The following is a 50,761-nucleotide window of genomic DNA, read 5'->3' as shown; positions in this document are numbered from 1 at the left end:
TGAAATCCCATCATCGCCTGATCCCCTGCCAAATCACTCAGAGGATTGAATCATGCGTCCCAAGCGCCTGCAACAATGAGTTTTTCAACAGTATCGGCGCAAGGCGGACATCGCGCCAGGTGAGCAGTTTAGATCGCCTCACGGCTAGGTTCGTGGTAGATTTAGGTATCAATAGTACAAACGGGGACTAGCGAGCTTTTCGAAGGAGAGGCACCATGTTTGCGACAGACAGACGCGCTTTCTTGAAAGCGACGGTTGCTGGAACAGTTGTTTCCGTCGTAGGAATCCCAGAAGTTACGTCAGCGGCAGACCAAAACTTCACCGGGGTATTATTCATTCGCCCTTGGTGACTTCCAAATTACATTACTATGCGACGGCGTGTTCGTCTTGCCCACCGACAGCCTTGCGACAAATGTCAAACCGGTAGAAAAGAAACCATATTTTGACGCGCATTACCTTGCCCCTGACATGGTTCAGCTTCAGGCCAGCCCGCTACTGATTGACACCGGGCAGAAGCGGATTCTGGTCGACACAGGCCTTACCTCGGGCACAGATTGGGCCGCCCGTGCCGGGCGATTGACGAAAACGCTTGGAGCAGCGGGCATCGCCGCGGACTCTATTAGCATGGTCGTTCTCACCCACTGCCACCCCGATCATATAGGCGGGCTTGTTGCTGACCCGGCCAAACAGTTCCCCAGCGCGGACCTGATCCTTTCGGAAGCAGAACTGGCCATCTGGAATTCACCAGATGCAGCCTCCAAACTGCCAAAATGGGCGGCCGAGTTTGTGCCCATGGTGCAAAGGTGACCGTCGAGGCCATGGACGTCGCATACGACAAAAGAGAAAGCCAAGCTGCTCGGACGCATTCGTCGCCTCAAAGGACAGATGGAGGCAGTGGAGCGTGCCCTGGAGGCCGAAGCGCCTTGCGGCGATATCCTGAACCTTGTTGCCTCGGTGCGCGGGGCTGTGAACGGCCTGATGGGCGAACTCATCGAGGATCACATCCGCGTGCATGTCGTCGATCCGGACAAGGATGCAGATGCCGAGCGCGCCCAGGGAGCGGCGGAACTCATTGACGTTGTGAGGAAGTATCTCAAATGAACCATAATCATGCAGTGCATCTGGAAGCAGGGTCTCACGACCACGTCTTTCTCGGCGACAACCACGAGCGCAACGAACGTCGTACCTGGTTCGTCATCGCCCTGACGGCGACGATGATGGTGGCGGAAATCACGGCAGGAACGCTGTTCGGCTCGATGGCTCTCGTCGCCGATGGCTGGCACATGTCGACGCATGCTGCGGCCATGCTCATTGCGGCCCTAGCCTACCTGTACGCGCGGAAGAATGCCCGCAATCCCCGGTTCACGTTCGGGACCGGAAAATTCGGCGATCTTGCCGCCTTTGCAAGCGCGGTTGTGCTTGCATTGATCGCTGTGCTCATCGGCTGGGAGAGTTTCGTGCGTCTCGCCAATCCGGTTCCGATTAGTTTCCCGCAGGCGATTGCCGTCGCCGTTATTGGTCTCGCGGTCAATCTGGTCTGCGCGTGGCTGTTGCGAGACGACCATTCGCACCATGGACATCACCATGATGATCATCATGGACACGGCCATGACAACAATCTGCGTGCCGCCTACCTGCACGTGCTTGCCGATGCCTTGACGTCCGTCCTTGCCATTTTTGCTCTTCTTGCGGGGAGTATCTACGGCTGGCTTTGGCTTGATCCGGCAATGGGTATTGTCGGTGCCCTCGTGATCGCAAAATGGTCGTGGGGTCTCATTCGCGATGCGGGTGGCGTGCTTCTGGACTATGTTCCGTCAAGCGAAGATCTGCCGGAAGAAATCCGCGCGGCCATTGAAGAAGAGGGCGACGTGATCACTGATCTGCATGTCTGGCAGCTTGGACCTGGTCATCACGGGGCCATCGTTTCGCTGGTCAGCAATCATCCGAAAACACCTTCCTCCTATCGGCAAAAACTCGCCCATATCCATGATCTGTCTCATGTGACGGTCGAGGTTGAGCCAACGGCAGCCTGAATGTTGGTTCTGTCTCGGATATTTGAGGCAGCGGGGACTCGCACGCGGTGAGCCGCTATCGAAGCAATGATCTGAAAGTCGGGCGCGCCTTTATCGAAAAGTCTCTTGATGTGGTGCGCCAAGTGATCCGCATGCAAACCCTGCCGTTCGCGTAATACTATTCAGGCTCATGGGCGGTTGAACTGGCCAACCTTTGCTTGGGCTCCTCAACGCAATGTCGATCAGATAGGCAAGCATGGCGTGGCCATTCTTCCTTGCTAGCTCGGAGAGTACACTTAACGCCATACAAGTGGCCCCAATGTTCTGCTGCTTGTCAGTTTTCATCTTCGCTCCGTAGGTTTCCACCCTGATATCTAGTTTAAAAACTAATTATCTAGTATCTATAGCTGGTCTTCGTTGAGGAGTTGAATGGCCCCTTCATCGAGAGAAAGCGCAATCCGGTATCCTCTGACTGCCATCCTTGGCGTCGATTCAAACTTGCGGGTGTTGCGGGTGCTATCGCTGCATGGAGGAATGCTGGCCTCCAACGAGATTATCCGCAAAAGTCGGCTGGCTCAGGAAAGCCTGAGAAGGGCACTGATCGATCTCGTTTCGCTAGAGATTGTGTTGTCGTCCGGATTGGGGCGGTCGAGCGTTTACCGCCTGAATGCCAATCACTATTTCTTTTCGGTGTTGTCAGAGCTCTTCAAAGCCGAAAGCGATCGCTTCCACGTCCAGATATGTATCCTTTGTCTTGCGCTGCATGCCAATCTTCCCGCTGAGGTCCTGGACATTGAGTTCGTTGGCAATTCGTGCGGCGAGTTGATCGATCAACCGACTCATCGCGTCAGATTTCCTGATTTCGAAGATATCAGCAACATCCCGTTCGACAATCGTATCCACGTAGTCTCGGTAACGGCGTCTGCGTCGGCGGTCCTCTAAGCTGCGAATCTCAGGATATCCCCCTGCCAGCATCATATCGACGTATGTGCTCCTTGAGACTTTATCCGGCATCGGCAAATCGGCCAGCGTTGGTCCCTCGGCTCGATTGGCCCAATCCAGAATTCTCGCAGGCCCTTTCTGACTTATTTCGGCGACACTCATCGGGAGCATCGTCAAGGTCTGGACTCGGCCAGTGAGGGAGTCCGCGACATGCGCGGATGTAAATACGTTCGAAGACCCAGTCAGGATGAATTGCCCCATTCTGCGCCGTTCGTCGACGATCTTCTTGATGGCAAGCGCTAGGCGTTTTGGGGAGATGTATAATAGAAAGGTGGGGGAATGTGTATTAGGTGTCAGGTGAAATGAGTAATAACTGTGCACGGAAATGAGTAATAACCCATGGGCAACACTATCGGCGGAGTGCCAGACAGCGCCATAGCCATTCATCGCGGCGAGCGCACGGGCACGCAAACTCAGTCATTTCCCGCCCGCACGGTCTCCACAGTCAGCGAGCCCTCCGGCAGCGGCCGCAGCAATTCTGTTTCGGACTTCGTCACGTAAATCCAGGCTGCCCAGTTTTCAGGGCGAAGCACAACCACTTGGCGATTGTGAAACGGTTCCACGTCCGGTCCCGGCATCGTTGTCAGTATCGTAAAGGCAGCGGGATGGTTGCCTTGTCCCTCGCGCCAGACGCTCGCGATCGCCAGAAAGGGCGAATCCTGCAAAGCAAACCGATGCTTCGCTTTAGGATATTTCTTGCCCGTGAATTCGAAGAAGGCACTTGCCGGGATAAGGCAACGTCTGCTGTCGTCAAAGTGGCGGCCCTCCGACCGGAAATTGAACACGGGACCGCCGCGCCCGGTAGGCGGGAAGCTGAAATTCATCGGCGAAAGTTCGATATAGTCTCTGGCAGCGCGCATCACCGGAGCCATATCGTTGACCCTGATATCATCGGCCTGCGGAAGGTCGAACTCGCTCTGATGGGCAGGAATGCCTAGCTCGAGCTTCTGCATCATGTCGCAATATTCGGCCCAACGGATATGCTGCTCATAGTCGTTGCACATGACTCCAACGGTAGTTCAGCTTCGCCGTCATTTCGAGGGGGCGGGCATGATAAGATTGGACTCCAGGTCGACGAGAGATGTTCCCTGAAGGGCTGGTGTCGTTGGTCGAGGCTATTCGCTCTTAAGAGGTCCGCCCGAGACCGTAAATGTTCCAGATGGAGGGGCAGGGGCTGTAAGCCTTGGCATTAGAGCGAGCCACACGTCTTATTTTATTGCGCCTATTTGAATCACTGTCATCCTGCCCGTGCTTTCTGTTGAAAGCCCGACCCGCCAACCACACCATTTCTGCACTTGGCCACGCTGCTATATTACGTTTCACCACCATCGTAATTAACGATTCACCAGACTTCTAATTAACGTTTCACCACTGTTTTAGTTGACGTTTCACCATGCATAACATGTCAGGGACCGACTTCTCGCCGCCGCCGTGCTGGTCGCATCCACAGGAACTTTACGGGCGTGGGTCCAAAGCCAAAACGCCATTACCTATTTGAATAATTCCGGTATGGAAACAGGAAGAGTTTGAGGCTGGAGAGACGGCAGTAATGATTAGTGGAATCGATCACGTTCAACTTGCTATGCCGGCTGGTGGCGAAGCCAAAGCAAGAGACTTCTACGCGCGGTCGTTGGGCGTTCCCGAGGTACCAAAACCCGCGCAGCTCGGTGCTAGGGGAGGATGCTGGTTCGAAAACGGCAGTGTTAAAATACATCGTGGTGTTGAGTACGACTTTTCACCCGCCAGAAAAGCCCATCCCGCCTTTGTCGTGGACGACCTTGCCTTCTTAGTACGCACTCTCAGTAATGCGGGCTTCCTGGTCAAAGAAGATAAACCGTTAGAGGGTTACGAACGACGATACGTCGATGATCCCTTCGGAAATCGCATTGAACTCATGCAACCAAAATAATTGCATCCAAACTATGCCAACGTGATCGTTGACCCTGGCGGGATATGGCGCAGGTAACCGAGCTTCAGTTCGACGGAGCTGAGGGCCGCCATGAACCTTACCCGCCTCTACGTCGTTCAAGGGCGCGATCAAGACGGCCGAAGCGTCCTGTCACCCGTCTACGACTGGTTCACCGAAGGTTTTGAAACGCAAGATCTCATCCAAGCCAAACAATTGCTCGACTAGTTGACGTGAGCACACGGGGAAAATCGACAGCCACCAATGCCCGTGATTTCTATGATGAGTATGAGCGCATGAGGACCTCACATGAGCAATGCAATACAAAGGCTAAGACAGATGGATGCGCTTCCCCGTTTTTTTCTCGAAAAGGAATGCGTCCTCGGTGTTATAGCCGATCGAAACGTTATCTCCCAATCCGATGGCTGCTGACCGAGGTGCCACGATGAGGAGTGGGCCAGTCGCCGTCTTGGCGTGAATGTTGCGATTGCTGCCCGTGGTCTCGATAAGCATCACTTCACCACGGAATTCGATCGCCATCCTTTTGTCGCCCGCTGACAGAACGCCGTTTTCGGGCCGCAAACCAACTACAACATCTTCTCCTTCAAGCTCTGGAGGGCAAGTTATCGGAATGCGGGTTCCCTCCTTAGTGGTCTGGACTATACCTTCTTTGCAGTTAGCCTCGATAAAATTCATCGGCGGTGATCCGATGAACCCAGCCACGAACAGGCTTGCCGGATCGTCGTAAATTTTTTCTGGGGTGTCGAATTGCAGAAGCACACCCTTGTTCATGACAGCGATCCGGTCAGCCAATGTCAACGCCTCAACCTGATCGTGCGTGACGTAGATCATCGTTGCCTTCAATTGCCTGTGCAGATGCTTTATCTCGGCCCGCATACTGCTCCTCAACTCAGCGTCGAGATTGGATAAAGGCTCATCCATCAAGTACGTCTTGGCGTCACGGGCGATCGCCCGTCCCATGGCGACGCGCTGGCGTTGGCCGCCGGACAGGTCCTTGGGCTTTTTGTGAAGATAGTCCGAAAGCTGCAAGAGATGCGCGACCACTTCAACGCGCCTTAACCTTTCCGTTTTGGAGACGCCGCGCATTTCCAAACTGAATCCAATGTTCTCTGCGACTGTGAGGTGGGGGTAGAGAGCATAATTCTGAAAGACCATCGCGATGTCGCGGTGCTGCGGCGGGATATCGTTGGCTACCTTGCCGCCTATTCTGAGAGTTCCCGATGAGATCCGCTCCAAACCAGCAATCATGCGCATCATCGTTGATTTGCCGCAACCTGAGGGACCTACAATTACGACAAACTCGCCCGGCTCGATATCGAGATCCACGTTCTTAACAACGGGAGTATCGGCTTGGTACGACTTGCTGACATTTTCGAGCGCAATCGAAATCATGACGCTCGTGTGTCCCGATAGAATTCGTCACGAACACGTAAAGCGACTGACGGCCTGTCCGTCGTCATGACTTTGGCACCCAACGCAAAAGCTTTTGTCATCTGGGGTACGCTATGGGCAGCCCAGCAACCGATCTCTATCGCTGATTGACCGCACATTTCCACGACCCGTTCATCAAGCAGTTCGATATTGACGCCGATCTCAGGAATAGCGTTCGTTCGGGCAATGGAGATTATCTCCGGAATGCCAAGCTGCCTATGCAGCTGCGGGCTGATCAACCAAAGAACAGGGCGTTCCTGCGTCCGCTTAAGCTCCTGCAGAATTTCCAAATAGAAGGCAGAGAATACTGTTTTCTCCAGCATCCCCTCTCGCGCCAATGTTTCTGCCACGTTTGGAATGAATGACTGGTAGGGAATGCCATTCTGGTCGGCTTTGATCTCACAGCGGAAGCCGACCGTCCCGTCGCGATAGATGCTACAAAGCTCGTCGAGGGTAAGCGGGCTTTCACCTTTCGAGTAGTTGATGCGCGCGGCCTTGATTTCGTGCAGTGTCAGATCACCGAGCGCTCCGATCCGGTCCGTGGTGCGATCCATCGTGGCATCATGGTGCACCACGATGTGCCCGTCCGCTGTCGGATGCACATCGAACTCCACTTGTTCCAGCGGCATGCCGGCCGTCGCCCGAAAGCCAGAGGGCGTGGAGTCTCCATACTCGAGGGTGCCGCCCCGGTGGGACGCTATCATCGTTTGCATTGCATTTCCTTCAGTGGTCATTTGATTGCGCCCATGGAGATGCCGCGGACGAGGTGGCGCTCGACGAGGGCAAATCCGAGCAATACAGGAAGCATCGTCAGTGTGGCGGCCGCCATGACAAGGGGCCAATTCACCAGGCCTTCCTGGGCATCCATCTTGTAAAGCCGGGCGAGGCCAATTTGCAGTGTCAGCATGTCTGGACTGTCGGTGGCAATCAGCGGCCAGACGTAGCTGTTCCACTCTCCCAAAAAAATGAACAGCCCCATCGCGTAAATGGCAGGTTTCGACATGGGGATGATCACGCGGTACAGCACCTTCCAGGCGTTCGCGCCATCCATCCAGGCAGCCTCGTCGAGGGAGCGGGGTATGCCACGGAAATACTGGCGTAGGAAGAATGTCGCAAAACCGTTGGCCACAGCGGGCAAAATTAATCCTGCATAGGTGTCTAGCAGGCCCACTTTAGCAAAATTCAGGTAGTTGGGTATGAGCGTGATGTGACCGGGGATCATCAGGGTTGCAACTACAAGCCCGAAGATCAAATCCCTGCCGCGGAATTCGAAACGCGAAAATGCGTATGCCGCCATGATCGACGTGGCCAGGCTGAGGATGGTTACCCCGCCCGACACAATCAGGCTGTTGAAGAGGTAGCGGAGAAAATTCATCTTCTCCACCGCATCAACATAGTTCTGAAGTGTCATTTCGCCGTTGCCGGAAAAAAAGCCGTTGGCCGTCTGAAGAGAGATCCAGATGCCGTAGAGAAGGGGGGAGAGGAACAAGAGACCGACCGCGACCGCGGTGGTCCTCAGGAGAACGCCGCTAGTGTTCATAATGCACCCGTTTGCCCAATATCCGAGACTTCAACACCGTCAAGACAACCAGGAATACGAATAGCAGCACTGCAAGCGCTGAACCCTTACCAACATCGAACAGCGTGAATCCGGTCCGGTAGAGCATATTCACCATCATGTCGGTCGACATCGCGGGCCCGCCCTGCGTCATCACGTCGACAATTGTGAAAATCTGGAAGGACTCGATAACGGAGACGATGAGCAAAAAATATGTGGTCGGCATGACGAGCGGAAACGTCACCCTCCGGAACGTATGCCACCTCTTGCCGCCATCCATCTTGGCGGCTTCATATAGGTCTTCTGGAATTGCCTGGAGGCCTGCGACGTAGATGACGATATCGTAGCCCAATTGCTTCCAGGTGTTGACGATGATGATCACCCAAAGGGCAAGCGAGGGCGTCTGCAACCACGGCACTTTGGCGATGCCAAGATTGTTGAGAAGCGCATTCGCCACGCCCGCGTCGGTGGAAAAGATCCATGACCATATGACCGCAATGGCGACGCTTGACGTGACGGCGGGTAGAAAGAATGCCCCTCGTAGTGCCCGCACTGTTTTGCTCTCGGTCGTAAGATAGCGTGCGATGGCTATGGCAAGGGCCAGCCGCAAGGGTACTGAAATGGCGGTGAATATCAGGGTGATGGTGACCGAATTCCAAAACTCAACCGAGCGCACGAGTTCGCTGTAATTCAACAACCCTACGAACGGCTTTTCGGACGACATGAAATCCCAATGACGGAAACTCAGATCGAAGCTGACGAGGATTGGCCAATATGTGAATGCCAGAATAAATACGACAATGGGCAATACCATCGCGTAAGGCGTTAGTCGCGCAATCATGAGATATCCGAAGGACGGCGCAGCGCCGTCCCCTTCAGTTTATACATTGTGGTCAGTCAGTCTGCGCCTTGGTCTGTGCGGCGAGTTCCTTGAGTGCTTCCGGCACCTGCTTTTGGCCGAGGGCTACGCTCTCCCATACACCGTACTCCATTTTGCGCATCCAGGTGACGACCGGGGGCCTTGGCCGGCCACGGGCGTAGTCGATCTGCTTGATCGAAACGGTAATGCCCTCGTCCTTGTTCGCGGCGTCGGCAGCGACCTTGACGTCGAGCGTCTTCTTGTTGATCGGCAGGTAACCCGTGGCCGCAAACCAGATCGCATTGGCTTCGGGGCTTGCCATGTAACTGATGAAGTCGTAGGCGGCCTTCTTCTTCTCGACGTCGATCATGCTGATGATACCGATGCCGGCACCTCCGATCGGGACTCGGCAGACCGCTTCGCAAGGGAATGGCGCTACGCCGAGATCGTCTCCGAGGGCTTTTTTGAAACCTCCAAAAACTCCGGTGGAGTCGAGATTGATGGCAACATTTCCGGCAGTGAATTGTGCCTTCGCGGCGTTTTCGTCGGTGATGCCGTCAACCGATGCGACTTTGTACTTCCTGACTAGGTCTGCCATCCATTCATACGCAGCGATGGTTTTGGGCGAATCGACGATCACGTCGTTCGAAACCGGATCGATGAGATCAGAATCGTTACTCATGACTATGCCCCAGCGGGCAAACTGGCCCATCGGACTGATGCCGAACTTGCCTTGGGCCCCGAGTTTCTCCTGCACAGTTTTCGCGGCACCCAACAGATCGTTGAAGTTCTTGAGGGGCACCGTGTCAGGCAAGCCAGCCGCTCTGAGAAGGGCTTTGTTGTAGTATATGACGGGTGTCGAGGAATTAAACGGAATGACGTAGTTGGAGCCTTTGTACTTCCCGACATCGAGGGCGAAATCGTAAAGCTGTTCCTTCAGCGGATCCTTGTCGAGGTATGGCGTAAGGTTCTCAAGGATGCCCTTTTCGGCAAACAATCCGTACCGCGTGATTTCCAGCAAGACCACGTCCGGATACCGTTTGGCTGGTATCGCAGCTTGAAGCTTGGTGACGATGTCATTGTAGTCGCCGATTTCCTGTGCGGTCACCTTGATATCCGACATAGGCCAGGACAGGTTGGATAACTGGACAGGAATTCTCAAGCTTGGCCGTCTCGCACCAGTTGCGCTTGTTCCGCATCGTCCAATCGATCAAGCAGCCGCTGAAAACGTTTATCGATCGAGTGCAATCGGTATCCGGTGGCCATACGCACCCGAAAGTCCTTACTGCGGCTAGCAAGTCTAAAGGCCCTTGCCGCGCTCCCGGGATCTAACATTCCATGACGATTGACTCCGTTCTCTAGAACACAACATACGCTGGCGAATTACGTTCCGTTGCCCGTCGCCAGAAGGTCACTTTCATTAAAAGATGAGCGACGCCCTACGGTAGACGGTACAGCGGAGCGCCTTTCATAATCCCTTAGCGACATCAATGACCGCGCGGTCTATAGTTCGTAAGGATCACATGGGCGCTCGTATCGATGCCGTACCTGGTTCGGATCGGATCTCCCCGTTGCCATGATCGACTTGCCCAATCTCGAAGACGCCCAAAAGCTTGCGCAAGCTATCGTCAACACCATTCCCGAACCCTTTCTCGTGCTCGACGATGAAATTCGGGTCCTTGCTGCAAGTCGTTCCTTTTACGAAAAATTCCGGGTCGATCCCGAGCGGACGCGGGGCCATTTGCTCTATTCACTCGGAGACGGCCAGTGGAACATCCCCGCCCTGCGCATTCTTCTCGAAACAATCATCCCAGAAAAGACAGCTATGGACGGCTTTGAAGTCGAACATGATTTCCCTAATCTCGGCCGCAGGACCATGCTGCTCAACGCGCGAAAAGTGCTCTACGATGACAGCAGCCTTTCGACTATCCTCCTCGCATTTTTCGACGTAACGGATCGCCGCGCAATTGAACGAGAAAAGGAAAATCTCCTCCAGCAAACGGAAGAGCTTCTGCGCCAGAAAGATACGCTACTACGGGAAATGCAACATCGTGTTGCCAATAGTCTGCAGATCATTGCCAGCATATTGCTTTTGAAGGCGCGCGCCGTCACGTCGGAGGAAACACGGCTGCATCTCCAGGACGCCCATCAGCGGGTCATGTCGGTGGCGGAGGTGCAGCGGCACCTGCATACATCGATAAGCGTCGACCAGATTGAAGTCGGGTCTTACCTGTCCAAGCTTTGCGCCAGTCTGGCGGCCTCGATGACGGGTGAAGACAATCCGGTCGCCATCGATGTGGTTGCGGACAAGGAATGGATCGGCTCGGACAAGGCTGTCAGCCTCGGACTGATCGTCACAGAACTCGTAATCAACGCCATCAAATATGCTTTTCCAGTGGTTCGAGCAGATGACGCAATCGCCGTTACGTACGAAGTGGACAAGAGCGACTGGAAGTTGATCGTTTCCGACAATGGCATCGGCAAAAACACCGTTACCACCCGCGAAACCGCCGGCGGACTGGGTACTGCCATCGTTCAGGCATTGGTCAAACAACTTGATGCGAAGATGGATGTTGCCAGCAGCACAGAAGGGACAAGCGTGTCCATCACGCGAGCTACCTTCACGTCGCGTATACCACAGGCCGCATAGGAACGCGGATTCCACAGTGCAGTTCCCTGTCCGTCCCAACCACAAATTGACTTGTTTTGTCCGCTGGAGGACAATCATAAAAATCGTCAGGCATTTATGGCCGCTGACGCTTGAGAGACACCATGTGCTCCCGCCGTTGTACGGGACTTGCGCTATGTATAATATCCTCGCTGATCGCACATACACCTCCTCTGATTGCGCGACGATGTCACGTGCCTACGAAATGGCGGCTGCCATACTGCAGCGCGATCCGCGTAGCCATGATCCTGCAGACCGCCTGGGCTGGACAATCATGAAGCTATTCGACCAAGGAATGCGGGACGCCAAGCTTATCGCCACGACTGCGGCTGACAAAGAGTCAAAGGGTTGTGAGATTGGAACCAAGCGTGACAGCATAGGCTCCTAAGAGTCCAAAGAAAATCATGCGTGGCTGGTGGCGCAGGCTCCAGCGTTACGAGGCTTGGCATGGCTTCCGTTTACAGCGCTAAACCCAAGACCCGGCTTAGGCTTATTTCGATCTGGGCCTTGCCTGTCGCAACAGGTGCAACGGTGTCTCTCAGACTCTTTTAGAACGCGCTTATTGGCGTCCAGCCCCCAGTCGCGTCAAAAGAGATCGTGCCCAGAGACGTCTTCGAGCGCGCGTCCGGCCCGAAATTGCACGCGCTAACGGATCAGTTGACTTTGCAACCTAAGGGGTGTTCCTAGACTCGTCATGGACAGATCCCGGCATTCTCGGTTGATACTGGACTTCCGGGTCGAAATCGGGAGGTTGCAATGCCAACAGTCGTCGCCCACCACAAAATTTCAAAGGACGTAAAACACTGGCTGGACTCGCCCAAGCGCCAAGAGTTTTTTGGCCCGCTCGGCGTGACCAACATTAGAACATTCGTCGATCCACAGGATGCGACTAGCGTAGCCGTTGTGATGGATGTTTCGGATATGGATGCCGTGATGAAGGCAATGCAGAGTAAAGAAGCCGCCGAAGTTATGACCCACGACGGAGTGGTGCCGGAGTCCTTGGTCATTCTGGTCGAATCATAAGGTGACCGCAGCCCAAGATGGAGGTTAGCTCGCCCCCGAATTCAAGATGCCGGATTTCGAGTTGGTACTCTGAACGAACAGCTGTGGGCGCTAAGCAGTCATCGTCAATCATCTGGATTAGCCCATTGCAGCTACTCGAACTGTCACTTTGCGGGTTCGTCCCGAATGCGCATTTTTGGAGAGCATCGATCTGAGCCAATTTTAGCCACGTGCCGCCAGCACGGGCCGTGGGGGCGACTTCGGTCAGGTCGGATTGGCCGTCGTCACCTCCTCTGTAATTACCTCGAAGCGAGTTAGTAACGAGGCACCAAAACTGGTGGATATGGCCACGTCGGTTGCGTCACGCCCGGTGGCCATGAGTATGCGCCCTATGCGCGGCGTGTTGTGGCGGGCATCGACGGTGTGCCAATGCCCGCCAAGATAGACTTCGAACCATGCGCTGAAGTCCATGGGATCCGGATTGAATGGCACACCGATGTCGCCAAGATACCCCGTGCAATAACGCGCCGGAATGTTCATGCAGCGGCAAAGGGTGATGGCGAGATGGGAGAAATCTCTGCACACGCCTGTCCTGTCGATATATCCGCCAAAGGCTGTCCTGAGGGGATCGGCTTTCTGATAGTCGAAGGTTATGTGGTCATGGACGTAGTCCCGGATCGCCTCAACCCGAGGCCATCCCAAGGGTGTCGAGGAGAACTGCGACCAGGCAAAGTCGCCGAGTCTGTCCGTGTCGCAATATCGGCTACCGAGGAGGAAGACGAGCACATCGTCGGGCAAATCCTTGATTTCGTGCTGGATGGCATTTCGGGGAACGACGTCTGGCTCGCCGCCGTCATAGATTTTAAATTCAGAGGAGATTGTCGTAAGTCCGGGCGGGGCGACAATACGGGTGCAGGCATTGCCAAATCCATCCATATAACCCCACGCATCGATTGGCTGGTTGAACGTCAGGTTCTGTTCCGTCAGAAGATCGACGCGCCGCGAGGGATGAATATTGAGCACCAGCAACATCGCTGTCGGCTGCGGGCACTCGTATCCCAAGGTGAACCCGGCGCGTATCTTCATCGTCTCTCCTTGATTGTAGCCGACTGCCTTGTTGATAATCATGCGGCAACGTCAAGGAGCCACGATGGGTTCCCTACAAACCTTCAATCATGGAATCGCGTTTTCTGTTGTAACATTCACCTGCACCGACATTCCATCATAGTCGGAGGCGTCACCGTCGTAGCTTCCGGTCAATGGAATGGCTTGCCGCGGATCACGGGCAACAGCCACCCGGATCAGATCCCTGTTTCCCACGATCCCGTTCGTTGGATCGAACTCCACCCATCCGGCTCCCGGAAGATAGATTTGGCACCACGCATGAGTGGATCCGCCGCCGCGGGTTATCGAGCCATCGCGACTAGGCACATAAATATACCCAGTGACAAAGCGCGCCGCCAAACCCAATGAACGGGCTGCCTCCATCATCAGCACGGCAAAGTCCCGGCAGGTGCCCCGCCGTAACTGCAAAGTCTGAACAGGGGATTGCGTTCCCCGCGCTGCGCGACGCTCATACACGAAGCTCTCATGAATTGCGTAGCAGAGCGTCATGAGCAGATGGCCCGTTTCCGTCGGGTGGCCGACCCGAACGAACTGTCTGGCCCAGCGGCCGACTTCATCGTCACGATCGGGATAGTGACGTTCAATTGTGCGCTCCAGATCAGCAATCTCATCGTTCGCATAAGTGAAGGGATAGGTGAGGGCCTTTTCATCAATCTGCAGATCAAGAGCGACGTCTGGTGTGTGGTCGAGGCGAATATGGCTGTGAAAGCGCAACTCCGACGCAGTTGCAGTGACGTCGATGAGCGCGACACAATTGCCGAAGACGTCGTGAATCCATCGTATTTGTTTGGGCTCTGGCTCGACAACCAATGTCGCCTCTAGAAGGCGCTGGTCAAAACTGTCTCGCGGACGAAACATCAGGCGATGCTCACCGAATGCCACTGGTCGCACATAGCGATAGACCGTCGAATGTCTAACCGAAAAAATCGTCATGGTTTACTTTGCTGAAAGTCGTTCTTGCGGCAACAATTGATCATAACTGACGTATCTGATGTTTAAAACGTTGGTGCCATTGGAAACGCCCGTACTCATGAACCGGATTCAACGACAACTGGCGCGATGAAATCGAATGCAGGTGCCCTACAACTTATTTTAAAGCACCCATTGTCGGGGAACTGTCGGCGGTGGAGCGAGCATTACAAACGATTAATCCCACCGATCATCTCCCATTCATTTTTGCAGTACTACGTTCTCATCACGAAGCGGATAAATCGCTCGCGATAAGGAGAAATAAAATGAAACGCATACTTGCTCTAATTCTGTCTGGCACATTTCTCACTGTTGTTGCCGTGGGCGGCGTATTCGCACAAACGGAAACGCCAGCACAGACCCAGACACCAGCGCCCACCGACGCGCAAAACAATTCCGCTTCCGACAGCAATGCTGCGAACCCGACGCAACGGAAAATGGACAAGAACGATGATGGCGCTGTGGACCTATCCGAGTTCACCAACATGGATCGTCTGAAGCAAGCTGATACCAACGGCGACGGGACGCTATCGCAGGATGAAATTCAGGCGATGGTGATGAGACGCATCGTCGAGCGGCAGGTGCGGCGAATGACCAATCGCTTCGATGTCAACGGCGATGGTGTGGTGACGATCGCAGAGGTCGAAAAGCAGAAAGAAAAGCGGTTTGCGTTGATGGATCGCAATGACGATGGGAAATTGGAGCCAAGCGAACTCCGCCACGGCAAGAACAACCACAAGGGACATGAACGCCGCAGCTATCACCAACATCGCGAAAACGGCAATGGCGAGAATTAAAAGATAGGATGGCGAAAACTTTGGCGGCCGCAATTGCAACATGGCCGCCTGAGATGCCTCTAGTGAGCACGACATGACTTAGCGCGCGACGAGGACTTTCATGGGATTTTCCTGGAGCTGTCGCATCATCGAAGGATGGCCAAAGCGCCGAGACTCTCTGTTGCATTGGGGCGAACCAAACCTTCTGATTAATCCTTTGCATAGTAACCCAGAGCGTCGCCCTTGTCTGACCAGAGCCGGACGGACTGTATCGACCTGTGCAGCGCCGACACCCTCTGCCAGCCGACCATATAAGATCCCCAATCTCTCAATCGCCTAATAGAGTACGAGATACCCATCTGGGGACAACTCGAACGTTTCGGCGACCTAATCTAAAAGAACTACTCCCTATTTATTACCTACGCGCCGGGATACTCAATGCTATTATGGTCGGATTAATTCAACTAATCATTTACTTCAGGGCATTGGGGGGTGAAGATGAGTTGCAAGCGAAATATACGCCTCCGTATCGGGGCCAGTTTTGCTTTTCTCGGCATATTTTTTGTCGTACCTCAACTTGGCCATGCCACGCCGCCGCCTCCAGAGCCTGGAATGCCGGTGGCAGGCGAGGGTTTGCAAGATGTACGGACCCAATCAATTGAATCCTTTTCAGTGCGACGCGGTTTAAGGCCCCGGGTGCAAGCTGCCCAGATGTCGCGACAGAGGATTGTTAACCTCCCCCCCGGACTGGCGATGGTTGCTCCCATTGTTGGATCATCGGTGGAGGGATCCGTGGAGGTCCCGATAATTGCCGTTGAGTTCTCAAACACATCAGGCCCACCTTATCCCGCTGCCAATTTACAAGCGGAGCTTTTCGATGGTCCGTGGCCAAGTGGAACGATGGGCGACCATTATCGAGAGATGTCGCTCGGCAAGTTTACGGTGTCCGGCGAAGTTTTAGATTGGTTCAAACTTTCAAACACTGACTCATTCTATTCCGGTCCTTCGGGCTGCAACGGCCTTTGTTCGAATGCCCGGGTCGGTGATATGCTTGTCTCGGCCCTCAACCACACCGACCAAAGCGTAGATTTCACCCGTTTTGACAACGACGGACCGGATAACGTTCCGAATTCTGGAGATGATGACGGTTTTGTGGACTTCGTCGCATTTGTGCATCCGGAAAGTGGTGGCGAATGCAATGACGCTGGAAACGATAATATATGGTCACACAGATTCTCAATTCTATCGTTGACAGGGTCTAATTATGCAACAGCCGATCCTGGCAAGTTGGGATCCAACATCCTCATCGACGACTACGTGATAATGCCCGCGTTTGCCTGTGACCGAACCACCATGATTGAGATTGGTGTTTTTTCACATGAATTTGGTCACGCCTTTGGTTTGCCGGACCTATATGATACTCGCAAACCCGTTGAATCGGCCGGAATTGGCGGTTGGGGACTGATGGCATCGGGGTCTTGGGGCGGCGATGGCAGCACGACGCCGGAGACACCTTCCCATATGGAGGCTTGGTCAAAGGAATTCTTGGGATGGGTCTCGCCCAGAATTGTCGACAGGGATGAACTAGGTGTCCAGATTCGACCAGTGGCAAAGACCGGCGACGTGGTCCGCGTTGACTACACCGATTCAGCCGATCCCGAAGACAAAAAATACCTGTTGCTTGAATATCGAGCAAAGGAAGGGTTCGATAAATCCATCAAGGGAGCCGGTCTACTGATCACCGAAGTCAATAATGTTCAAGTGCAGTCCGGCTTGGTCAACAACACAGTCAATGACAGCGCTATGGATATGGGGATCAACGTCATCGAGGCGGATGGCGCACGGAATCTTGACCGGAACCAGAATCGATCGGACGAGGGCGACGTTTTTCCTGGAAGTGGGAACATAGCCAGTGCCGACATCTCGCATGTCGAGAAGATCGCAGCGGCATTGTGCAATATAGTTCAAACGCCAAATCATATCACGCTTGATATCTTTGTGACCCGGACAACGTGTCCCGGAGCGCTTCAACCCGCCTCAATCTCTCCTTCATCAATGACACGCGACAGCGTGGCGATCGGGCAGGAAGTAGTTGTAAAGGGTGTCCTATACAACAAAGGGTCAAACTACTTCACGGATCGGCAACTTGTTGTGGCGGGGGAGGGGTCGGCCGGAGCAGAGTTGCCGGTAGCGTCGCCTGCACCATTAGAAGTTCCACCTGGCGCATCCGAGCCATCACCTGATCAAAAACCACACCCCAATCTTTCCGATCTTGTTGGCAAGAAGGTGCTCTTGAGGGGCCGGCTGCAGAGGGAAACAGTCAAAGGTAAAGGGCTGACGGACGTCTTCGTCGTAGATGAATTCAAGGTCGCAGAATAGGAGCTTACTGCCGGGAAAATCCGGCTCAAATCGAGAGGGAAAAATCATGAAAACATTGACAAAGCTGCTCACAGCATTGCTGGCAACATGTTTTGCATCCACTGCACACTCCGATCGTTCGAACCTTTGCCGAGAAGAAAACGGCAAATTCATCCTTGACTTCAGTGTCAAGCCGAGCCTCGTCGTTCACTCCGACGCTATACTCGACAAGACCTTCAACGATGTCGGAATTGCCGGTGGGGCACCGGATGAAACCGTTTTCTCCCTAACCCACACGCTCGGACAAATTTTGCAGAGTTCGGGGGCTCCAAACACTGCAGCGTCCCGTGAGGCATTTCTCCAGACAATGCTCACTTCGTTTCCGTCTGTCGATGGTGCCGCCCTGAACAGTGATGCAGGGATATTGATGCCTTTCGAAGGACGCTTGGAACGTAATTTGGTAGCTGCGGACTTGCTGAATGAAAGTGCTGCCGCCGCTGGTATGAGGCCGTTGGCTCTGTTTAATCGTTTCGATCTGGCACCTGCGAATTGGAGCCATTGTGGGGAGCATCGCATCGTCTATGGCAAGAAGAATCCAGCTTTCCAAGATCGGTTTCTCTTGATTTTTGAAGCAATGGTCCCGAATCCGAAGCCCGAATTGGGTGAGGCTGGCTGCAGGCCAGTTGCCGAATTCTGGGCCAAATTGAGCAGTCCCACGGCAGGCGATGATACCCAAAAAGCCAAACGACTGGCTGCCTTCTATTATGAAGGAAAGACGGATCCGACCTTAGCGAAGGCAGATTTGCTAGGCCCGGTCGTGCACTACAAGAATTATGGTGGGGACGGATCACGGGGGCAAGTGCGAGGCAACCTGTTTATGCAACAACCTTGGCAGCTGCGAGAATGGTTGACGCAACCAACGTTCGATCCGAACGGTCCGGCGCTAGCTTTTGTCGTTGATACAGTAAAGAACAATCCGCTCTCCGAACTTTATAAAGACGATCTCAGCGGAGACCCGGTCATGAACAGCAATGTAGGTGCGGCGGTTACTGTTTTGCATGGCGATTTTGTTCAGGCGCTTGCCACGGGAATACGAGACAATCTTATGTCCGAGGAGTCCCAGACTCATCAAAGCCTTGCAAAGGGACTTGGAGATTTTAATCTAGGCGCCGGCGATACACTCGAAGTCTCGGAAGTGAAGGTGCTTCTCAACACGATAGGACTGGGCAACGACAACCGCTTCAACGAGCATCAAAGCACTTCCCAGGAGGGTTTTGGGGGCAAAATAGACGCACCGACGACACATGCGGGCCCTGGGTCAAAGCTCCGCACCATGCTTGATCAACTTAGCAAGCAGCCCACGCCCATTCTGAACCCGCAAACCGGCGAGATTATCTTGAACCGGGCACAAGCATCAACTTGTGCCGGGTGCCACATGACCTCTCCAGGAAAGACAGTGAGGCAAAATCTTGATACCAGTGCTGTCCAGTGGCCCGACGTTGTTACGGGGGGCTTCGTTCATGTGCATGAGGCGACCCGTGAACTCTCACCGGCACTCGAGACCAGTTTTCTGCCATTTCGCCGCTATTTGATGGGGCGTCACCTCTGCGACGTGACTCAGCCCGCTGCTCCGTCCGCGGTTGCAGCTGCGACCACAGCGGCACCAGTTGGAACTGAAGCCACAACCGCGAGTGTGCGGTTCACCGACGACATCGTACGCGATGCTTTGGTAGAATCCGTTACCGGATCGGCGGCCGCCGCACCAGCGCCGACCACAGGTGTCGACGACGCCAACCTGTTGGCTCAAGCCACTGCGAACCTGAACGACGCACAGCGGGAGGCATTGCGACAGACTCTGGCGCGGGAGATCGGCAGCATGCGGCGCATCGAAGAAAACTCGCCGGGAGCCTTTGTCGAGGTCCGTCGGTCGCATTGATTTCAATGCCTAACTGGGGGACGGCAATGAGTCGTCCTCCTTGTCTGATGCAGAAGATATTCACCCCCTAAAGACGCCGCGCATAGCCGCGGCGAAGTAATAACCACCGGGGACGACCTCGAGCCATTTGTGATCAGGACCGCGAACTGATCACTGACAGAACACTTCGTCTCCGATTGCCGCGCAGTTCGTAGCGGGCAGGGTCGAGGAGCTGAAGTCCCTCTTCGGTCTCGTCGTAAGCCGAATTAATGCCTATCATTTTGCCAGGCTTGCTCGTCAAGACCGTGACGAGTGCGAATGCTCGGTAATCTTCCATGCGAAAAGAGAAGCACAGAGGGGCATAGGATTCCACTCCATCGATTTCCTTATGGTTTACGTGGGTATTGACCGTCGTCGCATCCTGGGGCGGAGCCGAACTCTCGCCACACAATCTGGTCAGGATGCTTCGTCTACTGAGCCAACGCCGCCGGCGTGAGATCAGCCTGCAACAAGTGCACCCGCTGAAAAGCCGACACCGCAGACTTGTTCAGGCGGTGATACTCAGGGAAAGCCGCAGAGCGTCGCGCCACAATAACAATCTGCGAATAATCATCCGCATGTCGAACAGAACCGATCCAGGATGTAGGTCCCGATCCCGGAACCAAAGCGGTGTCCGATGGTTCCTTAGGAAAAGCGGAGGGCAATTGACATGATGATCATCGAACGGAACATCTATAGGCGTGAAGACGACAACGGACACACTGTCGTCTTCGTCTACGAAGATGGCACGCGAGCCTCGGTCGATCTCTCCGACGCAAATTCATATGGGCTTGGAGAAGACGAGCTTATTCAAAAGGCCGAGCGGCTCCTGGATAACATTGATGCAAGCGGTGTGCGAGGCCATATGCCTCCATATAATGCCGGTGAAAGCCACAGGTCTCTTGACCCATCGGACAACGGCGACGCGTCGGTGAATATATCCACTCCTCCTGACCGGCCGGAGGGTCCCGTTCCTCCCCAAAATCCCCTCGTCGAGGAGCAGGACGAGGATGCCAATATTGTCGGGCTGGCGGGCGAGGGGATTATCGAACCTCGCGATAAATAGGCCGCTTTCTACAAGTGCGGTGCTTTCCCTGTAGAGTTGATTGATCAAGCGCAAGATGGGCGTCTAATTCCCGCTGAAAATTCTTCCGATATTGTTTTAAAGCCAACGGAACAGACGGTTGGCGGCTGCGTTGAACCCTGCGGCACGTGGCGTGCCCCAGGGGAGCCAGCACTTTGAAAACCTTGATCGGGATGACATTCCTCGCAACATTGATGTCGACAGCAGCTTTCGGACAGGATGCAAGGACATCTCAGGATATTTTCGGCCAACCATCGGCAACAGCGCGGGATCATGATCGCTACCTCGTCGCTTCGAAGGGCCTTGTCCTCACTTCCGGACTGGTCGGACAAACCGTTTATAACGGCGCAGCAGACTATGCCGTTTCAATCGGCGAGGTAACCGATATCGTGCTCGGCCCGGATGGAAATGCTGTGGCCGCCATCCTCGGTGTGGGTGGGTTTCTCGGCGTCGGGCAGAAGGACGTTGCCGTCAGTCTCGACCAATTGGCATGGGTGAAGCGCCAGGACGACCAACGTTGGCTCGTGGTTTCCAGCAGCAAGCAGGAGCTAAGCGACGCTCCAGCATTCGATCGCAACAGTTTGATCACCGACGGGGGTTCTGATCCGGCCAAGGGACATGCCACCGAGGCAAGTGCCAATGCGAAAACGGAGAGTGCCGCGAACAAGGCAGCTTGGGATATCCGCAGTATGCTCAAGGCAGTGCCTGCAGAATCGATTAGTGCCGGGAACCTGATCGGTTCGACCGTTTATGGTCCTGAGGACGAAAAGCTGGGCAACGTGGCAGATGCATTGATGTCGTCCGACGGGCAGATGGAAGCTTTTGTCGTGGATGTTGGCGGGTTCCTTGGGCTGGGAAAGAAGCCGATCGCCGTCTCGATCGAGAACCTTGATCTCCTGGCGGACGACAACGGAAAGATTTCCGTGTTCACTTCCTTTGACAAGGAAGCTCTGGAAAAGCAGCCAGCTTACACGGCCGAAGCCTATAAGACGGACAGCGAGAAGATACTGCTGCGTGGTGCGGCCGAATAGCTGCACACTCTTTATTGGCCGTGGGGACGCTCCTGTGACAAATCGGATTCTCGCTAGTCTTTCTGCCATTGACCTTGCCATGTACCCAAGGGATCGTTTGCCCGGTCGGCGGATTCCTGGCCCATCAAAGTGCCTATCCTGAACTGTTCCTCGATTTTGTATTTTTGCGATCAAACAATCCCGGCCGACTAAATTATAGTGACGTTGGTCTTCTCGAAGCTCACCCAATGCAATCAACTTTTTGTATGACCACGATTGCAGTCTCGAAGCGACGCCAAAGGGACGCGCAGCTGCCAGGAACTCTACTTAGAGGTGAGCATAGGTTTTCGGACGTTTTTTTCTCTTCGACACCTCCGCCTCTATTTTCTGCCTGTTGCCATCGTACTTGGCTATCAGTTGCTCGGCGTCGTCGCGCCCCAGATTAAGGGATTTCATAAGATAATCGACTTCGTACTTCTCGCCAGCGGCGACTCTCGCCCGGTCGGCCGAACGGCGTTTTGCCTTATCGTCAGCCATGACTTCCTCCATCAACTGGTTGGGTGAGGCTCGCCGGCGGGGCAAGGATATCAAGGGTTTGCGCGACGAGCCTCTGTCGTGAGAGGTCTACGCCCTCCGACTCGCCTCAAACTTTGACACCCAGAGATTGTTCCGCATTTGTACGCTAGTGCACCTAAACAGGTCGCCGCCTCTTTCACTTACCCGCCTCCTGCACACGTCGCTTCGCAACTTTCTCCGTTCGCAACCGCCAGATTGCCGTCTCGCGGGCTGGCTGAGTTCCTCAGATTGACAAGAAAATTGCGGCGATAGTTCTCATTGTGTTTGGAGCATCCTGCCGCGGAGCGTGGATCGCGATTCTCAGCCGTTTGATTTGCTCGTTTGAGCTGCCCGATCAAATCGTGACCTGCGTACCTATTTCCACAACGCGGCCCGTCGGTATCTGGAAATATTCGGTGGCGTCATTGGCCGAATGGGCGAGGAAGATGAATAGCTTGTCTTGCCAAAATGGCATCTCCGAGCGAGGCGAGGTTTTCAGCGAACGTCGGGCTAGGAAGAACGAGGTCGTCATGATGTCGAATTTCCAACCTGCGGTTTTGAAGATCGCCAGGGTTCGTGGGACGTTCGGCCTCTCCATGTAGCCGAAGGTCAGTGTGACCTGCATGAAGCGATCATTGATCGGCTCGACGTGCATGCGGTCGCTTTTCCTGACGGTGGGCGAGGGCGCAGTGACCACATTCAGGATGACATTGCGCTCATGCAGCACGTTGTAATGTTTCAGGCTGTGCAGCAGCGCAGTGGGCGTGCCCTGCGGATTGCCTGTCAGGAAAACCGCAGTGCCGGGTACGATCGTCGGGGGATTCTGTGCCAATTTCCTCGAAATCAGCTCGAGCGGCACGTCGCCTTGCGCGACTTTCTTTTGCAGCTGGCGACTGCCCTTCACCCACGTGGACATGATCAGCACGATCAGGATGGCGACGAGAAGCGAGGCCCATCCGCCGTCGATGACCTTGATGAGGTTCGCACCGACGAACGTGATGTCGATGACGAGGAAACTGGCGGTGGTGAGGGCCGCCACCCAAAATTGCCACTGCCAGATGCGGGTCATGACGATGAACAGCAGCGTTGTCGTCACCAGCATGTTGCCCGTCACCGCAATGCCGTAGGCAGCCGCCAGATTGGTGGAGCGCTCGAACCCGAGAACCAACAGGACGACCACAAGTCCCAAGAGAAAATTGATGCGAGGCAAATAAACCTGACCGGATTGTTTCTCGGACGTATGGGCGATGCGGAGCCTCGGCAGAAGATTGAGCTGCACCGCCTGCCGCGACAGCGAGTAGGCTCCCGAAATGACCGCCTGACTGGCGATGACCGTCGCGGCGGTTGCCAGAAGCACCATGGGCAACAACGCCCATAACGGAAACATCTCAAAGAAGGGATTTTTCGCCGATTCGGCATGGGCGAGCACGAAGGCTCCCTGGCCGAAATAATTCAAGAGCAGGCAGGGGAAAACGATCCACATCCAGGCCGTCGCGATCGGCCGCCGCCCGAAATGACCAAGGTCGGCGTAAAGAGCCTCCGCTCCGGTTACGGCAAGAAACACCGTGCCGATCGTGGCGAAGGCCATGCCTTGATTGCGGACAATATAATCAAAGCCGTAGTGAGGATTTACCGCTGCAAGAACACTGAGGTCGTCGAACAGATGCCACAGTCCAAAAAAACCGAGCGCAAGAAACCACACCAAGGTGATTGGCCCGAAAAAGAACGCCATGCGGGCCGTGCCGTGGCGCTGCACCGAAAAGAGGGCCAACAATATGGTGACGGTTATCGGAACGACATACGGTGTAAAGGCCGGCGTGACGATTTCAAGACCTTCGATTGCCGACAACACCGAAATCGCCGGGGTGATGACGGCGTCGCCATAGAACAAGGAAGCGCCGACAATGCCCAAGCCAAGGATCAGGCGGGGTCGTGTTTTGTAGCTCTCCCGGGCAAGGGCCATGAGCGAAAGAATGCCACCTTCACCGTCATTGTCAGCCCGCAGGACAAACAGAATATACTTGACCGTGACGATCAGTGTCAAAGCCCAGAAAATCATGGACACGATGCCAAGGACGTCCGCCCGCAACAGGGAACCATCCGTGGACGCAGCGTGTAGAGCTTCGCGGAAGGCGTAAATTGGACTGGTGCCGATGTCGCCGTAGACAACCCCCAGAGCGCCCAGAAAAAGAACCGGGTATGTTTCTGCGTGAACCGCATCGGGATCGGACAAAGTCGGATCCGGTCTGCCGTCATCGTCTGCCCGAGTCTTGCTCATGTGCAGCTTCTCCGCTCCTTCTCAATACCGGGCGACTCCGCGCGTTTCCTGTCGTGGGCAACTTCCGTTTGAACACAAGAGCACCAACCCGTCCAGTATCATCCAAACTTTGAAGCGATCTTTCGCACGCACCCTAAGTCATTCCGAATTACCCGTCTTCCGTCATTGGATTAACGCTTGCTAGGTCTTAGATTGAACGAGTTGACAGACGAGGCGAACCCTCTGTGCCATTTGAAAGGTTTCGTCCGAGAGGCGTTTTGTGAGGTCTAATGTTTGAATTGTTGATCGTCGGTTTCCTCATTTTCCTCAATGCCGTGTTTGCGCTTTCTGAACTCGCGGTTGTATCTTCGGGGGGCCCGTCTTGAAATGCTGGCCGACCGCGGCGTTCCTGGCGCGCACGCGGCAATCGCCCTGTCGCAGAACCCGGGGAAATTCCTTTCGACGGTCCAGATCGGCATCACTCTGGTCGGCATCGTTGCGGGTGCCTATTCGGGGGCAACGCTTGGCTCCCGAATGGGCCAATACCTTTTCGCTGCCGGAGGGCGCGCCGACATTGCCGATGTGCTCGGCTATATCTTGGTGATTGGCGTCATCACGTTCCTGTCTGTCATCATCGGCGAACTCGTTCCAAAAACATCTGGCATTGAAGAATCCCGAGCGGATCGCCTGCGCGGTCGCAAAGCCGATGAACATTCTTTCAAGGATTGCCGCCCCTGCCGTTTGGCTGCTCGATGCATCAACCAGGGGAGTGTTCAAACTGTTCGGTATCTCTACAGCCTCCGAAAGCGCAATTACCGATGAAGAGACCTTACAATCATAGCCGAGGCCGGGAATACTGGAGTGATCGAAGAAGCCGAACGCTCGATGATCTCGGGTGTCATCCGGCTTGGCGACCGCAGTGTCCGCGCCGTGATGACACCACGCACCGAAGTCGAAATGGTCAAGGTCAACGAAGATATCGCTTCTCTCAAGCGGAAGCTGATCGCCACCAATCATTCGTGCTTGCCCGTCTTTGACGATGACCGGGACGACGTCATCGTGATCCTCAGGGGACATTGAAGCCTTCGCGGCGCACGAAGCCACGATCTCGTGGCACCTGCTACATTATTCCAGAGAATCTCACTCGTTTACGCTTCAACTCTACCCTTATATTGACATACCACTGCTCTTGGTCTGCTTCACCAATGCTACCTACGGCGCAGGCTCGATTTCAAAATATGGTGGTTTGCTACCTAATTCCGCATCGAAATAGCTCTCAATGAAATGAGAACACGATATTTAGCGACAACCTGGTGGCGGTAACGGCTTTGGGCGTTGCGATGGCTGTCAGGTCAGACAGTGTGCGATGCTACAAATCGGAAATAGAGTAAAGGCGAGAGGCCCGATCGGACTCGAGGCCGACTCAGAACAAAAATCGCTTCCCTACCGAAAGCGGCACCAGCTTCTCTTGACCAAAAGCGTTTGCCAATGCCGTTATGGCACGCCATCCGGTGCAGTGGCCGACAACGATAAAAGCCGGATTGAATTCGAGCATCGATTCGACGGTTTCTGGAATGATTTTCTCGTTTGACCCAGCCAGATGCAAGCCACCGACAACGGCGTGAATTGGTACGTCTGTGAATGTCGCTTTTGCATGCGTCAGCACGTTTATGACTCCAGCGTGTGAGCACGCCGTGAACACCACGAGACCCTTACCCGCGACATTCACAGCAACAAACCGCTCATCCATGACAAGCTCATCAGGCTCCCAACCTTCACCGTGTAGCTTTTTCCTGTACTGACCAGGCATTCCGCGCTCAAACGCGGTTAGCCGAGGTATCTCGCCGCTCACATAGGCCATGCCATTTACAATCAGCTGCGCCTCGGTGGTTTTGACGACCTTCCCCCCGTGAGCAGTTAGTGCGCCGATGCTGGGGACATCCTCCAAGGGCAGCATCCCGCCATCGGCCTGCTTCAAGGCGCGCGGCCGGAACATATCGGGATGAGAATAGTAGGCAACCTCACGACCGCCATTGCGGTCACGGATGAGTTGCAGGGCTCTCAGCATCGCACCGCCATGATCCCAATGACCATGCGAAAGAACGATGGCTTCGACCGATCCCAGATCTGCCCCCAGTCTTGAGACATTTTGCTCGAAAATACGGTCTTCTGGACCACTGTCAAACAGAAGAGTCCTGGTCTCCGCGCCCTGACGAACTGTGATCAGGCAGGAAAGGCCGTGTGCAGCACAGCATAGGCAAGTCCCGCTGTCGACCCAAGCACCGCGTCGTTTCCGTGTTAAGGCCGCCCACTCGGTCTCGACGAACGCGGGTACAGAGGAAAGGTTGTCCGTTACGTTGTCGACCAGAACGTGCACGTCGACGCCGTCAACAGGCCTGAGGTTCAACATAGTTGCCTCCAATCAGCCCGACACTGTCATTTGTGATGCGCTGAGCCGAACTACAAATTACACCGAGGCTCTCTTGGGCAACAGATAATTCCGTAGCGACCCCTCGAGCGACACGTCGTCTCCACGCAGGTGGCTGACAAATTGGCGTTAGAGTTTAATGCAGATATTCTTTTGTGATTGGACAGCAAAGTCTGGCAGAGGCACGATATAGTCTCCGGTAGCGCGCATCACCGGAGCCATATCGTTGACCCTGATATCATCAGCCTGCGGAAGGTCGAGCTCGCTCTGATGCGCAGGAATGCCTAGCTCGAGCCTGCGCATCATGTCGCAATATTTGGCACAACGGATATGCTGCTCATAGTCGTTGCACATGACACCAAAGGTAGTTCAGCCTCGCCGTCATTTCGAGAGGGCGGGCAAGATAAGATTGGACTCCAGGTCAACGAGAAGTGTTCTCTGAAAGGCTGGTGTCGTTGGCCGAGGCTATTCGCACTTAAAAGGGTCCCGAGATGGCAAATGTTCCAGATGGGGGTAGGGGCTGACAGCCTGGTATTGTTGTGCGCTCGGAGGACGCTATCGCGCCAAGAGTGGCGGCAGAAATCGCGTCGAGACAGCGTGATAGCAATCTAGAGCCAGTCTTCTCCCGCATGCCGCGTTCGGCACTGCCAATGCGGATGTGAGCAACCATTCGAGGCATTGCCGCAATGGCATCGGCAGGCCACCTGAGGTAAGATGCTCAATCGGAGTGCGCTGCATTCCGCGAGGGGCCGGATATGGAGCGCCACCTTGCAGCCGTCCTGATCGCCGACGTCGTTGGTTACAGCCGTTTAAGCGAAATCGACGAAGAGGGTACGCGTGCCCGTTTCCAGACCGATTTTCAACAAATCTTCGAGCCCAAGATCACGGAACACCACGGTCGGCTGGTCAAAACGATGGGTGACGGCATATTGGCCGAATTTCACAGCGTGGTCGATGCGCTGCGCTGTGCGGTGGATATTCAGCAGGATAAAGCGAAGCGAAACGCCACTGCATTGCCTGGAGAACACCTGTTTTTCCGAATTGGCATCAACCTTGGCGATATCATCGTCGAAGGAGACGACATCCACGGCGAGGGGGTTAACATCGCCGACCGGATGCAGAGCTTGGCGGAACCGGGTGGTATCGCACTCTCCGGCACGACCTATGATCATGTAAAATCGAAGATTGCATCCCTTGGCTACGCTTTCCTTGGCGAGCAAAAGGTCAAAGGGATTGCAGAGCCAGTTCGCGTGTACCGCGTCGTGCTCGATCCGGAAGCGAAGGGGGCGACCACCAGGACAAGGCGATACCAGAGCCGATGGAGCCTTACGGCGATGACCGCTGTCCTGCTGGTGGTTTTGGGTGGCGCTGGAGCTGGGTGGCTGACGAACCGCTTGTTGGATGAGCCACCCAGCTCACAAAACGTGTCTAACGACACTAGACCCTCGTTGGTTGTGCTGCCCTTCGATAATCTGAGCGACGTCGCCGAACAAGGTTATCTCGCCGATGGCATCACAGAGGATCTAACGACAGAACTTGCCCGAGTTTCCGGGCTTTTCGTCGTCTCACGCAATGCCGCCTTCACCTACAAGCAAAAGTCACTCCGGCCTGTTCAAATCGCGGCTGAACTCAAAGTTCGCTATCTGCTTGAAGGAAGCATTCGGCGCATCGGCGACGAGATGCGGATCAACGCGCAACTTATCGATGCGACCACCAATGGGCATATCTGGGCAGAACGATTTGACGGGGCGTGGAATGAGGTATTCGCGCTGCAGGACAAAATGGTCGGTGAAATCGCAACGGCGTTGAAGCTGCGCCTGGTTTCGGGCCAGCAGGCAGCCAAGATTGCAGGTGGCACAACCAACGCCGCGGCATACGAATCATACCTGCGTGGCCGCGAACTCGAATTCAGAGAAAGGCCGGAAGATTGGGTGGACGCGATAAAACACTACGAACAGGCTTTGGCGCTCGATCCGAAGTTCGGAAACGCGGCTGCGGGACTCGCCTGGATTTATAGGGAAGCACAGTGGTCCGAGGCGCGATCGAAACTTCTAGGGCTTTCGTCCAACGAAGCTCGAAACAAGGAAAATGCATATTTCAGGGCGGCCGCTGAAAATCCATCTCCGATGTACTACAGGATCCTCACCGCGAAGTTGAACATGCAGCAAAGGTCTGATGAGGCGATCGTGGCCGCAGAGCGGGCCATTGCGCTCGATGCGAGCGATGCTGAAAATTACGAGTCGCTGAGCATTGCCATGATTTACAATGGCAGGGCGATGGATGGCCTCGGCTACCTTGCAGCCGCTTCCCGTGTTGATCCATTTTGGTCGCGCTGGCGTTACCTCCTTGCGGGTCAAGCCTATTTTTCACTTGAACGATACGGGGAAGCTGTCGCCGCGTTGGAGAAGATCGAACCAGAGACGAAGGAAACTACCTATTGGGATTTTTGGCCCAATTACGATGGCCTGGTGTTGCTCATTTCGGCCTACGCGCAGCTTGGGCAAAGCGCGGATGCGGCGAAAGCCCGAGAGAGACTGAAACCCTATCTGGCAATCGCACAAGACCCGGAATTTACGGGACTGATGGCGGCGGGAGCTTTTCCATTCAAACATTACTCCGATCTCGAACGGGTGCTAGCGGGCCTGCGCAAGGCAGGCGTCCCAGAATTGTCATTCGGTTTCGACCCAAAGTCGCCGAAGCGCCTTGACGGAGCTGCGATCAGGACATTGCTCTTCGGTCACGAGGCCCACGGACGCAACCTTGAGTCGGGCGACGCATATCGGCGGGTTACCGCTGACGATGGCGCAACCCGCGTCTTTGTGGGTGATTGGTCCGACACTGGCCAGAGTTGGTTAGAAGGAGATTTTCTCTGTTTCCTTTACCCGTCACGGTGGCGAACTTGCGGTGTCGTTTTCCGCAATCCTGGCGGCACTTCGGCAGAAAAGACCGAGTACCTGTTCATCACTCAATGGGACAGATTCGAATTCTCTGTTGTGAAGTGAGAGCCGACTGCATGTGGTTAATTCGGAGGATGTCATGAAGCCCAGTGATCCCTATGCCGTCACCGACAAACTCGATGACACTCTTCTGCAGGTGATCGTCACGCGACTGGAGACGCGTGGCAAGCATCCGATCTTCGACGGAATGCTACGCGATTACCTTGATGCCATGGAGATAGACACCGCAAAATCCGTCCTTGACCTCGGGTGCGGCACGGGTGTCGCCGCTCGGGCGATCGCTCGCCGCCCACGGTTTGCAGGACGTGTACTCGGGATTGATCTCAGTGAAGCTTTGGCAAGGGCAGCCAGCAAACTGGCAGAAGATGAAGGGTTGGGCGACCGCACGGAATTTCGCGCGGGCGACAGTCGCAAGCTCGAACTCGCCGACGGTGCCTTTGATGCTCTAGTGGCACACACTCTGTTGAGCCACGTCGACGACCCGATAGTTGTTCTGAAGGAGGCGGCGCGGCTCGTTCGACCCGGCGGTATGATCGGTATCTTCGACGGTGACTACGCATCCCTGACATTTGGACATGCCGATCCAGTCAAGGGCCAAGCCTACGACAATGCAGTCGTCAGCGGCGTGGTAACCAGCCCCCGGGTGATGCGGCAGATGCCTCGCCTCGTTGAGGCGGCCGACTTGCAGCTTGTCACCACGTTTCCCTACATTCTCGCCGAAGTTGGCAAAGCCGATTTTTGGGCACCAGCCATTGAATCCTTCCGCCGACTGCTACCCAAAGCCGGCGTCATGACCGATGTAGAGGCAAATGCCTGGGCCGAAGGCCTGCAGAACGACTCTGCTAACGGTGTCTTTTTCGGTGCAAGCAATTTTTACGGCTACGTCATTCGACGGCCATAGGCTCTGATACACAGCGAGGTTTTAAAGTTCTAAATACTGTTAGTTCATTTTCCATGCCTGCTTGTCTCCCCCTCGACTTGCCTGAGTCTCACAGTCGGCATCTATGACTGATTTCAGTATCGACCCATGGCTGCCTGCTTTAGCCAAGTCAGAAAGGCCCAAACGCTCAGCGCCGGGCCTTTTGACCATTCTAAATCAGGCTGAACTGGGACATATGGACCTACTTGGTCGACGTTTTTCGTTGCCGTGGGGCCATATCAGGCTGCTCGAGTCAACAAGACACCAACCTACTTTTTGCCGACGTCATCAGAAGTGTTCCCGCAACCGCTGCTATTCTGGCAAGTGCCGTTTCAGACGACATCGCAGCGCGAGAGGCCACGTTCTTAGTCTCCATCGTTGGGTTCCCCAACACGGGGAACCCAATTTTCTGCGGAAACAATTTTCCGGTAAGCCTTTGACTTTGCTGGTAGGAGAACGGAACTTTGGCTCCTAACTACAGAACTTTGGGTCTCCCACTAAGTCGGCATGCTCACGAGCACCCGGATGTATTTCCACAGGTGTCGCACTTCAAGCACGTCCCATTACGGACCATCGTGAAGTTCGAGCATTCCGAGCAACTGTCGCCGGTATAGCCCTGCATCATCGATTTGATGCGGCGATCCGACATCACCTTCTTTGCTTCGGCTTCAGCCTTGGCTTCTTCAGCTGCGGCTTCTGCATCCGTGTCCTCGAACAGGGCAGACGCCGGAGTTGCTTCTGCCTGATCCTTTGCACGCTCCTCATAGTCGCGTTTGAAGGCTGTCGATTCCTGGCTGACCACTGCAATCGTTGGTTTTGCAGCGATCGCAGTTACAGTGCGGCTGGCGAGGGTCGTGACATTTGATGACGCAGTTGCCTTGGGCGCATTGACGGCGCCTGTTCCCCCTGCGCTGCTAAAACCCTTGGGGTCAGCTTTGTTTGGCGAAACGACAGTCAGAGAAGCGCCGCGTGTCAGGCCCTTCGAGACTGGCTGGGTCTTGCCTTCGGAAATACCGCGGCCAAGCGAGGTGTTGGAGAAGTCGGACTGGTCGACATGGGCAAGATCATGGCGGTCAAGATAGGAGACAGCGAGCTCCCGGAAGAGGTAATCGAGGATCGACGTAGCGTTCTTGATTGCATCATTACCCTGAACCATGCCTGCCGGTTCGAATTTCGTGAAGGTGAAAGCCTCCACATATTCCTCCAGCGGCACGCCGTATTGCAGCCCCAGCGAGATGGCGATGGCGAAGTTGTTCATCATTGCCCGGAAGGCGGCGCCTTCCTTGTGCATATCAATGAAAATTTCGCCGAGACGGCCATCGTCGAACTCACCCGTCCGCAGATAGACCTTGTGACCGCCAACGACTGCCTTCTGGGTGTAACCCTTGCGGCGGTTCGGCAACTTCTCACGATCATGGACATAGCGTTCGACAATACGTTCTACGATCTTTTCGGTGACCTGAACGGCACGGGCAGCTGCTGGCGCTTCGATCAGCGCCTCGATTGTATCGTCTTCATCCTCGTCATCATCGGCGAGCAACGAAGAATTGAGCGGCTGTGAGAGTTTGGAGCCATCGCGGTAGAGGGCATTGGCTTTCAGTGCCAGCTTCCAGGAGAGCATATAAGCAGACTTGCAATCCTCGACGGTTGCTTCGTTCGCCATGTTGATGGTCTTGGAGATCGCGCCGGAGATGAAGGGCTGGGCCGCAGCCATCATGCGGATGTGGCTGTCAACGGAAAGATAACGCTTGCCGATCTTGCCGCAAGGATTGGCGCAATCGAAAACCGGGTAATGCTCTTCCTTGAGGAAGGGGGCACCTTCAAGCGTCATCGCACCGCAAATGTGGATGTTGGCGGCCTCAATTTCCTTCTTCGAGAAGCCGAGTGCCGGCAATATCTCGAAGGAAATATCGTTGAGCTGCTCGTCAGTGAAACCGAGAACATTCTTCGCAAAGTCTTCGCCAATCGTCCACTTATTAACCGCGAACTTGATGTCAAAGGCCGACTTCAAAGCCGTGTTGAGCGTGGCAATGATCTCGTCGGTGAAGCCTTTGGCTTTCAGCGAACCGGGGTTGATGCCGGGTGCCTGATTGAGATTGCCATGACCAACAGCGTAAGCTTCGATCTCGGCGATCTGGCTCTCCGAGTAGCCCAAGGTGCGTAGAGCTTCCGGCACGGCACGATTGATAATCTTGAAGTAGCCACCGCCGGCCAGCTTCTTGAACTTGACCAGCGCAAAGTCCGGCTCGATACCTGTCGTATCGCAGTCCATGACGAGGCCGATGGTACCTGTCGGCGCGATAACTGTAGCTTGCGCGTTACGGTAGCCATGCTTTTCGCCAAGCTTTAGTGCCTTGTCCCATGCTGCCTTTGCATGCGTGACCAGATCCTGATCCGGGCAGTCAGCCGCAATCAAAGCGACAGGATTTACAGCAAGGCCTTCATAGCCCTGGTTTTCGCCATGCGCGGCGCGGCGATGGTTGCGGATGACACGCAGCATGTTGCCAGCATTCGGCGCATAGCCATTGAACGCACCGAGCTCCTTAGCCATCTCCGCGGATGTAGCATAGGCGGTACCGGTCATGATCGCGGTGAGTGCACCGCCAATAGCGCGGCCTTCGTGGCTGTCATAGGGGATACCCGAAGTCATCAGCAGGCCACCAATATTGGCGTAACCCAGACCCAGCGTGCGATACTCATAGGAGAGCTTGGCGATTTCCTTGGAGGGGAATTGCGCCATCATCACCGAAATCTCGAGTACGATCGTCCACAGACGAGCGGAATGCTCAAAGCCGGCAACATCGATCTTGCCGTCCTTGCCGCGATAGGTCAGGAGGTTGATCGAGGCCAGATTGCAAGCCGTATCGTCCAGGAACATATATTCCGAGCATGGGTTGGACGCGCGGATCGGACCAGCAGCCGGGCAGGTGTGCCAGTCATTCATCGTGGTATTGAAGTGCAAGCCTGGATCAGCCGATGCCCAAGCGGCATAACCGATCTTTTCCCAAAGATCGCGTGCCTTCAATGTCTTCATTACCCTGCCGTCCTTGCGGGCGGTCAGGTTCCAGTTACCGTCGTTTTCGACGGCGCGCAGGAATTCGTCCTTGAGCGAAACAGAATTATTGGAGTTCTGACCGGCTACCGTCAGATAAGCTTCTGAATCCCAGTCGGTATCATAGGTCTTGAAGTCGATATCCGTGTAGCCTTGCTTGGCAAATTGGATGACGCGCTGGATATAATTCTCTGGAACCTGATTTTTCTTGGCGGCCTTGATCTCACGCTTCAGCGCTGGATTTTTGGTTGGCTCGTAGCAGTCGCCATTGTCGGCTTCGCAATTGACGCAAGCCTTCATGATGGCGGCGAGATGCTGCTTGACGATCTTGGAACCAGTGACGAGAGCTGCAACCTTCTGCTCTTCCTTCACCTTCCAGTCGATATATTCCTCGATATCAGGGTGATCCACGTCAACGACGACCATTTTGGCCGCACGGCGTGTCGTGCCGCCTGACTTTATGGCGCCGGCAGCGCGATCGCCAATCTTCAGGAATGACATCAGACCAGAGGAACGACCGCCACCAGACAGTTTTTCGCCTTCGCCGCGAAGGAAGGAAAAATTTGAACCTGTACCGGAACCATATTTGAACAGGCGCGCTTCGCGAACCCAAAGGTCCATGATGCCGCCTTCATTGACCAGATCGTCCGCGACAGACTGGATGAAGCAAGCATGCGGTTGCGGATGTTCGTAAGAAGATTTGGACTTGGTCAGCTTGCCGGTGTCCGGATCGACATAATAGTGGCCCTGACCGGGACCATCGATGCCATAAGCCCAGTGCAAGCCTGTATTAAACCATTGCGGCGAATTAGGTGCAACGCGCTGGGTGGCGAGCATGTAGGCAAGCTCGTCGCGGAAGGCTAGGGCATCGGCTTCGCTATCGAAATACTTGCCCTTCCAGCCCCAATAGGTCCAGGTGCCGGCAAGACGATCGAAAACCTGGCGCGCATCCATCTCGGAGCCGTAGCGCTCTTCGGTAGGCAACGCAGCCAAGGCTTCTTCATCGGCAACCGAGCGCCACAACCAAGAAGGAACCGAGTTTTCCTCAACCTTCTTCAGCCTGGCAGGCACACCGGCCTTGCGAAAATACTTCTGTGCAAGAATATCTGCGGCCACCTGACTGAACTGGGCCGGAACATCGATATTCTCCAGACGGAAAACGATTGATCCGTCCGGGTTCTTGATCTCACTCGTCGCTACACGAAATTCGATCTCCGCATAGGCTGATTGATTCTCTTTGGTAAAACGCCGTTCGATCCGCATCTTTCTCGTCCTTGTCTCTATATATAGTATCCATCAGGCGCCATGTGAAGAGTTGTGCGCGAATGGACACAATTCCGCCCTAACCGATTCCAACCCCTGAAACCGGCCGCTACACTTTCGCCCTTGATAGACGCGGTTGCCCGCGTCATTTCCGGGCTTGGTGGCCCTAATTTTGACGCCTGTTGTGTGATTCTTTCCCCTTAAGGACTGTCACACTATCTGGTAAATATTCTGCCTGTAAACACTAAATATAGTGTTAATTGGCCATTTACCCAACAAAATAATCGACTTGCGCGCAGACGTTCTTTCCGTCCAGACGTGATCCATCCCTTGCACGCGCGCTGGAGTGCAAGCTCTGGTAAACACTGGATAAACTGGAAAAAGGCCGGTTACAAACACTCCGGTCACGCCACTAACGCAACGCCGTTCACCATAAAAAATGACTCGCGTGCAAGCGTCAAGTCATAGTTTTTTACATAATTGTGACCGCAATATCTTGTGTGTCACATATGTGGATAACGGGGAGAAACCTAAAGAAATTTTTGCCGGCTAGCGGCGTGCAAAGTTTCTGGGGAAAGGCCATCACACTGGGAAAATTTGAAAATTTGAATGAGATGCAAGCGCATTGTAAGCGTCGCGGCGCTCAGCGATCGGCTAAAGCCCCAAGATCAAAGCTTGCAAGAAGGTTTTTCAGCCCGGGTTCTTCTACCCGTTGGGCGGCCTCGTCGACGCCTACCCAATCGAGCCGACGTTCGCCGCGCTCAGGCCAATTCTTTTCCTGGTGCGAAAAATGCATAGGAAAAACATCAACGATGAAATCGCCGGATTCACCATCACACACATCGTGTTTTTCGTACGTGTATGTACCGATAGAAAAGGGCGCCACGTCGCCGCGCACGCCTGCTTCTTCATAGGCCTCCCTTTGCGCGGACTGTGCAAACGTCTTGCCGACCTGTGGCCAACCCTTGGGTAGAACCCAGCGGCCGGTTCCTCGGCTCGTAATCAACAAGATCTCAGGTCGATTTTTCTTGCGGCGATAAACGAGTGCAGCGACCTGGCAGATCCTGCCATCCGGCATTTCGATCCGCTTGTCAGATACGATTTCGTTTAGATAGGTTACGTTCAATGTTCCGCTCATTCCAGCTTGTTTTCAGCAAGTGTGAACCGATTCGAATAATCCGCAATCGTTCTTTGGCTACAGTTTGCTGCTTATATGCGACTTATGACATTTTTTTGAACAGCAGTGCAAAAAAAATAGATCGAAATTTCCAGCGGATGTCGCGAGAGCTCGACCAACGGATAACTGGAAAGGTTGAGTTACAAAGGATAACCTGCGAGAAACCACAAATGGGAGGGGCAATGACATCTTCCAGATCGTCGTTCGAAGAGGCTTCGCGACCTTTCGGTGCTACAGATTCACCAGAGGATGAAAACGTTAGTGTCGTCGCGTCATGTGTTTACGCCAACGGCCAACGCATAGCAGACATCTCGATCGATGAAGCAGGAACGTGGACTCAAAAGGAAGGACATGTAGTCTGGATCGGGTTGTTAGAGCCGAACGGGGAACTTCTGCACCGGGTTCAAAAGCAATTCGGCCTGCATAGCTTGGCTATTGAGGATGCGGAACACGCTCATCAGCGTCCAAAGCTCGAGCAGTATGGTGACGCAATTTTTATCGTGGCGCGAACGGCACAACTGATCAATGGCCGTGTCGAGTTTGGTGAAACGCATGTTTTCCTTGGTAAAGGATATATCGTGAGCGTTCGCCACGGAGCGTCGACGTCGTATGCGGCCGTGCGGCAGCATTGGGAGACATCCCCTTATGCGCTCGCAAAAGGCGAGGATTTCATCCTTTACGCAATTCTGGATTTTATAGTCGACAATTACATGCCGGTGCTGGAAGCGATTCATGATGAAGTGGAATCGATCGAGGACCGTGTACTCGCGAAACCTATGACCAGCAGCGATATCGAACGACTGTACATGCTGCGCCGGGATCTTTTGCGCCTGCGCAACGCGATTGGACCGCTTGTCGACGTGTGTGGACGATTAAGCAATACGGATCTGCCGCAGATACAGACAGCGATGCAGCCTCATTTCAGAGATGTCACCGATCACGTCCGCACCGTTCAGGAGAAGATCGATGGTTTGCGTGAGGTTTTAGCCTTTGCATTTGAAGCGAGCTTACTCGTTGGCCAAAGTCAGGAAACCGTGATTTCCAAGCGTTTGGCCTCATGGGCGGCGACACTGGCTGTGCCGACAGCTATCGCTGGCATATACGGCATGAATTTCAAGCACATGCCAGAGCTTGATTCTCCCCATGGGTATTACTGGGTGTTGGGAGCGATCGGGCTAGTGTGCTTGACTCTATACTGGCGGTTCCGCAAGAGCGGCTGGCTTTAAAATGTTATCCGCCATGGCCCTTGGTGATCGGTTCCTGGTAGGTCAGACCCATGTCCCACGGGAAATAGATCCAGGTATCCTGTGAGACTTCCGTCACGAACGTGTCGATAAGCGGGCGCCCCTTGGGTTTCGCATAAACGGTAGCAAAATGCGCTTTCGGCATCATTTCGCGCACGATGGCAGCGGTCTTGCCTGTATCGGTCAGGTCATCAACGACCAGAATGCCTTCGCCTTCGTTCTCTAAGAGCCGTGGATCAACATTCTTCAGGACCTTGAGTTCTCCTTGCTCGTCGTAGTCGTGGTAGGACGCAATGCATACCGTCTCGATCATACGAATGCCAAGCTCGCGACAGATGATGGCTGCCGGGACCAATCCACCGCGCGTAATCGCGACCATGGCGCGCCATTCACGCTGCATGCCGGCAACACGCCAGGCCAAGGCGCGGGCATCCCTATGGAATTGGTCCCAAGAGACCGGAAAAGCTTTGTCGGGAAGGGACATGGCGCACTCCATCAGAAAAATGCAATGTAGCGGAAAATCCGCCAGGAATGCATCCCGCAATAGCGGTAAATGCAAGCCGCTGGCAAGCCGCTTGCATTGTCCGCGATCTTTTCTGACAAGAAAAGTGTGATTATTGCGGCCTGTTCAGCGCGACATCAATGTCAGGCAGGGCATATCGGCCATTATAGAGCTGGTTACACCTCCGAACACCCATTCCTTTAACCGAGACTGGCTATAAGCCCCCATTACGAACAATGACGCATTGTTTTCTGCAATCCAGCGTCGCAGTACCTTGTCGGCAGATTCAGAGTTCGAATTGATTGTGTGGGGATGGACATTGACGCCGTGGCGACGAAGTGCGTCGGAAAGCGGTGTGCCGGGGATATCGACATTCGGATCGTTGGATTTCTTTGGATCAACCCAGACGATATCGACACTTTCAGCCTTGAGCAGTAGTGGGAGTGAATCGAATGCAGCGCGCGATGCTTCGCGCTTGCCATTGAAGGCAACAACGACACGATCGATCTTTTCCGGCAGTTTCGTTTTGTAAGGGACAAACAAAACGGGTCGGCCGCTTTCCATGACGAGTGGGTCGGTGACGTCGTTGACGCTATCTGGATCATCAGGATCAGGTTGACCGGCAATTATGATGTCGGCTCGAAGGGCGCTTTGCGTAACACCGGCGGACGGACTGCTGCTTTCGGATCGTACAATGCGGAACTCATGGGAGATGGTTCCAGTGGACATCTCCGCCCCAAAAAGAGCTGAAATCGCTTCGGAGTTTTCCTTGTGGCGCTGTTCATGGGCTTCGAACAATGTCGTGTCGGCAAAACCCGTGGGATCGGCATAAACAATCGGCGAGGGGATCGTATAGAGGCCGATAATATGCGTGCGCTCGCTGGACGAAGCGATCAACCTTGCGGCGCCTATAACCTTCTTTGCCTCACGCTCGCTGCGAATGAAAGCGATGATCGTCCGAAATGCCATGTTGGCCTCCATAGGTTTTTTGCATTCGTCGCATCAGGCAACATTATACGCCTTCCGCGCAATAGTTGCTTTTGTATTTTGGACAACTTGCGTTGATCGAAGAGCCGTTCATTGTGCAGATTGAGAAGCGATATTCGCAACCATTTCTTTCACAGCCGATTCAGCCGCAAGAAGTTTTTCTTCGTCGCGCGCCCTGATAACCAGTTCCGTCGAGAATTTGCCGTTTTCGTATTTTGGATAAGAACCGATGATCGTATCTGGATGAATTGCCTGGATATTCCGGAGGGAAACGGCGATCGCACCCTCGCCAAATGGGCAGTTCACTGAACGGGACAACAGCTTCTTACCCACTTTCAATGTTGGGATAACATTGTCGAGCATGGCTTGAAAAACCGAAGGGACACCTGCCATCACGTAAACATTGCCAATATGGAAACCAGGTGCTGTTGAAACAGGATTGGTGATGTGCGCCGAGCCGCGCGGCATTCGCGCCATGCGCTGGCGGCTTTCGGTGAATTCCATCCCGCGTGCTGCATAATTATCGCCCATGAGTTTCATCGCTGCCGTGTCGTGTTCACAAGGGACATCAAACGCTTTTGCAACTGCATCAGCCGTTATGTCGTCGTGCGTTGGTCCGATCCCGCCGGACGTGAACACGTATTCATAACGTTCCCGCAGGGCATTCAGCGCTTCGACAATGCGATCCTCTTCATCCGGAACGATGCGGACTTCTTCAAGATCGATACCGACGGCTGTGAGAATATCAGCTAGGTGACCGATGTTCTTGTCCTTTGTCCGACCTGACAGCAACTCATCGCCGATCGCCAGCATGGCTGCGGTCACAACTTCATCAGTCATAAAAAATCTCCTAGCGGGAAAGCGACCGTAATTCTCCAAACGGATCGTCGCAAGCCATTTCGCTCAGGAAAGGCGAAGGAGCAAAAGTCAAGACCAGCGGCACTTGAGCGCTGGTGCGGACGGCGGGACTTGAACCCGCATGACCTATGGCCGACAGATTTTAAGTCTGTTGTGTCTACCGATTTCACCACGTCCGCGCATTTATGCTTTTCAACGGTTAAGGCGATTCCGTCAACGGTGATTTGCGATATGAGTGATCAGCTCGGTCGAAAAGCGCCATTTCAAGCTGACGCCGCCATTTGGTTAAACCAGCACCCTACACCTAAGGTCTCAATCTCTGGTAGATTTGGGCTGCGACCTGGACTAGAACGCGAGGTCTTCGAAGCAAAGAAATCGCTATGTCCGCTGTTCCATTTCAATTTCCGCTCGCAAATTTGATGAAAGTAGCGTCGCGAAATCCGGCACTCTTGCTGGTTCTTCTCTATTTTGCGTTCCAGGTCTTTTTTCTGACGACGATTTCGAATGGCGCGGGAGTGGATGACGCGGAGCAATTAGCCTATGTCGGTGCTCTGCAGTGGGGATATGGCGGGTCGCAGGCGCCACTCTATACGTGGATAAACAGCATCGCTGGAAATCTCTTCGGAATCAGCATGTTTACCATCTATCTCGTCAAGTTCGGTATGCTTGCGAGTTCATTTATCAGCGTCTATTTCGGCGCACGTCTGCTCGGCCTGTCTAAATCGGTAGCTGCTGCTGGCATGCTCGGCATATTCCTGCTGCCTCAAATCGCGTGGGAATCGCAACGGACGCTGACTCACTCAGTAGGAGGCACCACCGGCTGCGCTTGGGCATTTCTCGCCTTCGCCTGGCATATGAAATCCCGCTCCTGGCATTCGGCTGCACTGCTGGGGCTCGGCATCGCTTCGGGTCTACTCGGAAAATTCAACGCGAGTTTCTTCCTTATCGGGCTCATTTCGGCTGGCTTCTCCATTCCCGAATATCGAGCCGTTCTTTTGATGCGGAAGAGCATTCTGGTGCTGCTAGTGTTCATTGCAGCCATAGCGCCTACAGGCTTGTGGACGCTTTCGCATACAGAGAACCTGTTGGCGCGGTCACATAAATTCGAGATAGGTGAGGGCGGCAATTTTGTTATCAGTCGTCTTCACGGCGAGTGGAAGCTCTTTCTCAATGGTGTTCTCTTTTCGGGAATAGCGCTGGTTTTCTTTGCAATCGCCTGGTGGCGAAGCCGGGCAGAACAGATATCCTCGCCTCGTCCTTGGAATGACGCCGAAAAATTCGTAGGCCGAACCTTGCTGTTTGCGCTGGCGGCTGTTTTTGTCGGTGTCCTCATCAGCGGTGCTGCCGAGGTGAAAGATCGCTGGCTCCAGCCGGTTCTGTTCTTGAGCCCGCTCTATCTGGCAACGCTTTTGGGGCGCTATATCCGAACTGACTTGCCGTTGAAACGCTTCGCGATTGTCGGTGCGATCTGCGGCCTTATCGTAATTCCAGGATTGGCGGTGAATATACTGTATGCGCGTGACGGTAAGGCGCCTTCTATTGGCCAGCTGGACTACGCGAAGCTTTTCACAGTGACGCGCGCCGTGGGAACTTACCAGACCGTCGTGTCAAATGGTCCCCAATTACCGGGAAATCTGCGTCTTTTCGACAGTTCAATCATTCCGGTGCATCTGGAAATGCCGAATGCCGTGTCACGCATCCGCTTCCCGGCACTTTTTGTCTGGTTCGGCGACGGGATGAATCCGGCTGTGTTAAGTTTGCTGAACGGCGCCGGTATCGCCGCGCCGCCAGCAGACGTCAAGCAGGTGGATCTCACGTATAAATATTATCCCGATCAGTCAGCGCGGGTGAGCTATTTCATCGTTCCAGCAAAGTGAGGCTCTAGTCTTCGACAAAAACCTCATCGCGTTTCTTGCGGATGCTTGGCAGCAGCACGACCACGAGAACGGCTGCTGCGAGTAACAAGAGCCCAAGACTGATAGGGCGATTGAGGAAGGTCATGGGATCGCCGCGCGACATGATCATGGCCCGGCGAAGATGCTCCTCCAGAAGCGGTCCAAGCACAAAGCCGAGCAGCAGCGGCGCCGGTTCGCAGCGGAGTTTTGCCAGCCCGTAACCGATGAGACCGAAGAAGGCGACAGCATATAGATCGAACACATTGGAATTGACGCTGTAAACGCCGATTGAACAGAAGGCGATGATGGCGGGAAACAACATGTAGTAGGGGATGGTCAACAGCTTAACCCAAAGCCCGATCAGCGGCAGGTTAAGCAGAATCAACATGAGATTTCCGATCCACATGGAGGCAATGATCCCCCAGAACAAGGCAGGTTGTTCGGTGGCAACGTTGGGACCAGGAACGATACCTTGAATGATCATGGCGCCGATCATCAAGGCCATGACCGGATTGGCCGGAATGCCAAGCGTCAGCATCGGGATGAACGATGTCTGCGCGCCGGCATTGTTGGCAGATTCAGGGCCCGCCACCCCGGCGACAGCACCCTTGCCAAATTCGCCCGGCGTATTCGAGATCCGTTTCTCGACCGTATAGGATGCGAAGGACGCAAGAATTGCTCCGCCACCGGGCAAGATGCCGAGGGCGGAGCCAATTACCGTTCCGCGCAAGATCGGTGCGGTCATTTCTTTCCAGTCCTGTCGCGTGGGCCAGAGGTTGGTGACCTTTTTGATCATCACATCGCGGTCATGCTCGTTTTCAAGGTTACGCAGAATTTCGGCGATGCCGAATACGCCGACTGCAAGCGCAACGAAATTCAACCCATCAGACAATTCGAGAATTCCGAGATTGAATCGTGGCGTACCGGTATAAATATCTGTCCCGACGAGCCCGAGTAGCAGGCCAAGAACCACCATGCCGAGTGCTTTGACGACGGAACCATGGGCGAGAGCGACGGACGAAACGAGGCCGACGATCATCAGCGAGAAATATTCCGGCGACCCGAATCTCAAAGCGACGGCTGTCAATGGCGGAGCAAACACAGCTACCAGGATGGTGGATACTGTTCCGGCAAAGAACGAACCTATAGCCGCAATTGAAAGTGCAGCCCCTGCGCGGCCCTTTCGCGCCATCTGGTATCCATCGATGGCAGTGACTGCCGACGAGGATTCGCCAGGCATGTTGATCAGGATGGCGGTAGTTGAGCCGCCATACTGTGCGCCGTAGTAGATGCCCGCCAGCATGATGAGTGACGAGACTGGTTCGAGCTGAAAGGTGATAGGCAAAAGCATGGCGATCGTTGCAGTCGCACCGATACCGGGAAGCACGCCGATAAGCGTACCGAGGATGACCCCGATGAAGCAGAACAAAAGGTTGTAGGGCGAAGCTGCAGTCGCAAATCCGAGAACGAGATTGTTAAGAAGATCCATTTCGCGGCCTCACTGCCCAAGCCAGGGGCCAAAACGCCGGAAGGGCAGGCCGAGCGCATAACTGAACACGATTACAGAAAACAATGTCAGGCCGCCAACCAGCAGGAGCGCGGTTCCGGGACGCATCTTCGTACTTGCAAAAGCTGCAACCAATCCCGTCAGAAAAAGTGATGGCACGAAGCCTAGTCCACGGACGGTGAGGCCAAACAGGATCGGTGCCGGCAAAATGAATAGCATACCGCGCCATGCAATTGGCCCCATTGGTTCATGCTGTAACTGAGTACCCTGAATGATGACGATTATGCCAAGAAGGATAAGGATTCCGGCCAATACAAACGGAAAATAACCTGGTCCCATGCGGAGTGCTGTGCCAAGTTCAAGGCCATATGCCTGTATCGCAAAGAAAAGGCCTATGAATATAAACAGTGCGCCGCAGATCAAATCGCGCGAACTAAAACTAAGATTTCTCATATGTTCCCCACGGCCGTTTGACGCTATAAAAAAGGGCCGGAAGCGCTCTCCCACTTCGGGCCCATGGTCTGCTAATCAGCGTATTGGCCGGCCGCCTCAATGACCGGCTTCCAGCGGGTCACTTCGCTTTCAAGCTTTGACTTCAGCCCTGCAGGCGTTGCTTCCGCATCAGTCGAGGGCACCGTGCCCAGTTCAGCAAATCGAGCGATGATGTCGGGGTCTTTCAACGCTTTTTGCAGGGATCCCGAGAGTTTCTGGGTTACCTCTGCAGGGGTTCCCTTTGGCGCGTAAATGCCGTGCCAAATACCTACCTGCATGCCCGGCAGGCCAGCTTCCGCGACGGTTGGAACATCGGGAAGGGCATCGAGTCTCTTGGCCGATGTCACTCCATAGGCTTTGATCGTACCGCCTTTGATCTGTTTGGTTGTATTGGTGGTCTGGTCGCACATCAAATCCACCTGACCACCCAGGAGATCTGTCATGGCAGGACCAGTGCCTTTGTAAGGTACAGTTGTCAGTGGCGTCTTGATCTCACTCATGAACAACATCCCGCAAAGATGGGAGGCAGCGCCAATACCGGCATTCGCAAGGGTGATCTTGTCGGCATTTGCCTTGACGTATTCAACAAGGCCTTTGAGATCAGTCGGCTCGAAATCCTTCTTTGCCACAATGGTCATTGGAACATCTGTGACCAGCCCCACATATTCGAAGGCGTTGAGCGTGTCATAGGGCAGCTTGCGATATAGCGTAGCGCTGGTTGCCATGCCGATGTGATGCAGCAACAGCGTGTATCCATCCGGGTCTGCCTTCGCCACCTGGGAAGCCCCTAGCGTGCCACCTGCTCCGCCGACATTTTCCACGATGATCTGCTGACCGAGGTCCTTTGACATGCTTTCGGCGACAAGTCTGGTAACGGTATCAGTTGGGCCGCCCGCCGCGAACGGCACGACCATGGTGATACTGCGTTCAGGATAACCCTGCGCAAATGCGCTACCCGAGATGAGGGCAATGGCAGCTGTGGCGGCCAGTGAAGTAAAGAGTTTGAGCATTAAATTTCCTCCCAGAACAACGCTTGTGAATTGCCGCAGTCAGCCAACATTTCTCCCCGGTCATTGGCAACTCCGTTTTCGACGCGGCGCATGAGACCTATCGGACGCAACGATCGTGGTTCTGTCAAGCAATTCATGGATTTCTCCGAATTTTTTGAGAATTCCACTGTGAACAGGGCAGTCACGTTGTTTTTTGGTATATGCATATTCGAAGAGATCAGGCGATCGGAGTGATGACGATGAGCAAACAGGCAGGCAAACCAGCGACATGGACGGAATCAGCGCCGTTGCTCGTGGATGTTGCGATGGGCCGCAAAGATGCGGATCTGGTTGTCCGCAACGGTCGTTTGGTAAGCGTCTATTCCGGAGAAATCATCGCTGGTATTGATCTTGCCATCGTGGCCGGGCGCTTTGCCTTTGTCGGGCAAGGAGCGGAGCACTGCATCGGGCCGAAAACGAAGGTCGTTGACGCGGGTGGACGTTATCTGGTGCCTGGTCTGTGCGACGCGCATATGCATGTCGAAAGCGGTATGGTCACGGTGACTGAGTTTACGCGGGCCGTCATTCCTCATGGCACTACTTCGATGTTCATCGATCCGCACGAGATCGCCAATGTGTTGGGGCTCGATGGCGTCCGCCTGATGCACGACGAAGCGCTTGCCATGCCGATCAATGTGCACGTGCAGATGCCGAGTTGCGTTCCATCGGCGCCGGGATTGGAGAATGCAGGCGCTTCTATAAGCCCGGACGATGTTGCCGAAGCGATGACATGGCCCAATATCATCGGTCTCGGCGAGGTGATGAACTTTCCTGGCGTCGCCAACAACGATGCAACTATGCGGGGTGGCATTGACGCCACCGTAAACGCCGGAAAGACTGTTGGAGGGCATTTCGCATCGCCTGAGCTTGGGCGAGCCTTCCATGGATATGTTGCGGGTGGTCCTGAAGATGATCACGAGGGTACCCGTATGGAGGACGCCATTGCCCGTGTGCGCCAGGGTATGCGGGCTATGCTCCGTCTTGGATCCGCTTGGTATGATGTTGCCCGCCAGATTAAAGCGGTTACGGAACAGGGCCTTGATCCCCGCAATTTCATCCTGTGCACCGATGACAGTCACTCCGGCACGCTTGTAAACGAAGGTCATATGGACCGTGTTGTGCGTCACGCCATAGCCCAGGGGCTAAAGCCTGTGACGGCGATCCAGATGGCGACACTCAATACAGCGCAGCACTTTCGGCTGGAGCGGGAGATCGGCTCAATCACACCGGGACGACTTGCAGATTTCCTTATTGTATCAGACTTGCCAAATCTGACGATCGACCGTGTTTACGCGCGGGGCGTGCTTGTGGCGGAGAAAGGTAAGCTCATCGCTGAGATTCCGGCCTACAACTATCCGGCATTCGCAAAGAATACGATCAAGCTCGGGAAAAATTTGAAGGCCAAGGATTTCGATATCAAGTCTCCGAAACCAACAAAGCAGATTACCGCGCGTGTGATCGGCGTCATTGAAAATCAGGCGCCGACGAAAGCATTGGAGGCGGAGTTGTCAGTCTCCGACGGCATCGTCCAGATGGATCGGCGCAATGATGTCTGCCAAATCGCCCTTGTCGAGAGGCATCGCGGAACGGGGAAGGTGGTTAACGGCTTTGTCTCCGGCTTTGGCTATACGCTTGACTGCGCCATGGCCTCAACTGTCGCCCACGATAGCCACCATATGATTGTCGTCGGCACCAACAAAGAGGATATGGCCAAAGCTGCCAATAGGCTTGGTGAAGTTGGCGGTGGTGTGGTGCTGTTTTCCAAGGGCCGAGAACTTGCCATGGTGGAAATGCCGATCGCAGGCCTGATGTCTGACCAGCGTGCCGAAATCGTCGCAGCAAAAGCTGATAAACTCGTCAACGCCATGCGCGCGATGGGCTGTACTCTCAACAACGCCTACATGCAGCATTCGCTGCTGGCGCTGGTGGTCATTCCGGAATTGCGTATATCTGATGTCGGGATTATCGATGTCCGGACATTTACGAAGGTTGACCTGTTCCTATGACTGCATTCATCAAGGCCGTGGATCGTGCGACGGAAAAAATGCGCGTGCTGTTTCCCGAAACACCGCTCCAACTCAACCACTATCTCTCCCACAAATACGGTGCGCAGATCTGGCTTAAGCGCGAAGATCTTTCACCTGTGCGGTCCTACAAGATCAGGGGCGCGTTCAATTTCATCTCTCATTATTTGAGCGAGCACAAGTTGGAGGATTCGTCCTTTGTTTGTGCCTCGGCTGGAAACCACGCGCAGGGTTTTGCCTTCATCTGCCGGCATTTTGGCAAAAAGGGTGTCGTATTCATGCCGGTGACGACGCCGCAACAAAAGATCGACAAGACGCGCAGTTTTGGCGGCGAGTTCATCGAAATTCGTCTGTTCGGAGATATTTTCGATCAATGTTACGCCGCTGCGCAGGACTATGCTGCCGAGAGCGGGGCAATTATGGTTCCGCCTTTCGACCACATGGATATCATCACCGGGCAAGCAACCGTGGCGCATGAAATCGCCACGCAGTTGCCGGACAAACGCAAGCCCGACCTGATGATCCTGCCTGTGGGAGGTGGAGGGCTTTCCGGTGGCGTTACACGCTATCTTGCCGATCTCGGCTGGGAGACCCGCTTCCGCTTCGTTGAACCAGCCGGTGCGCCAAGCCTGAAACGCAGTCTCGAAGCAGGCAAACGTATCAAACTCGACACCGTGGACAATTTCGTTGACGGCGCCGCAGTTGCGGAGATTGGCCGTGAAAACTTCAAGTTACTCAAAGGCTTCACAGCAGACTCTGTGACTTTGATTCCAGAAAACCGCCTGAGCTCGACTATCCTTGAGATGCTCAACATAGAGGGCATCGTCGTAGAGCCGGCCGGCGCTCTCGCCATCGATGCGCTCAAGGATTTCAAGAAGAGCGATATCAGGAACAAGCGGATCGTTCTGGTAATATCCGGCAGCAATTTCGATTTTGAACGCCTGCCGGAGCTGAAGGAGCGGTCACTGCGATACGAGGGATTGAAGAAGTATTTTATCTTCCGTTTTCCCCAGCGGCCCGGCGCTTTGCGGTCGTTTCTTGACCTTTTGGGACCTGAGGATGACGTTGCCCGTTTCGAATACCTCAAGAAGTCCGCGCGTAATTTCGGTTCCGTCCTCATCGGCATCGAGACCAAGAACAAGCTCAATTTCGACATGCTGTTCAAACGTTTCGATGAAGCAGGTTGGGCCTATCAGGACATCACCGATAATGAGACCATTGCCGGATTGATTATCTGAGGAGGCATAGTGACCTGCTGGATCATTCTGTTTCGCGGTGTCGGTGGGGATACGTTGCTTCCCGTGCAGCCATTGAAAGCGGCCTTGGTCGAGGAAGGCTTTGAGTCCGTTGTAACCTATATCAACACCGGCAATGTCGTTCTTACCTCAAACGATAGGCCAAAGCGCATCGCTAAGCGTGTGGCTACGACGGCATTGGAGCATTTTGGCTTCTCCAAGCACATCATGATCGTCAGTAGGGCGGAATGGGCCAAGCTCATTACCCAAAATCCATTCCCGCTGGCTGTGAGTGAACCGGCCAAACTTCATGCCTATGTTCTGGAGCGGACACCTGATGCAGAGGCGGTGAAGGCGTTGGAGCAAAAAGCGACAGGGCCGGAGCAGTTCGAGATAAGGGGAAGGGTGCTGTATTATTACGCGCCGCATGGTGTTTCGAATGCAAGACTGCATCCTAAGATTGAAAAAACATTGAAAGTTGCAGCTACCGCGAGAAACTGGAATACAGTGCTCAAGCTGGCCCATTTGGCTAAGCAAATGGCGGGGGATGCAAAGTGACTATCTATATTGTGCTGTTTCGCGGCATCAATGTTGGCGGCAACAAAAAAGTTAAGATGGAAACACTGCGGGACATGCTTGTCGAGGCGGGCTTCGAGGAGGTGAAAACCTATGTACAAAGCGGCAATGTCGTTCTCAGGTCCAACAAGACGGCGCGCCAGATAGCCGAGGCAATTTCGGACCTTTTTTTGAAAACGTTCAGTTTCGAATCGCGTGTCTCCATCCGCAATATTGATGAATGGAACTGTATGATCGCGAAGAATCCTTATCCCCAAGCCCAAGAAAATCCAAAGTCGCTTCACGCCGTCATTCTTGATGAAGACCCGACTGACACTGCGCTTGAAAATTTTGCCAGCAAGGCGAGTGAAACCGAAAGTTTTACTGTCAGGAACCGTGTTCTTTACCTCTATACGCCCGACGGTTTTGGCACTTCAAAACTCGCCCTCGCACTCGACAAGGCGCTGAAAGTGCCGCTCACCGCACGCAACTGGCGCACCGTCTTGGCTCTTCAAAAACTGGCAGAAGCGGCCTGATCGGCAATCAGCCTTTCCAGTACCGTGAAAATACGCGGGTCGTTGCACTGCGCCACATTGAAACGCATGTAGGAAGAAGCGGCCTGCGACTGGCTGAACACGTTACCTGGCGCAAAAATGACCCCTTCTGCCAGTCCGCGCTGCGCAATTTTCGCAGCATCCACGCCTTCGGGCAGTTTGCACCACAGAAACATGCCGCCGCGCGATTCGATCCAGGGAGCCAGGCCGAGCGGCTTCAGCTTGGCGATCGTTTCGCCCATGCTCTTTGCCAGTTGCGCGCGCAGGCCGTCCATGTGCTTGCGATAGCTTCCATCCTTCAGCATGAACAATACGAGTTCTGCACCCAGGCGTCCGCCGCCAAAGGATGTAGCGATGCGCAAATCCACCAGCCCCTCGATCCAGTTGCGCCGCGCAGCGATGAAGCCGCAGCGAACAGATGCCGATAGCGATTTGGAAAAGCTCCCGATGTGCACGACTCGATCGAGCCCATCGAACGCTGCGAGCCGAGGTGCTGGTTCATGTTCGAAATCGGCAAAAATATCATCTTCGATGATTGTCAGATTGTACTGTTCTGCAAGCTTGAGCAGCCGATGGGCAACGACGGGCGAAAGAACTGCGCCAGTCGGGTTATGCAGGGCGGAATTGGTAATGTAGACGCGCGGCCGGTGTCCCGAAAGCGCTTCCGCAAATCGGTCGAGGTCGGGACCGTTCGGCGTGTAAGGTACCCCGACCACCTTGGCTCGATGCGCCTTGAGCAAGGCGTGGAAGTTGAAATAACACGGGTCATCCACGATGACGGCATCCCCAGGCTCAATCAGGAAACGGCAAAGCAGATCAATTGCCTGTGTCCCTGATTCCGTCAACATGATCTGGTCGGGAACCGCCTCAATGCCATGTCCATCCATGCGGCGTGCAAGTAGTTGGCGCAATGGTTTCAAGCCTAACGGCGATGCATAGTCGGTGAGGGAGGACTCATCCGCCCTTGCCACGGCGCGCAGGGCGCGACGAATTCCTGCTTCAGGCATCCATGAGGAGGGCAGCCAACCACAACCGGGCTTTGCCGTGGTGCTATTTGCATCCAGTGACGTGCGTGACACCCAGAGAGGGTCGATGGCATGGTCAAGCCGCGGCCCGATTTCGGCCAGTGACAGAGGCGGCAGATGACCGGCGACATAAAAGCCCGAGCCGCGTCGCGACAAGATGATGCCTTCGGCCGCGAGCCGGTCATACGCCTCGACAATTGTCGATTTCGATACTGACAACGTCTTGGCAAAACTGCGTATTGAGGGGAGCTTTGCTCCCGGCGTGAGTGCGCGCCCGGCAATGCGTTGACGAACCTCGTGCATCACGCGATTGACCAGCGTACCGCCTTCGAGCTTGAGTTCAACGGTTTTGTCCATCCGTACTGCTTGCCATCCCATGACAGTTTGCGTGTATTGTACTGTACCGTATCTGGAAAATCCACTGCATAGGGTTGATACAGCCTACGATGTGATCGCATGGCAGAGAAAATATGGACAAGGTAACAAGCGGC

At 54.5% G+C, this 50,761-nt stretch carries 45 protein-coding genes, 1 tRNA gene and 2 pseudogenes (1 of these 48 running past the window's edge); 25 read left to right on the top strand and 23 right to left on the bottom strand.

Features of this window, described 5'->3' with window-relative positions:
* Positions 1–387 precede the first annotated feature (387 nt).
* From FHS21_RS19615 to dmeF, 3 genes are read left to right on the top strand one after another with little or no spacing between them, the layout of a single operon-like run.
* Complete coding sequence (locus FHS21_RS19615; RefSeq protein ID WP_158482264.1) at positions 388–807, top strand: MBL fold metallo-hydrolase; 420 nt, start codon at positions 388–390, stop codon at positions 805–807.
* A 45-nt stretch (positions 808–852) separates the two neighbouring features.
* Positions 853–1,101, top strand: a complete 249-nt coding sequence (locus FHS21_RS19610) for a metal/formaldehyde-sensitive transcriptional repressor (protein ID WP_376772158.1) — start codon at positions 853–855, stop codon at positions 1,099–1,101.
* Complete coding sequence (gene dmeF / locus FHS21_RS19605) at positions 1,098–2,033, top strand: CDF family Co(II)/Ni(II) efflux transporter DmeF (RefSeq protein ID WP_112532145.1); 936 nt, start codon at positions 1,098–1,100, stop codon at positions 2,031–2,033. The genes FHS21_RS19610 and dmeF overlap by 4 nt, the downstream gene beginning before the upstream one ends.
* Before the next feature lie 675 nt (positions 2,034–2,708).
* Here dmeF and FHS21_RS19600 read toward each other — a convergent pair.
* A complete protein-coding gene (locus FHS21_RS19600) occupies positions 2,709–3,425 on the bottom strand; it encodes a DUF8612 domain-containing protein (protein WP_246411109.1) in 717 nt (238 codons plus the stop codon).
* Positions 3,426–3,427: 2 nt separating this feature from the next.
* Positions 3,428–4,018 (bottom strand): SOS response-associated peptidase family protein, encoded by a 591-nt coding sequence (locus FHS21_RS19595; RefSeq protein WP_112532144.1) that lies wholly within the window; start codon positions 4,016–4,018, stop codon positions 3,428–3,430.
* Positions 4,019–4,563: 545 nt separating this feature from the next.
* Here FHS21_RS19595 and FHS21_RS19590 point away from each other — a divergent pair.
* Positions 4,564–4,923, top strand: a complete 360-nt coding sequence (locus FHS21_RS19590; protein WP_112532143.1) for a VOC family protein — start codon at positions 4,564–4,566, stop codon at positions 4,921–4,923.
* Between the two features lie 90 nt (positions 4,924–5,013).
* Entirely contained in the window at positions 5,014–5,148 is a 135-nt protein-coding gene (locus FHS21_RS31220; protein WP_281386124.1) for a hypothetical protein, read from the top strand.
* A gap of 102 nt (positions 5,149–5,250) precedes the next feature.
* Here FHS21_RS31220 and FHS21_RS19585 read toward each other — a convergent pair whose 3' ends face one another.
* The 5 genes from FHS21_RS19585 to FHS21_RS19565 are packed head-to-tail and all read right to left on the bottom strand — an operon-like array spanning position 5,251 to position 9,897.
* Positions 5,251–6,333 carry an ABC transporter ATP-binding protein gene (locus FHS21_RS19585; protein ID WP_112532142.1) on the bottom strand — a complete coding sequence of 361 codons (1,083 nt, stop codon included), beginning with the start codon at positions 6,331–6,333 and terminating at the stop codon, positions 5,251–5,253.
* The gene (locus tag FHS21_RS19580) at positions 6,330–7,085 is read right to left on the bottom strand and encodes a glycerophosphodiester phosphodiesterase family protein (RefSeq protein ID WP_112532151.1); all 756 of its coding nucleotides are present in this window, start codon (positions 7,083–7,085) and stop codon (positions 6,330–6,332) included. The genes FHS21_RS19585 and FHS21_RS19580 overlap by 4 nt, the downstream gene beginning before the upstream one ends.
* A gap of 17 nt (positions 7,086–7,102) precedes the next feature.
* A complete protein-coding gene (locus FHS21_RS19575; protein WP_112532141.1) occupies positions 7,103–7,912 on the bottom strand; it encodes a carbohydrate ABC transporter permease in 810 nt (269 codons plus the stop codon).
* Positions 7,902–8,771, bottom strand: a complete 870-nt coding sequence (locus FHS21_RS19570; protein ID WP_112551623.1) for a carbohydrate ABC transporter permease — start codon at positions 8,769–8,771, stop codon at positions 7,902–7,904. The genes FHS21_RS19575 and FHS21_RS19570 overlap by 11 nt, the downstream gene beginning before the upstream one ends.
* 52 nt (positions 8,772–8,823) lie before the next feature.
* On the bottom strand, positions 8,824–9,897 hold the full coding sequence (locus FHS21_RS19565; RefSeq protein ID WP_312879902.1) for an extracellular solute-binding protein: 1,074 nt from the start codon (positions 9,895–9,897) through the stop codon (positions 8,824–8,826).
* Between the two features lie 468 nt (positions 9,898–10,365).
* Between FHS21_RS19565 and FHS21_RS19560 the strand changes: the two genes are divergently transcribed.
* The 3 genes from FHS21_RS19560 (at position 10,366) to FHS21_RS19550 (ending at position 12,480) form a co-directional block, all read left to right on the top strand.
* The gene (locus tag FHS21_RS19560) at positions 10,366–11,439 is read left to right on the top strand and encodes a sensor histidine kinase (protein WP_183663710.1); all 1,074 of its coding nucleotides are present in this window, start codon (positions 10,366–10,368) and stop codon (positions 11,437–11,439) included.
* 154 nt (positions 11,440–11,593) lie between these two features.
* The gene (locus tag FHS21_RS19555) at positions 11,594–11,845 is read left to right on the top strand and encodes a hypothetical protein (protein WP_162713687.1); all 252 of its coding nucleotides are present in this window, start codon (positions 11,594–11,596) and stop codon (positions 11,843–11,845) included.
* A gap of 368 nt (positions 11,846–12,213) precedes the next feature.
* Positions 12,214–12,480, top strand: coding sequence for a hypothetical protein (locus FHS21_RS19550; RefSeq protein WP_112551918.1), 267 nt, complete (start codon positions 12,214–12,216; stop codon positions 12,478–12,480).
* A 243-nt stretch (positions 12,481–12,723) separates the two neighbouring features.
* On the opposite strand, the gene FHS21_RS19545 is transcribed toward FHS21_RS19550, so the two are convergent.
* Both FHS21_RS19545 and FHS21_RS19540 read right to left on the bottom strand, forming a co-directional pair.
* On the bottom strand, positions 12,724–13,545 hold the full coding sequence (locus FHS21_RS19545; protein WP_112551920.1) for a transglutaminase-like domain-containing protein: 822 nt from the start codon (positions 13,543–13,545) through the stop codon (positions 12,724–12,726).
* An 87-nt stretch (positions 13,546–13,632) separates the two neighbouring features.
* Complete coding sequence (locus FHS21_RS19540; protein WP_112551917.1) at positions 13,633–14,517, bottom strand: transglutaminase family protein; 885 nt, start codon at positions 14,515–14,517, stop codon at positions 13,633–13,635.
* Between the two features lie 302 nt (positions 14,518–14,819).
* Between FHS21_RS19540 and FHS21_RS19535 the strand changes: the two genes are divergently transcribed.
* From FHS21_RS19535 to FHS21_RS19515, 5 genes are all read left to right on the top strand, one after another.
* Positions 14,820–15,350 (top strand): EF-hand domain-containing protein, encoded by a 531-nt coding sequence (locus FHS21_RS19535; RefSeq protein WP_112551916.1) that lies wholly within the window; start codon positions 14,820–14,822, stop codon positions 15,348–15,350.
* A gap of 771 nt (positions 15,351–16,121) precedes the next feature.
* On the top strand, positions 16,122–17,708 hold the full coding sequence (locus FHS21_RS19530) for a M6 family metalloprotease domain-containing protein (RefSeq protein WP_162713686.1): 1,587 nt from the start codon (positions 16,122–16,124) through the stop codon (positions 17,706–17,708).
* Positions 17,709–18,111: 403 nt separating this feature from the next.
* On the top strand, positions 18,112–19,623 hold the full coding sequence (locus tag FHS21_RS19525) for a hypothetical protein (RefSeq protein WP_183663708.1): 1,512 nt from the start codon (positions 18,112–18,114) through the stop codon (positions 19,621–19,623).
* 688 nt (positions 19,624–20,311) lie between these two features.
* Complete coding sequence (locus tag FHS21_RS19520) at positions 20,312–20,707, top strand: hypothetical protein (protein WP_112551912.1); 396 nt, start codon at positions 20,312–20,314, stop codon at positions 20,705–20,707.
* Between the two features lie 173 nt (positions 20,708–20,880).
* Entirely contained in the window at positions 20,881–21,756 is an 876-nt protein-coding gene (locus FHS21_RS19515; RefSeq protein ID WP_246411107.1) for a PRC-barrel domain-containing protein, read from the top strand.
* A 306-nt stretch (positions 21,757–22,062) separates the two neighbouring features.
* Here the strand turns inward: FHS21_RS19515 and FHS21_RS19510 are convergent, their stop codons facing one another.
* Both FHS21_RS19510 and FHS21_RS19505 read right to left on the bottom strand, forming a co-directional pair.
* On the bottom strand, positions 22,063–22,272 hold the full coding sequence (locus FHS21_RS19510; RefSeq protein WP_112551910.1) for a DUF3606 domain-containing protein: 210 nt from the start codon (positions 22,270–22,272) through the stop codon (positions 22,063–22,065).
* Positions 22,273–22,645: 373 nt separating this feature from the next.
* Positions 22,646–24,568: a potassium transporter Kup gene (locus FHS21_RS19505; protein ID WP_183663706.1), complete on the bottom strand. Its 1,923-nt coding sequence runs from the start codon at positions 24,566–24,568 to the stop codon at positions 22,646–22,648.
* A gap of 309 nt (positions 24,569–24,877) precedes the next feature.
* On the opposite strand from FHS21_RS19505, the pseudogene FHS21_RS19500 reads away from it, so the two are divergent.
* The 3 genes and pseudogenes from FHS21_RS19500 to FHS21_RS19495 form a co-directional block, all read left to right on the top strand.
* Positions 24,878–25,159: pseudogene (locus tag FHS21_RS19500) on the top strand (CNNM domain-containing protein); the annotation flags it as partial.
* Between the two features lie 94 nt (positions 25,160–25,253).
* Positions 25,254–25,388 carry a CNNM domain-containing protein gene (locus FHS21_RS31570; RefSeq protein ID WP_376772154.1) on the top strand — a complete coding sequence of 45 codons (135 nt, stop codon included), beginning with the start codon at positions 25,254–25,256 and terminating at the stop codon, positions 25,386–25,388.
* A 20-nt stretch (positions 25,389–25,408) separates the two neighbouring features.
* Positions 25,409–25,627, top strand: a complete 219-nt coding sequence (locus FHS21_RS19495; RefSeq protein WP_112551796.1) for a hypothetical protein — start codon at positions 25,409–25,411, stop codon at positions 25,625–25,627.
* A gap of 343 nt (positions 25,628–25,970) precedes the next feature.
* On the opposite strand, the gene FHS21_RS19490 is transcribed toward FHS21_RS19495, so the two are convergent.
* Together FHS21_RS19490 and FHS21_RS30765 are read right to left on the bottom strand one after the other, a co-directional pair.
* The gene (locus tag FHS21_RS19490) at positions 25,971–26,957 is read right to left on the bottom strand and encodes an MBL fold metallo-hydrolase (RefSeq protein ID WP_112551797.1); all 987 of its coding nucleotides are present in this window, start codon (positions 26,955–26,957) and stop codon (positions 25,971–25,973) included.
* 204 nt (positions 26,958–27,161) lie between these two features.
* Positions 27,162–27,329, bottom strand: a pseudogene (locus FHS21_RS30765) (SOS response-associated peptidase); the annotation flags it as partial.
* Positions 27,330–27,730: 401 nt separating this feature from the next.
* Here FHS21_RS30765 and FHS21_RS19485 point away from each other — a divergent pair.
* On the top strand, positions 27,731–29,977 hold the full coding sequence (locus FHS21_RS19485; protein ID WP_112526859.1) for an adenylate/guanylate cyclase domain-containing protein: 2,247 nt from the start codon (positions 27,731–27,733) through the stop codon (positions 29,975–29,977).
* Between the two features lie 34 nt (positions 29,978–30,011).
* A complete protein-coding gene (locus tag FHS21_RS19480) occupies positions 30,012–30,833 on the top strand; it encodes a methyltransferase domain-containing protein (protein WP_183663704.1) in 822 nt (273 codons plus the stop codon).
* 529 nt (positions 30,834–31,362) lie between these two features.
* Here the strand turns inward: FHS21_RS19480 and FHS21_RS19475 are convergent.
* Positions 31,363–35,166 carry a vitamin B12-dependent ribonucleotide reductase gene (locus tag FHS21_RS19475; protein ID WP_112530202.1) on the bottom strand — a complete coding sequence of 1,268 codons (3,804 nt, stop codon included), beginning with the start codon at positions 35,164–35,166 and terminating at the stop codon, positions 31,363–31,365.
* Positions 35,167–35,809: 643 nt separating this feature from the next.
* Complete coding sequence (locus FHS21_RS19470; protein ID WP_112530204.1) at positions 35,810–36,304, bottom strand: NUDIX hydrolase; 495 nt, start codon at positions 36,302–36,304, stop codon at positions 35,810–35,812.
* A gap of 221 nt (positions 36,305–36,525) precedes the next feature.
* Here FHS21_RS19470 and FHS21_RS19465 point away from each other — a divergent pair, with 221 nt between their 5' ends.
* A complete protein-coding gene (locus FHS21_RS19465) occupies positions 36,526–37,569 on the top strand; it encodes a magnesium and cobalt transport protein CorA (protein WP_183663712.1) in 1,044 nt (347 codons plus the stop codon).
* Between the two features lie 4 nt (positions 37,570–37,573).
* Here FHS21_RS19465 and gpt read toward each other — a convergent pair whose 3' ends face one another.
* From gpt to FHS21_RS19445, 4 genes are all read right to left on the bottom strand, one after another.
* On the bottom strand, positions 37,574–38,071 hold the full coding sequence (gene gpt / locus FHS21_RS19460; RefSeq protein WP_112530208.1) for a xanthine phosphoribosyltransferase: 498 nt from the start codon (positions 38,069–38,071) through the stop codon (positions 37,574–37,576).
* A gap of 144 nt (positions 38,072–38,215) precedes the next feature.
* Positions 38,216–39,058 carry a universal stress protein gene (locus FHS21_RS19455; protein WP_158482198.1) on the bottom strand — a complete coding sequence of 281 codons (843 nt, stop codon included), beginning with the start codon at positions 39,056–39,058 and terminating at the stop codon, positions 38,216–38,218.
* Between the two features lie 108 nt (positions 39,059–39,166).
* On the bottom strand, positions 39,167–39,916 hold the full coding sequence (locus tag FHS21_RS19450) for a competence/damage-inducible protein A (protein WP_112530212.1): 750 nt from the start codon (positions 39,914–39,916) through the stop codon (positions 39,167–39,169).
* A gap of 111 nt (positions 39,917–40,027) precedes the next feature.
* A tRNA-Leu gene (locus FHS21_RS19445) sits at positions 40,028–40,113 on the bottom strand.
* Positions 40,114–40,314: 201 nt separating this feature from the next.
* On the opposite strand from FHS21_RS19445, the gene FHS21_RS19440 reads away from it, so the two are divergent.
* Positions 40,315–41,811 (top strand): ArnT family glycosyltransferase, encoded by a 1,497-nt coding sequence (locus tag FHS21_RS19440; RefSeq protein ID WP_246411105.1) that lies wholly within the window; start codon positions 40,315–40,317, stop codon positions 41,809–41,811.
* A 4-nt stretch (positions 41,812–41,815) separates the two neighbouring features.
* Here FHS21_RS19440 and FHS21_RS19435 read toward each other — a convergent pair whose 3' ends face one another.
* The 3 genes from FHS21_RS19435 to FHS21_RS19425 all read right to left on the bottom strand — a co-directional run bounded on the left by FHS21_RS19435 (position 41,816) and on the right by FHS21_RS19425 (position 44,838).
* Entirely contained in the window at positions 41,816–43,318 is a 1,503-nt protein-coding gene (locus FHS21_RS19435) for a tripartite tricarboxylate transporter permease (protein ID WP_112530214.1), read from the bottom strand.
* A gap of 9 nt (positions 43,319–43,327) precedes the next feature.
* Positions 43,328–43,789: a tripartite tricarboxylate transporter TctB family protein gene (locus tag FHS21_RS19430; protein ID WP_112530216.1), complete on the bottom strand. Its 462-nt coding sequence runs from the start codon at positions 43,787–43,789 to the stop codon at positions 43,328–43,330.
* A 71-nt stretch (positions 43,790–43,860) separates the two neighbouring features.
* Positions 43,861–44,838: a tripartite tricarboxylate transporter substrate binding protein BugD gene (locus FHS21_RS19425; protein WP_112530218.1), complete on the bottom strand. Its 978-nt coding sequence runs from the start codon at positions 44,836–44,838 to the stop codon at positions 43,861–43,863.
* Positions 44,839–45,077: 239 nt separating this feature from the next.
* On the opposite strand from FHS21_RS19425, the gene ade reads away from it, so the two are divergent.
* The 4 genes from ade to FHS21_RS19405 are packed head-to-tail and all read left to right on the top strand — an operon-like array spanning position 45,078 to position 49,227.
* Positions 45,078–46,883: an adenine deaminase gene (gene ade / locus FHS21_RS19420; RefSeq protein WP_162701931.1), complete on the top strand. Its 1,806-nt coding sequence runs from the start codon at positions 45,078–45,080 to the stop codon at positions 46,881–46,883.
* Positions 46,880–48,139, top strand: coding sequence for a threonine ammonia-lyase IlvA (gene ilvA / locus FHS21_RS19415; protein WP_112530222.1), 1,260 nt, complete (start codon positions 46,880–46,882; stop codon positions 48,137–48,139). The genes ade and ilvA overlap by 4 nt, the downstream gene beginning before the upstream one ends.
* A gap of 9 nt (positions 48,140–48,148) precedes the next feature.
* Positions 48,149–48,694 (top strand): DUF1697 domain-containing protein, encoded by a 546-nt coding sequence (locus FHS21_RS19410; protein WP_112530224.1) that lies wholly within the window; start codon positions 48,149–48,151, stop codon positions 48,692–48,694.
* Positions 48,691–49,227 (top strand): DUF1697 domain-containing protein, encoded by a 537-nt coding sequence (locus FHS21_RS19405; RefSeq protein ID WP_112530226.1) that lies wholly within the window; start codon positions 48,691–48,693, stop codon positions 49,225–49,227. The genes FHS21_RS19410 and FHS21_RS19405 overlap by 4 nt, the downstream gene beginning before the upstream one ends.
* On the opposite strand, the gene FHS21_RS19400 is transcribed toward FHS21_RS19405, so the two are convergent.
* Complete coding sequence (locus FHS21_RS19400) at positions 49,203–50,627, bottom strand: aminotransferase-like domain-containing protein (protein WP_112530228.1); 1,425 nt, start codon at positions 50,625–50,627, stop codon at positions 49,203–49,205. The two genes, FHS21_RS19405 and FHS21_RS19400, sit on opposite strands and share 25 nt — an antisense overlap.
* Positions 50,628–50,740: 113 nt before the next feature.
* Between FHS21_RS19400 and FHS21_RS19395 the strand changes: the two genes are divergently transcribed.
* Positions 50,741–50,761: the 5' end (the start) of a DMT family transporter gene (locus tag FHS21_RS19395; protein WP_112530230.1), read on the top strand. It continues 843 nt past the right edge of the window; the window shows 21 of its 864 coding nt (coding positions 1–21); its start codon is at positions 50,741–50,743; its stop codon lies beyond the right edge, outside the window.

This window comes from Phyllobacterium trifolii, from assembly GCF_014192095.1.
GTDB classification, from domain to species: domain Bacteria; phylum Pseudomonadota; class Alphaproteobacteria; order Rhizobiales; family Rhizobiaceae; genus Phyllobacterium; species Phyllobacterium trifolii.
This window is presented reverse-complemented; position numbering and strand designations above follow the sequence as displayed.

What these genes read in the sequence shown, in the direction of transcription:
- FHS21_RS19580 (WP_112532151.1), bottom strand. Translation starts at nt 7,085, where the DNA reads ATGCAAACGATGATAGCGTCCCACCGGGGCGGCACCCTCGAGTATGGA.
- FHS21_RS19535 (WP_112551916.1), top strand. Translation starts at nt 14,820, where the DNA reads ATGAAACGCATACTTGCTCTAATTCTGTCTGGCACATTTCTCACTGTT.
- FHS21_RS19595 (WP_112532144.1), bottom strand. Translation starts at nt 4,018, where the DNA reads ATGTGCAACGACTATGAGCAGCATATCCGTTGGGCCGAATATTGCGAC.
- FHS21_RS19520 (WP_112551912.1), top strand. Translation starts at nt 20,312, where the DNA reads ATGATGATCATCGAACGGAACATCTATAGGCGTGAAGACGACAACGGA.
- FHS21_RS19590 (WP_112532143.1), top strand. Translation starts at nt 4,564, where the DNA reads ATGATTAGTGGAATCGATCACGTTCAACTTGCTATGCCGGCTGGTGGC.
- FHS21_RS19570 (WP_112551623.1), bottom strand. Translation starts at nt 8,771, where the DNA reads ATGATTGCGCGACTAACGCCTTACGCGATGGTATTGCCCATTGTCGTA.
- FHS21_RS19435 (WP_112530214.1), bottom strand. Translation starts at nt 43,318, where the DNA reads ATGGATCTTCTTAACAATCTCGTTCTCGGATTTGCGACTGCAGCTTCG.
- FHS21_RS19475 (WP_112530202.1), bottom strand. Translation starts at nt 35,166, where the DNA reads ATGCGGATCGAACGGCGTTTTACCAAAGAGAATCAATCAGCCTATGCG.
- FHS21_RS19465 (WP_183663712.1), top strand. Translation starts at nt 36,526, where the DNA reads ATGACATCTTCCAGATCGTCGTTCGAAGAGGCTTCGCGACCTTTCGGT.
- ade (WP_162701931.1), top strand. Translation starts at nt 45,078, where the DNA reads ATGAGCAAACAGGCAGGCAAACCAGCGACATGGACGGAATCAGCGCCG.
- FHS21_RS19430 (WP_112530216.1), bottom strand. Translation starts at nt 43,789, where the DNA reads ATGAGAAATCTTAGTTTTAGTTCGCGCGATTTGATCTGCGGCGCACTG.
- FHS21_RS19550 (WP_112551918.1), top strand. Translation starts at nt 12,214, where the DNA reads ATGCCAACAGTCGTCGCCCACCACAAAATTTCAAAGGACGTAAAACAC.
- gpt (WP_112530208.1), bottom strand. Translation starts at nt 38,071, where the DNA reads ATGTCCCTTCCCGACAAAGCTTTTCCGGTCTCTTGGGACCAATTCCAT.
- FHS21_RS19560 (WP_183663710.1), top strand. Translation starts at nt 10,366, where the DNA reads ATGATCGACTTGCCCAATCTCGAAGACGCCCAAAAGCTTGCGCAAGCT.
- FHS21_RS19490 (WP_112551797.1), bottom strand. Translation starts at nt 26,957, where the DNA reads ATGTTGAACCTCAGGCCTGTTGACGGCGTCGACGTGCACGTTCTGGTC.
- ilvA (WP_112530222.1), top strand. Translation starts at nt 46,880, where the DNA reads ATGACTGCATTCATCAAGGCCGTGGATCGTGCGACGGAAAAAATGCGC.
- FHS21_RS31220 (WP_281386124.1), top strand. Translation starts at nt 5,014, where the DNA reads ATGAACCTTACCCGCCTCTACGTCGTTCAAGGGCGCGATCAAGACGGC.
- FHS21_RS19400 (WP_112530228.1), bottom strand. Translation starts at nt 50,627, where the DNA reads ATGGACAAAACCGTTGAACTCAAGCTCGAAGGCGGTACGCTGGTCAAT.
- FHS21_RS19540 (WP_112551917.1), bottom strand. Translation starts at nt 14,517, where the DNA reads ATGACGATTTTTTCGGTTAGACATTCGACGGTCTATCGCTATGTGCGA.
- FHS21_RS19505 (WP_183663706.1), bottom strand. Translation starts at nt 24,568, where the DNA reads ATGAGCAAGACTCGGGCAGACGATGACGGCAGACCGGATCCGACTTTG.
- FHS21_RS19455 (WP_158482198.1), bottom strand. Translation starts at nt 39,058, where the DNA reads ATGGCATTTCGGACGATCATCGCTTTCATTCGCAGCGAGCGTGAGGCA.
- FHS21_RS19450 (WP_112530212.1), bottom strand. Translation starts at nt 39,916, where the DNA reads ATGACTGATGAAGTTGTGACCGCAGCCATGCTGGCGATCGGCGATGAG.
- FHS21_RS19585 (WP_112532142.1), bottom strand. Translation starts at nt 6,333, where the DNA reads ATGATTTCGATTGCGCTCGAAAATGTCAGCAAGTCGTACCAAGCCGAT.
- FHS21_RS19470 (WP_112530204.1), bottom strand. Translation starts at nt 36,304, where the DNA reads ATGAGCGGAACATTGAACGTAACCTATCTAAACGAAATCGTATCTGAC.
- FHS21_RS19480 (WP_183663704.1), top strand. Translation starts at nt 30,012, where the DNA reads ATGAAGCCCAGTGATCCCTATGCCGTCACCGACAAACTCGATGACACT.
- FHS21_RS19510 (WP_112551910.1), bottom strand. Translation starts at nt 22,272, where the DNA reads ATGGCTGACGATAAGGCAAAACGCCGTTCGGCCGACCGGGCGAGAGTC.
- FHS21_RS19425 (WP_112530218.1), bottom strand. Translation starts at nt 44,838, where the DNA reads ATGCTCAAACTCTTTACTTCACTGGCCGCCACAGCTGCCATTGCCCTC.
- FHS21_RS19545 (WP_112551920.1), bottom strand. Translation starts at nt 13,545, where the DNA reads ATGAAGATACGCGCCGGGTTCACCTTGGGATACGAGTGCCCGCAGCCG.
- dmeF (WP_112532145.1), top strand. Translation starts at nt 1,098, where the DNA reads ATGAACCATAATCATGCAGTGCATCTGGAAGCAGGGTCTCACGACCAC.
- FHS21_RS31570 (WP_376772154.1), top strand. Translation starts at nt 25,254, where the DNA reads ATGAACATTCTTTCAAGGATTGCCGCCCCTGCCGTTTGGCTGCTCGAT.
- FHS21_RS19555 (WP_162713687.1), top strand. Translation starts at nt 11,594, where the DNA reads ATGTATAATATCCTCGCTGATCGCACATACACCTCCTCTGATTGCGCG.
- FHS21_RS19575 (WP_112532141.1), bottom strand. Translation starts at nt 7,912, where the DNA reads ATGAACACTAGCGGCGTTCTCCTGAGGACCACCGCGGTCGCGGTCGGT.
- FHS21_RS19485 (WP_112526859.1), top strand. Translation starts at nt 27,731, where the DNA reads ATGGAGCGCCACCTTGCAGCCGTCCTGATCGCCGACGTCGTTGGTTAC.
- FHS21_RS19440 (WP_246411105.1), top strand. Translation starts at nt 40,315, where the DNA reads ATGTCCGCTGTTCCATTTCAATTTCCGCTCGCAAATTTGATGAAAGTA.